This is a genomic window from Gordonia sp. NPDC003376 (genome assembly GCF_053589235.1).
This window is the reverse complement of the sequence record NZ_JBSFRM010000003.1, coordinates 185,238-242,908: the sequence shown is the minus strand read 5'-3', so window position 1 is coordinate 242,908 and position 57,671 is coordinate 185,238. Positions and strand designations below refer to the sequence as shown.

Sequence of the window (57,671 nt, the reverse complement as noted above, 5' to 3'; positions counted from 1 at the left end):
CTGATCGGGTGTGCGTTCCCCGACCTGGCCCCGGTGCTCGCCCGGACCTTCGCCGAGCGCGGATCGTCGGTGCTCGTGGTGCGCGGCGACGACGGCCTCGACGAACTCACCACCACCGCGACGTCGACGGTGTGGCAGGTCCTCGACGGCCAGGTTGTCGAGCTGACCCTCGATCCACGCGACCTCGGCATCGAACTGGTGGAGTTGTCGGCGCTGCAGGGCGGCGATGCGAGCGTGAACGCCGTGATCGCCCGCGAACTGTTCGCCGGGACGACGGGTCCGGTGCGCGACGCCGTCCTGCTGAACGCGGCCGGCGCGATCGTGTCGGCGGAGATGACCGCCCCGTTCGACGATGCGGGTCTGGTGCAGGCGATGGCCGAGGCCAAGGACCGGGCCGCACAGGCCATCGACTCCGGTGCGGCGTCCGCTCTGCTGGACCGCTGGGCCGCGCTGACACGGGAACTCGGCGGGCAGGCCTGACGCGGGTTGCACCGCCCTCCCTCCGCCGGGCTCCCTATATAAGGACAGACGAGTGTGCCCGGGTCGCCCTTGGCGGCCCGGGCACACCTTCCTGATCCGGTCGATCAGTTCTCCCCGATGGAGAATCCGCCCTCGACCTCGGAGCTGGAGTAGCTGCGGAACGCGATGTGGGTGGCGGTGCGGGTGACCCCGGGCAGCCGGTTGATCCGGCCGGTCACCACGTCCGCGATCTCCTCGTGGTCGCGCACCTTGACCTTGGCGATCAGATCGACGTCGCCGGCGCACGAGTACACCTCGGCCACGCCGGGGATGTCGGCGACGGCCTGCGCGGTCTCCGGGATCTGGTGGACGTCTGCGTGGATCAGGACGATGGCGGTGATCATGGATGTCAGCCTAGTCGGGCTCCGTCACGTGCCCGGCGTGCCGCGTCGGACCACGGGGCCCATGCCGCGGCCGATCCGGCGGGCACCGCGAACGGGTCGGTGGTCGCGACGATCCGCCCGCCCGGCTCGGTGACCCACCGATAGAGCAGTCCGGTCTCCTCTGCCGGTGCGCCGGCCAGTGGACCGTCGCCGGGGATCACCGTCTCCGCCGCGGCCCGGAGCGCGTCGACGACCGGCATCGGGGCCACCCCACGGCGGGCGGTACCGGCCGCCGCCAGCCGCCCGTGCCGGATCACCGCGAACTGCCACCCGCCGGCGTCGTCGGGGCGGGCCACCACGATCTCGGCGATCACGCAGAGCGCCGCGAGGCGCTGGCACCGGCCCAGTGCGTCGATACATGCGGCCAGGCGGTCGCGGTGGCGTGCGGCGGTCTCGAACATATGGGAGTCGGTGTAGCGGTCGAGCTGTCCGACGAGGGTGCCCACCAGGTCATTGCGTCGGCCGCACAGCAGATCGTGGGCGGCGGTGACGCGCGGCAGATACTCGGCGAGGGTCTGCGGGGTGGCCGAGGCCGCCGCACACCCACCGACCTCGTCGCCCCCGTCGTCGGGCGTTCGACACCAGTGATGGGTCGCCGACACCGGCAGCCGGTGCCGGCAGCTGCGCAGTCCGGCGGCGCGGGAGATCAGCTCGGCGATCTCGGCGGCCCGCGTGCGGTTGGCGATCGGCCCCACGGCGTCGGCGGTGGCGGTACGAGTGACCCGCAGCCGGGGGAATCGTTCGGCGGTCAGCTCGATCCACCATCCGCGGTGCGGCTGTCGGGAACGCCGGTTGTAGGCGGGGGTGTGGGCGGCGATCAGACGGAGCTCGCGGACCGCCGCCTCGAGGGGATGGGCACACTCGACGTGGTCGACGCGGACCGCCAACCGGACCATCTCACCCATGCGTCGTCGGGGGTCGCCGCCGGTGAAATACGAGAGAACGCGGCGTCGCAGATCGCTCGCGGTGCCCACGTAGAGCACCTCCTCCGACGGTCCGCGGAAGAGATAGACGCCGGGACGGTTCGGAAGATGTTGCGCCAGATGTCGTTTCGCGCGAAGGTGAGGATCGGTGCGGGGGAGGAAGGCGGTCAGGTCGCCGTATGTCCGCACTCCCTGGTTGCCGATCCGCTCGAGCAGGTGGTGCAACACCTCGACCGTGGCACGGGCGTCGTCGAGCGCGCGGTGGGTGGGCCGGGTGGACACGCCGAACAGGTCGGCCAGGGCGCCGAGCTTGACCGTGGGGGCCTCGTCCCGGGCGAGGACGCGCCGCGCCAGACGGACCGTGCACAGGCTGGTGGGGAACGGGAAGTCCTGATGCAGCCGCGTCGCGGTGTGCCGGAGGAAACCCATGTCGAAGCGGGCGTTGTGCGCCACGAGGATCGCACCGCGGGCGAACTCGACGAACGAGGGGAAGACCTCGGCGATCCGCGGGGCGTCGTAGACCATCGCCTCGGTGATCCCGGTGAGCGAGACGATCTGCGGGGGGATCGCGCAGCCCGGGTCGACCAGGGTGGCGAACTCGCCGAGGACCTCGCCGCCCCTGATCTTCACCGCACCGATCTCGGTGATGCGGTCGTTCGCCGGATTGCCACCGGTGGTCTCGAGGTCCACCACGACCATCGTGGTCTCGAACAGCGAGCGTTCGGCGAAGCCGTCGCCGGGCCCCGCGGCGCCCCCGGTGTCGGAATCGGACGCATCGAGATCGGCGAACGAGAGTTGATCGGCGTCTACCAGCACATCGCGAACAGTAGTTCGAGCCACCGACAGAGCCTCCTGGGGCGGGTGTGGCAGGAGTGGTGTTCGCCGATGTGTTCGGTTTTGTCGGTGGGTGTTCCTACTGTGGCGTGTGACGGCGGTCGACGAGGATCGTCGCCGTCCCGGGGTCCCGGGACGGTCCCGGTTGGCCGGTTTTCACCCGCCCGACACCGAAATGAGATGGAGATCACAGATGTACATCGAGTGCAGCAACTGTCCAGCTCGTCGGCACGCCTGCGACGGATGCATGATGAACGTCTTCTTCGGGCCTGTGAGCAGCGAAGACGGCGGTGTGTCGGGGGGTGCTGATGTGCGGTTCGACGAGTCGGTGGCCGACGCCGAGATCCGTTCGGCCATCGATTCATTCACTGCGGCTTCAATGGCGACCACGGCGGCTGCACGATCGGCAATGGGGACCATAGGCCCTGCTAGCGGGCCCGGAGTCGGGCCGCGTCTGCGGATTCTGCGCGCGGGGTGAATTCCGGCCCGGTGACGGCTTCGTGTCCTGCAGTGGACAGACCTGCATCCTTTTTCGTAACCTTTCCGAGACCTTCGCGGAGCGTCCTGCTTCACCAAGAAGTAGTCCACGAAGGTCACCGCTCAATCGCCCGCAAGGGCGAACCGGGGAACCACAGTTTTCGGAGCGATCCGAATTGGGGTGAATCGCGCCCTGGACACCGACGACGGTGCCCAGAGTCGCGTAGGGCCATTCTTCCGGCCCGAACCCGACAGCTAACTCGGTAGGCGGTAGAGGGAGAAACAAAAGGAGAAGTCTTTTCGTGGGCAAACACCGTCTGGAACAGCCGAATCGCGGTGGCAGCGTCGCCAAGAAGGCGATGATCGCGGGATCGCTGACCGTCGGCTCGCTCGCCGTCGCCGCGGGTCCGGCCCTTGCCGCCCCGGCGCCCAGCGCGACCATCGAGATCCCGAATCTCGGTAAGTTCACGCTGCCGGGTGTCGATCAGAAGCAGGTTCCGAACCAGTTCCGTCCGGGCAGCCTCCCGGGCCTGGTGACGCCGACCCTGACCGCCGGTGAGAAGGCCGTGAAGGCCGCCGAGAGCAAGATCGGTTCGCCCTACAGCTACGGTGCCGCAGGCCCCAATGCCTTCGACTGTTCGGGTCTCGTCTACTGGTCCTACCAGCAGGCCGGTAGGACCATCCCGCGTGACAGCTACGGACAGCTCGGTGGCGGCCGCGCGGTGGCCTATGCGGATGCGCGTCCCGGCGACGTCCTGATCTTCAACGGTGGCGGCCACGCCGGCATCTACATCGGCAACGGCCAGTTCATCCACGCGTCCACCTACGGTGTCCCGGTCAAGAAGGCCTCCGTCAACGAGTGGTCGCTCGTCGGAGTTCGGCGGTACTGATCCGCGATCGACGACGACGTGTGAACATGGATCGGGCGGATCGCGGCACTCGCGGTTCGCCCGAACCCGTACTCCGGGTGGATCGTTCGAGATCGACCGGAGACGACGTTCGAAACCTGGGGGATCCGGCGTATGACGACCGGCAAGGAAGTGTGGTGACGCCCGTGGAAGCGGGAAAAGCGACCGTGGGGAAGCGATCGGGACGGCTCGCGCTCGGCACGGCTCTGTGTGCACTGACGGTGGCCGTCGCACCGCCGTTGGGACTGGTTCACGCGCCCGAGGCGGCGGCTGCCCCCGTGCAGACCGCCGACCAGCTCCTCGCGCGCTACCAGAAACTCGGCCAGCAGGCCGAGCAGTCGGCCGAGGCGATGCACAACGCGCAGATCGACTACGACAAGCAGCGCCGCATCGTCAACGACTCCAAGCGGGCGTCGGCCGACGCCCAGGCGTCGTTGACCGCCTCCGAGAAGTCGCTGGCAACCCTGCAGCAGCGATTCGACGCCGTGGTCCGTGCGAGCTACATGGGCCGACGCACGAACGACATGTACGCGGTGCTGACCAGTGACTCACCGCAGACCCTGCTCGACCAGATGTCGGGCCTGGAACTCGTCGCCCGTCGGTCGGCGGCGGACCTGGACGCGCTCAAGAAGGTCCGCGCACAGACCGTCACCAAACGCACCGTCGCCGATGAGGCCGCCGCCCGCGCCACGCAGGCCGTCTCCGATGCCGAACGCGTTCGCGGTGATCTGCAGAAGCAGCGCGCCGAGTTGCAGTTGCAGGCCGCACAGATCCGAGTGATCTATTCGTCGATGACCGGCAAACAGCTTGCCGCACTGGCCGGACCGAAGTTCGACTTCGATCCCCGCGCCGTGCCCAAGGGCACCTCCGCGGCCCTCGTCGCGGTACAGGCCGCGCTCACCCGGATCGGCGATCCCTATGTGTGGGGAGCCACCGGTCCGGATTCGTTCGACTGCTCCGGCCTGATGGTGTGGGCGTTCCAGCAGGCGGGTAAGACCCTGCCCCGCTCGAGCGAGGCACAGAACGCCTCCGGGACCCCGGTGGACCGCAACAACCTGCAGCCCGGAGACCTGATCATCTACTACCCGGATGCCCATCACGTCGGCATGTACGTCGGTGACGGCTACGTGATCCACGCATCCACCTTCGGCGTCCCGGTCAAGGTCGTGCCGCTCGACGACGCCGGACCCTTCAGCGCCGCACGGCGTTACTGAAACGTCCCGCGTTGCGCGTCGAGCGAACCCATGCGGCGGCGGCCGTCGCCACCCTCGCCGTGGCGCTGACCGTCGGGCTGACGGCGTGTGGTGGCACCGCGGGTTCTGGTGGGTCCCAATCCGATTCGGCTCGTGTGGGCTCGGCCGCGTCCGGCTCGCCGGCGACCCCGACCACCTCGAATGTGTACCTCGAGCAGCGGACGCAGGGGGTCGGGGAGCTGCTGGACCGGTTCTCCGGAGCGCTCGTCAGCGGACGTGAGGACGCGCTCACCGCCCTGATCGACGAGGCCGCGAGTCCGGGGTTCCGTGGGTCGGTGCAGACCGCCTGGGCCAACCTGTCCTCGGCGGCCCCGGCACCCGATCGGTCGGCCCGCCTGCGAGTCCGCACCCTGCGGTACCAGCTCGCCCCCACCGAGGAGGCCGAGACGCTCGTGCCCGCGACGGTCCAGGAACGCCTCGACGCGCAGGGCAGCACCGACTCCTGGGTCGCCCCGGTCGAGTTGCACTTCGCCCTCGGTGGTGCACGGACACCCGGGATCGACGAGGACGAGGTGGTGGTCGCCACGCAGCTGGTCGTCGCCCGATATCCCGATGCCACCGGTACCGGCGATTCCTGGCGACTGGTCGGTGACGCCTCCCTCGTCGGTGGACCGGTTCCGCCGCAGCAGATCTGGTCGGTGCCCGGCCTCGCCGTGCAGGATGTGCCGACATCTGGTGGAACCTCGGTGATCGCGTCCTACCCGGACACCGAGGCCCTCGATCGTCGGGTCGCGGGATTGTTGCCCGGCGCGATCGACGCGGTGAGCGCCTTCTGGGGGACCGACTGGGCACGCCGGGCCGTCGTCGTGACCACCGCCACCGACGATCAGTTCGGCACCCTCGCCGGGTCGGGGCACGGTGTCGACGGCGCGGCCGCGGCCACTGTCTACTCCCGCATCGACGTCGCCGAGCAGGTCGCCACCGGACAGCGTGTGATCCTCACCCCACAGGCCGCCGACCTGGCCGCACCCACCCTCGGGGTGGTGCTCCGGCACGAGCTCACCCATGTGGCCACCCGGTCGGTGACCGACACGGGCGCACCGATGTGGCTCACCGAGGGCGTCCCGGAGTACGTCGGGCGCAAGGGAACCTACACCCGACCCATCGATGCGGCGCCGGATCTGGCGGCGGCGGTCCGCGACGGGCACACCCCGACGGCGTTGCCGGCCGACGACGAGTTCGCGGTGGACGCGGAGAGCTCGCGACTGGCCTACCAGTCGGCATGGTCGGTTGCCGCATTCGTCGCCGACCGGTTCGGCGAGGCGCGGCTGAAGGCCCTCTACACCGGTGTCGCCGCCACCGGCGACACCGCCCGGCAGGATGTCGCGATCCGTGCGGCGCTCGGGATCGATCGAACCCAATTGGTGGCCCGCTGGCGGGCCTGGCTGGAAGCAGAGATGCGCTGATGTCGCGAACCCTGTTGGTGACCAACGACTTTCCGCCGCGTCCCGGCGGCATCCAGTCGTACCTGCAGAATCTGGTGGAGCTGCTCGACCCTGCCGACATCGTCGTCTACGCCCCGCGATGGCGCGGGGATTCGCACACCGAATTCGATGCGCGAGTGCCCTATCGGGTGCACCGGCACCCCACCACCCTGATGCTGCCCACCCCGGCCGTCGCACGCCGTGCCGCCCGGATCATCCGCGAGGAGGACATCTCGACGGTGTGGTTCGGTGCCGCGGCCCCGCTCGCCGTGCTCGCCCCGCAGATGCGACGGGCCGGGGCCCGGCGCGTGATCGCGTGCACCCACGGCCACGAGGTCGGCTGGTCGATGCTGCCCGGCGCCCGGCAGGTGTTGCGCCACATCGGTGATCACACCGACGTCGTCACCTTCGTCAGCCGCTACACCCGTGGCCGGTTCGCGTCGGCATTCGGGCCGCAGGCCGCACTCGAATACCTCCCGCCCGGCGTGGACGTGGCCCGGTTCGCCCCGGATACGCAGGCGCGTGACCGGATTCGGGAGCAGTTGGGGATCGGGGAGCGACCCACCATCCTGTGCCTGTCCCGGCTGGTGCCGCGCAAGGGTCAGGACATGCTGATCCGGGCGCTTCCGTTGATCCGGACCGAGATCGCGGACGCGGTGCTGGTGATCGCCGGTGGCGGTCCGTATGCGGAGACCCTGCACCGCATCGCGGCCGACGAGGGGATCGCCGAGCACGTCGTTTTCACCGGGTCGGTGCCCGCCGATGACCTACCGGCGTTCCATGCGAGCGCCGACGTGTTCGCGATGCCGTCTCGGACCCGGGCCGGTGGACTCGACGTCGAAGGCCTCGGGATCGTCTATCTCGAGGCGTCGGCGAGTGGGGTGCCGGTGGTGGCCGGTGACTCCGGGGGAGCGCCGGAGACCGTGCGCGAGGGCGTCACCGGCACCGTCGTCGACGGCACCGACGTGCCCGCGCTGGCCCTCGCCGTGATCTCGATTCTCGCCGACCGTCGCGCGGCCGCCGAGATGGGCAGGCAGGGCAGGATTTTCGTCGAACAGCAGTGGCAGTGGAGGCAACAGGCGGCGCGCCTGCGCCAGCTTCTCTGAGCTGTCGCGGGCGCGCCGCCTGTCGACGGTGATCACATCGTGGACGTGACTACTTCTTCTTGGCGTAGATCTCCTCGATGTCGCCGGAGAACTTGTCCACCACCACGTTTCGCTTGACCTTCAGCGTCGGCGTCATTTCGCCGGTCTCCTCACTGAAGTCGGCGGGCAGGATTCGGAACTTCTTGATCGCCTCGGCATGCGAGACGGTCTTGTTGGCCTCGTCGACCGCCGCCTGAACCTGTCCGCGCAGGTCCGGGTCGTCGGCGAGATCGGAGACCGAGGCGCCGGCGGGCTTGCCGTGGCGTTCCTTCCAGCCCGGGAAGGCTTCCGGATCAATCGTGATGAGTGCGGCCACAAAGGGTTTCGCGTCGCCCACCACCACCGCCTGGGAGATCAGCGAATCGGCGCGGATGACGTCCTCGAGCCCGGCGGGGGACACGTTCTTGCCGCCCGCGGTGACGATCAGTTCCTTCTTGCGGCCGGTGATGGTGATGTACCCCTCGGCGTCCACCGATCCGAGGTCGCCGGTGTGGAACCACCCGTCCTCGATCGTGGTGGCGGTGGCCTGCGGGTTACGCCAGTACTCGCCGAAGACGACCCGTCCGCGCAGCATGATCTCGCCGTCCTCGGCGATCCGGACGGTGTTGCCCGCCAGTGGGCGGCCCACGGTGCCGACCTTCACGTGGTTGGGGGTGTTCACCGCGAACGCGGCGGTGGTCTCGGTCAGGCCGTAGCCCTCGTAGACCGGGATACCGATGCCGCTGAAGAAGAAGCCCAGGCGCGCACCGAGGGGGGCGCCACCGGAGATGGCGAGCTCACACACGCCGCCGAGGGCCGCCCGCAGCTTGCCGTAGACCAGCTTGTCGAAGACCGCATGCTTGACCTTGAGCACCAGGCCGACGTTGCCGTCCTGGCGCGCCGCGGCGTAGTCGATCGCGGTCTCGGCGGCCAGGTCGAAGATCTTGCCCTTGCCGTCGTCGTGCGCCTTCTGCCGGGCGGTGTTGTAGACCTTCTCGAACACGCGCGGCACCGACAGGATCAGCGACGGTTTGAAGACCGCGAACTCGGGCACCAGGTTCGGGATGTCGTTGGTGAAGCCCACTTCCACGTGCGCCTCGATGGCGACCAGGGTGATCGCGTGGGCCAGCACGTGCGCCAGCGGGAGGAACATCAGCATCCGCTTGCCGTCGACGAGCAGGGTGTTGAGGCTGCTCTCCAGCACACCGCGGACCTCCGCCAGCATGTTGGAGTGGGTGAGCTCGCAACCCTTGGGGCGACCGGTGGTGCCCGAGGTGTAGATCAGGGTGGCCGGGTCGGTGGCACGCACCGAGGTGCGACGCTTGGTGATCTCCTCGTCGGAGACCTCGACACCCGCCGCGGTGAGGGCCTCGATCGCGCCCGGGCCGTCGGCCGTGTCGATCTGGATCACGCGAACCTCTTGTTCGAGGCCCTCGATCGACTCGACCAGCTTCCGATGCGCGTCGTCCTCGAGGATGATCGTGGTGGCGCCGGAGTCTCGGAGAATCCACTCGATCTGACCGGCCGACGACGAATCGTAGATCGGCACGGTGATGGCCCCGGCCGACCAGATCGCGAAGTCCAGCAGGATCCACTCGATGCGGGTGCGCGAGAGCAGGGCGACGCGGTCACCCTGGCCCACGCCCGACGCGGTCAGCCCCTTGGCGAGCGCGGTGATCTGGGCGGCCGTCTCGTCGGCGCGCACCGGTGCCCAGTCGGCGCCCTGTTTGCGCCGGAAGACGGTGTTGGCCGGGGTGCGTTCGGCGATGCCGAAGATGAGCGAGGCGGCATTCTCTTCCTCGCCGATGGTGAACTTCGCGGGCGCACTGAACTCACTCATGGGGGCGAACCTTTCGACCTCGTCATTGGGTTACTCCATGGTAACCGGGCGACCCACCCGGTCGGCGACACCCTCGCCGACCGGGTCGCGAGCCGGTATCCGTGCTGTTGTTCGTGCTGTTCACGATCTCCCCGTGGGGTACCCCGGGGTGGGAGTGCCTACCTGTGGTCGCGGCGAGTATGTGAAGCTAGGAGGCGTGACGAGCATTCAGGTGGCCGACGACCTGTTCGTGGCAGCGGCCCCGGCAGCGGCGGCCGAGGTGGTCGGCGATCGGGCACGATGGCGACGCTGGTGGCCGGATCTGCGGCTCGAGGTGGTCGAGGACCGCGGAGCACAGGGGGTGCGGTGGCGGGTCGACGGGCCGCTGGCCGGCACCATGGAGATCTGGTGTGAGGCCATGATGGACGGATTCGTCCTGCACTACTTCCTGCACGCCGAACCGACCGGATCGCTGCCCGCCGACGACCGCGCCCGCGCCGACGAACTCGCCGAGACCAACCGGCGACGGCGCGTGGCGGGCAAGGTGATGGCGTTCGAGGTCAAGGACCTCCTCGAGGACGGACGTGCACCCGGCGAACCCGCCACGGCCGCCGTCGGCGGACAGGCAGGTGCCTGATGGCCGATCACACCGAGCGGTCGATCGTCGTCAACGCCGACGCCACCGAGGTGATGGGCGTGATCGCCGACTTCGCGCACTATCCGGAGTGGGTGGGTGCCGCGCGCGAGGTGGAGGTCCTCGGCCACGATGCGCAGGGCCGCGCCGATCGGGTGCGGTTCGTCCTCGACGCCGGTGTCCTGCAGGACACCTATGTGCTGCGCTACGCCTGGGACGCCAACGGCTCCGGTGTGTCGTGGCGACTGGAATCCAGTGACCTGCAACGAGATCAGCGCGGACGCTACGACGTGATCCAGCAGGTTCCGGGGTCGAGCAAGGTGACCTACTCGCTGATGGTGGACCTCCTCGTGCCGATGATCGGGCAACTGAAGCGACGGGCCGAGAAGGCCATCACCGACGCCGCCCTCAACGACCTGAAGAAGAGGGTCGAAGGCTGATCGATCTCACTCCGATCCATGTGGTGCTGGGGCCGGGGGGTTCCGGGGTGTCGGCGGTTGCGACCGCCGGCGCGCTGAGGCGTGCCCGTACCGCCCACCGGGCCGCGCCACCGCTGGGCCGGCCCGACCGTCACACCCTGCTGATCACCGCCGACCGCTGGTCACCCACCGCCGAGATGCTCGGCGTGTTCAGCGTGCCCGACCATCCGGTCGCGGTGTCGTCGGGACTGCACCTGCTCACCCTCGATCGGTTGACCGCGGTCGAGGCGGCGTGGTCGGCGTTCACCGCGGTACTCGGCCTCGGCGCCCGGACGTCGAAATCCGCGACGGCGGCGGTGACCGCGCTGATCGGGGTCGATGCCGCCGAACTCACCGCCCTTCCCGGCATCGAGGACTTCCTGCTGCTGCGCCGCATCCGCGACGAGGCGACCGGCGGCAGCTGGCAGCGGATCGTCGTCGACCTGTCGGGTGCCGCCGACCCGTACGCCCTGCTGCGGGCGCCGACGGTGTTCGGTCAGGCACTCGACCGACTGTGGCCCCGGCACCGGCGGCTGGCCGCGGCGGCGGAGAAGTCGGCACTGGCACAGGTCGGTGCGGCGTTGGAGACCATCGCCCGCGACTGTGACGACATCACCGAGCTGCTCGGCGACCCCCACGTGGTGGCCGTGCACCTGCTGGCGACTGCCGACGCCCGCGGCGCCCGGCTGGCGCACCGGCACCTGGCGCTGGCCGACCTGATGGGCCTGCCGGTCCGGTCGGTGATCGTCAACGAGGGCGTCCGGGCCGGTGTCGTCGACGACACGCCCGCCGGCGTGCTACCCGAGGTCGACGACCCCGATGTCACCGTGGTCAGGGTCGCACTCTCGCCACTACCGCTGGATCGTCCGGCGCGGCTCCGCAAACTCGGTGTCGCACTGGCCGGACCAGACGGCCGTCCCCGCGGCTCGGGTGCCGCGCAGGTGGTGCAGACGGCTGCTGCCGGTCTCGACTCGGCCTTCGAACTGTCGTGGCGACAACGCTTGCCCGACCCGCAGCGGTTCGGTCTCGGACGGTCCGGTGACGACCTGCTGGTGACCGTCGACGGATTCCGGCATGCGGTGCGCCTGCCGTCGGTGCTGCGCCGCTGCCAGGTGTCCGACGCCCAGTGGAACGGCACCCGGCTGTCGGTGGGGTTCCGGCCCGATCCGGCGGTGTGGCCCCGCGGCGGACGCAGCTGATCGGCGATCGGTCCGCGCCGCCGATGACGTCACCGACCTCTGCTGCAGGCGGCCCGGTCCACCGGGTACGGTGCTCTTGCACGAGCACCGGACAGGAGCGCATGCCCACATGAGCACCGATCACGACGACCGCACCGGGGGAGGGCCGGAGTCCGGCGACCCGCTGCGGGACCTGCTGCTCGGTCTGGCCACCCAGATCGACCACCTCGCCGCGTGGGTGGGCGGGGCGTCGGCCGATCCCGGTGCCGCGGTGGCCGCCGGCGGGATGCTGTTGCGCGAGAGCCTCGGCGCCGAGGTCGCGGGAGAGATCACCACGCTGATGCGAGAGATCGGCGATCTGCTGGCCCGACTGATCGCGGCGCTGATCGCGGTGCTGGAGGCGATCGCCGCAGCCCTGCGCAGCTCCCCGACCACCACCGCGCCCGCCCCGCGCCGCTATCAGCCGATCGAGGTCCGCTTCGACGTCGCCGCCCCGCGGGCAGAGACCGAAACAGGAGACGAGAAGTGATGGGCGAGTTGACGATCGGGATCGACATCGGCGGCACCAGTGTGCGTGCCGCGGTGGTCGACGACCGTGGCACCATGCTCGACACGCTGCGTGCGGCCACCCCGGCGACGGCCACCGCCCTCGAGCACTGTCTCGACCGGCTGGTCGGGGAGCTCACCTCGCGCTGGTCGGCCAAGGCTGTCGGGATGGCCATCGCCGGGTTCTTCACCCCGGACCGCGAGGTGGTGCGGTTCGCCCCGCACCTGGCGTGGCGCGAGGCCCGCGTCGCCGAGGAGATGACCCGACGGATCGGGATCCCGGTGTTCACCGAGCACGATGCGAACGCTGCGGCCATCGCCGAACAGCGTTTCGGTGCCGCCGCCCGCGGCCGCAACGTCCTCGTCCTCGCGATCGGTACCGGTATCGGCGCCGGCCTGCTGATCGACGGCGAGATCTACCGTGGGAGTTTCGGTGTTGCACCGGAACTCGGCCACCTCACCGTCGTCCCCGACGGTCGGCCGTGCTCGTGTGGCAAGCGGGGATGTTGGGAGCGCTACTGCAGCGGCACCGCCCTGGTCGATACCGTCGTCGAACTGCTCGCCGACAATGATTGGGGCCGTAGCCAACTCGCCGCCGACGTCGCCGCCGACCCCGGGTCGCTCACCGGCCGCCGGGTGGCCGGGGCCGCGGCCGACGGGGACGCCGTCGCCGTGGCCGCGTTCGCCGCCTTCGCCGCATCGCTCGGACAGGGGCTGGCGATGATCGCCGACATCTTCGATCCCGACCTGATCGTCATCGCCGGGGGTGTCGGAGCGGCGTCTGGCCACTACCTCGACGAGGCGCGCGAACACTACGCGCGGTTGGTCACCGGCGCCGGGCATCGCCAGCTGGCCCGCATCCGCGGTACGCAACTCGGTGAGAACGCCGGCGTACTCGGGGCCGCGGAGATCGCACGGCGCGGCCTGCTCGCCGCCACCGGGCGGACCCCGGATGCGATGACGTCGGCCGCGGCGGGTGAGTAGAGTTCTGGTCTTGGTGATGGTCGTGGTCTCGGCCGGTCGTGTCTGCGCCGGTCATTTCTGCACTGAAGGGTTCTGACATGTGGTATTCGCTGTTCAAATACGTGTTGCTGGGCCCGCTTCTCCGGGTGCTCGGCCGTCCGACGATCGAGGGCATCGAGAACATCCCGACCCGTGGGCCGGCGATCCTCGCCAGCAATCACCTCGCGGTGATGGACAGCTTCTTCCTGCCGCTGATGTGCCCGCGCCGCATCTACTTCCTCGCGAAGAACGAGTACTTCACCGGCCCCGGCCTCAAGGGCGCATTCCAGCGCTGGTTCTACACCGCCGTGGGCCAGATCCCGATCGACCGTTCCGGCGCCGAGGCGGCCTCTGGTGCCCTGACCGCCGCGAGCCGTCAGCTCGACAAGGGCGACCTGATGGGCATGTACCCGGAGGGCACCCGCTCGCCCGACGGCCGGCTCTACAAGGGCAAGACCGGTCTGGCCCGTATCGCTCTGGAGACCGGTGTCCCGGTGATCCCGGTGGCGATGATCAACACCAACAAGTTCAATCCGCCCGGCACCGTGCTGTTCCGCCCCACCAAGATCACCGTGCGAATCGGCAAGCCGCTCAACTTCGATCGCTACGAGGGCATGCAGGGAAACCGGTTCATCGAGCGCGCCGTCACCGACGAGATCATGTATGAGCTGATGCAACTGTCGGGGCAGCAGTACGTCGACGTCTACGCCCAATCGATGAAGGACGCCAAGCCAGAAGACGACCGCCCGGTGAACCCGGCCGCCTGAGTGGGCGGTGGCTGGTCGAGCCGCTGAGTTGCGGAGCGACGAGGCGGGTGTGGTTTGGTGGTTGAGTTGAGCCGTCGAGGAGCGGAGCGACGAGGCGTGTCGAAACCTCTGTCGGCCGGGCTCGGGTGGTGGCCACGTCGGAGGTGGTTGGTGACATGGTCGGGTCACCGGGTCTCGACTCGGGTCCTCGCGATGCTCGGTCCCGGCTCGACCATCGAGGGTGGCTGGTTGAGCCGCTGAGGAGCGCAGCGACGAGGCGTGTCGAAACCTCCGCCGGCCGACGTCGACCGGTGACAACTCCGCCCGATCGCCGTCCGACCTCAGGCGGCAGAGCCGGCGAGCGGCCGGGCGTCGTCGGACTCCGACGACGACTCCGGCGCCGGGTGGAACGGCAGGCGCCAGATGACGACGAGCGCCGCGATACCCCAGATCGAATACGAGCTGCCGACGATGTGCTCGCCCACCGACCAGGTGTCGGTTTCCTTGGGCAGGAACTGGAACGGGCCGAGCGCGAACAGGATCACGCCGACCGTCGCGAGGAGCAGGTGCGCGATCCGGGTGGCCCGGGATGTGGCGCGGGCGGCGATGACGAGGCTGGTCAGGATCAGCGGGATCGACCAGACCCAGTGATGCGCCCACGAGGTGGGGGAGACCAACAGACCCCACACCGCGATCACACAGGTGGCCAGCAGCGCATTGACACGGTCACCGGTGTCGGCGTCCTTCCGGAACGACCGGGGCGGGCGGCACGCGTACACCGCGGCCGCGGCCAGGGCAGTCACCAGCAGTGCGCTGATCACCCAGGCGATCTGGCCAGCGAAGCCGGGCAGGATCCGCACCCACAGCGCATTGAGATTCTGGTTGATCCGACCGGCCGGATCGCCGATCCGGGTGGTGTGGAACAGGGTGTGGGTCCAGTACCCCAGCGAATCCGCGGGCAACCACACCCAGGCGAGGGCCCCGGCCAGGACAAAGGTGATCGCCGACACCGCGACCGCCCGCCAGCGTCGCGCCACCATGAACACCGCGATGAACACGAGCGGGGTCAGCTTGATCGCCGACGCCAATCCGACGAGTACGCCCTGCATCTTGGCACCGGATCGGCGGATGCCGGCCACGACGAAGATGTCGAGGATGATCATCGCCATCAGGATCACGTTGACCTGACCGAACCCGAGGGTCATCCACACCGGGTTCAGCCACAGTGCGCCGGTGCCGATCAGCAATGCCGACCACCACCGGTTGCCCGGCGCGCCCACCGACAGCAACGACAGCACCACACGCAGGATCACCACCACGAGCGCGGTGGTGATCACCGACATCAGGATCCCGGCGACCGCCAGCGGCATCGCCCCGAGTGGGACGAATCCCAGCGCGGCGAACGGGGGATAGGTGAACGGCAACCAGATGCCGTCGGAGGTGAAGGGCATCGACCCGTCGGCGTAGAGGCTCTGGCCCTCCTGCCAGATCTGCGCACCGATCCGGTACACGTCGAGATCGATCCGGGTGCGGGTGCCGAAGCTCGAGGTGAACGGCACCCCGACCATCTGCATCGCCGCCGACAGCGTGAACAGGACCGCGATGATCCACTTGGCCCGATGCGACGGCGACCACCGATGCAGCCGGTGGTCGGCCTCGGTCAGGGGTGTCAACATGGCGGGCCCCGTGGTCCTCTCGCTCGGTCGGTTCGTTCGCTCGGTCGGTTTGTTCACTCGGTGGTCGTTCGGTCGGTGTTCGTCGACCGCCACAGGTCGGTGTGCTCGACGGTGCCCGGAGACGACCGTGAATACTTGACCAGTATGCGGTTCTTCTACGACTCGGAGTTTATCGAGGACGGCACGACGATCGAACTGGTGTCGATCGGTGTCGTCGCAGAAGACGGTCGGGAATTCTACGCGGTGTCCACGGACTTCGATCCGACGCGCGCCGGTGAGTGGGTTCGCGCGAACGTCTTGCCCAAGTTGCCGTCCCCGGCGTCGAAGGTGTGGCGGACGCGCCGCCAGATCCGAGACGACCTCTTCGAGTTCCTGACCGCCGAGGGCGAGGAGGTCGAACTCTGGGCGTGGGTCGGTGCCTACGATCATGTGGTCCTCTGCCAGCTGTGGGGGCCGATGACCGCCCTACCACGGCAGATGCCGCGATTCACCCGTGAGCTCAAACAGCACTGGGAGGCTGCGGGCCGCCCCGCACTGCCGGCCGCACCGCGCGATGCACACGATGCGCTCTCCGACGCCCGGCACAACCACCGCCGGTGGCAGACGATCGAACGGTCCCGCGGCCATCGCCGTTGACGGCCTCGACTACCCTGAACGGGTGGTGAACTGGACCGTAGACGTTCCGATCGACGAACTGCCCGAACTGCCGCCGTTGCCGGGTGACCTGCAGGCGCGGTTCACCGACGCGATCAACCGCCCGGCGCTGCAGCAGCCGAGCTGGCCCGCAGACGAGGCCCGCCGGATGCGCACGGTGCTCGAGAGTGTGCCGCCGATCTGCATGCCCGCCGAGGTGCGCACCCTGCAGGCGCAGCTCGCCGACGTCGCCGAGGGACGTGCTTTCCTGCTCCAGGGCGGTGACTGCGCCGAGACCTTCGCCGACAACACCGAACCGCACATCAAGGGCAACATCCGCACGCTGCTGCAGATGGCCGTCGTGCTGACCTACGGTGCGAGCCTGCCGGTGGTCAAGGTCGCGCGGATCGCCGGCCAGTACGCCAAGCCGCGGTCGTCGAACACCGACGCGCTCGGCCTGCCGTCCTACCGCGGTGACATGGTCAACGGGTTCCCGGCCGAGGCGTCGGTCCGCGAGCACGACCCGTCGCGACTGGTGCGTGCGTACGCGAATGCATCGGCGGCGATGAATCTCGTTCGTGCGCTGACCCACTCCGAGGCCGACCTGAGTCGGGTGCACGACTGGAACCGCGAGTTCGTCCGGACCTCGCCCGCCGGCGCGCGCTACGAGGCGCTGGCCGCCGAGATCGACCGTGGCCTGCGTTTCATGGATGCCTGCGGGGTCACCGACTCCAGTCTCGCGACCGCCGACATCTTCGCTTCCCACGAGGCCCTCGTCCTCGACTACGAGCGGGCACTGCTGCGCCTGGCCGACCACCCGGACCACGACGAGAAGGTGCTTTACGATCTGTCGGCGCATTTCCTGTGGATCGGGGAGCGCACCCGCCAGCTCGACGGCGCGCACATCGCCTTCGCCGAACTGATCCAGAACCCCATCGGCGTCAAGATCGGGCCGTCGACCACCCCGGAGCAGGCCGTCGAGTACGTCGAGCGACTCGACCCACACAACCAGCCGGGCCGGCTGACCCTGGTCGCGCGGATGGGTAACGGCAAGGTGCGCGACGTGCTGCCGGCGATCGTCACCGCGGTCGAGGCGACCGGGCACAAGGTGATCTGGCAGAGCGACCCGATGCACGGCAACACCCACGAGTCGTCCACCGGATACAAGACACGCCATTTCGACCGCGTCGTCGACGAGGTCCAGGGCTTCTTCGAGGTGCACCACGCCCTCGGCACACATCCCGGTGGTATCCACATCGAGCTGACCGGCGAGGACGTGACCGAATGCCTCGGTGGCGCCCAGGAGATCTCCGACGTCGACCTCGCCGGCCGCTACGAGACCGCCTGCGATCCGCGGCTCAACACCCAGCAGTCGCTGGAACTGGCCTTCCTGGTCGCGGAGATGCTGCGCGGGTGACCGCGGGCGATCCCGGCCGGGTGACATCCCGGTCGGGACGGGTGGTCTCAGCCGCCCAGCAGCCGGGCGCCGATCCACCATCCGGCACCGGCTGCGCCGGCGGCGACGATCAGCACCATCAGGATCCAGATCAGTGCGCGCAAGCGCCCACCCGCGAGTTCCTCGACGAGGTCGTCGAGGGGGGACACCGCGGCGACGGGAAGACCGTTCCGGTCGTCGGGTCCGTCCGGTGGTGAGAGCTCGGGGTCGTCGGCGGGTTCTGGCGCTCCGGGATCGGTCTGCACCCGCGTCCCGCCGCCCTGCGGCCGGTCGGCGGGGTGTGCCCCGACGTCGAGGGCGGCCCGACGCCGCGCCATCGTCTCGCGTTCGGCCGAACGACGCGGTGCGGGGACGGTGAACGGCGGCAGGTCGAGTTCGTCGGCCACGTCGAGCAACGCGTCACGCATCTCGAATCCGTCGGCGTAGCGGTCGATCGGCCGGCGCTCGGTGGCCCGCAACACCACCTCGTCGAGCTCGGCGGGCACCCCGCGGATCACGTCTCCGGGTGCGGGGACGTCGTAGGTCAACCGCTGGTACGCCAGTGCCAGTGGGGTGTCACCACGGAACGGCGTTCGGCCGGTGAGTAATTCGAACAGCATCACGCCCATGGAATAGACGTCGCTGCGGGCGTCGGCCTGCGTGGAGTTCACTTGTTCGGGGGACAGATAGGCCGCGGTGCCGAGGATCACGCTGGCCGAGGTGACCCCGGATTCGGCGACGGCCCGCACCAGACCGAAATCGGCGACCTTGATCTCACCGGCGTCGGAGATCAGCACGTTCTCGGGTTTCACGTCGCGGTGTACCAGGCCGGCGGCGTGCGCGGTACCGAGTCCGCCGAGTACCGGGTCGGCCACGGCGACCACCGCATGCGGCGGCATCGGGCCGCGCTCACGCAGCAGCTCACGCAGACTGCCGCCCTCGACGAGTTCCATCACCAGGAAGGCGACGTCGCCGTCGATGCCCTGGTCGTACACCGCGACCAGTCCGGGATGCCGCAGCCCGGCGACTGCGCGGGCCTCGAACTCGAAGCGCCGCAAGAACTGTGGATCGGCGGCGTAGCGGGTGTCCATCACCTTGATCGCGACGTCGCGGCCGAGGCGCAGGTCGGTGCCGACGTACACCGCCGACATCCCGCCCCGGGCGATCGGGGCCTCGATCCGGTAGCGGTTCTCCAGAACCGCTCCGATCAGCTCGTCGACCTGACTGTGCACGCCAAGAAATCTACCTGCCCGGTCGGGTGCTGCCGGGATACCGGTTGGCGGTAGTGTCGTGGCCGTGAGTTCACTTCCGCTCTCGCCGGACATCATTCCCGCCGACGCCGAGACGTTCACGCTCGACGAGGTCTCCACCCGTCTCCGGGTGTCGGAGAACCGGGTCCGGACCCTGATCCGTGATCACAAGCTGCTCGCGATCTCCCGCGGCGGCCGGCCGCTGGTGCCCAGCCTGTTCTTCGACGACCTCGGCATCGCCAAGCACTTCACCGGTCTGGTGGAGGTGCTGCTCGATGGCGGGTTCACCCGCGACGAGGCGTTGACATGGCTGTTCACCGTGCAGGACGACCTCGAGATGTATCCGGCCGCCGCATTGCACACCCATGCGGCCCGCGAGGTGATCCGCCGGGCGCAGGCGGAGGCGTTCTAGTAGCCGGGATTCCCCGAACTGCGCGCACTGGTCTCGCCCGGCTGCTCCCCGGCCACCATCGCGCCCGGTTCCGGCGCCGATCCCCACAGCTTGCGTGCCGTCGCGCGCAGGCGCAGCGGATCCGGTCGCAGCAGGGACCACGCCGCGAGCCCCGACACCGCGAGGGCCAGCACCACCTCGGGCATCTTGTAGAACACGATCGAGTCGTCGGGCTGGAAGACGATCAGCATGAACGTCGACACCGCGACCACCACCGCCCGCACCCAGTCGGGCAGGGCGAACGCCACCGCCACACACAGCACCCACGTGTAGTACCAGGGCAACGTGGAGGGTTCGAGGACCAACACCGCGAGCATCGCCCACGTGAGTCCGGTGATCGCGGCCCGCTCGTCGTGCCGGAAGCGCCACCACGCCCATACCAGGAGCACGGCCAGGACGATCATGCCGATCAGCCTGGTCACAGTCAGGACCGGCCACAGATTGAGGCTGGTGAACGGTGCGGCGACCAGCGTGACCACATGGGCAACGGCGGTCGGCAGGGTGAACCAGTTGATGATCCGGTCGGCCCAGCCCAGGCCGGTCAGCCAGCCCAGGCCCAGACCGACCACTCCGGTCCAGGCCGCGAACACCGCCACCGGGATCACCACCACCGCGGCCAGCACCCCGACCACGTCACGGGCGGTGACCGTGCGCCGGGATCGGATGTGGGCCAGCCAGATCCACAGCATGAACGGAATCGCGATCCCCGCGGTCACCTTGATCGAGACCGCCAGGCCGAGCACGGCCAGACCCCCGACATGCCGGCGCTGCACGACCAGGGTGACACCGGTGACCAGCAGCCCCATCATCAGCAGCTCGACGTGCGGACCGCCGACGAGGTGGATCAGCACCATCGGGTTGAGCAACGCCAGCCACACACCGGCCGACGGCGATGCCCCGAAGTGGCGGGCCAGACGCGGAATCGCCCACAGCGACAACAACAGTCCGGGTAACAGCACCAGTCGCATCACCAGTACCCCGGTCAGGACGTGGTCACCGGTCACGGCGACCACACCGCGCGCGACGGCGAGGAACATCGGGCCGTACGGGGCGGTGGTGGACGCCCACACCTGGGCCATGCTGTCGAGGATCGGTCCCGGATGGTGCGCCGGACCGTCGGCGTACGGGTCGAATCCGGCATCGAACAGCGCCGCCTGGCCCAGGTAGGCGTACACGTCGCGGCTGTAGAGCGGTACGGTGAGCATCAGCGGGATGCTCCAGAGGATCGTCGCGCGCCGGAGCGCACCCACCGGAGGCGGTGCGTCCGCCCCGGACCGTACGAGCCGGCCGATCCGCACCCAGGCGATCACCATCAGCGCCACGCCGACCCAGAACACGATCGCGCCCAACGTCTTCCCGTGGCCGTAGGTGATCGGGTCGAGCCCGATCCGTTGCAGGCCCGGATGATTGCGCGGGATGTCGGCGACGGCGAAGCCGCCGAGCGCCACCAATACCGCGCCGAGCAGCCCGGCTCGGATCTCGGTCATGATCAGGACTCCCGGTGGGTGATCCGGTCGGCCATCGCGATCAGGTCGGCGCGGATGTCGGCGCCGATCTGCGCCCCCTCCAGGGCGGTCACCGCCGAGGCGTGCAGACCGGTGATGCGGTCCTCGATCTCGTCGACGGCACCCACATCGGTGAGGAGGGTTCGTGCCCGGGCGACCTCGGCGTCGTCGAGCGTCCGGCCGAGCAGATCACGCAGGGTCGACGCCAGTGCGGGGTCGCGGTCGGTGGCACGCTCGAGGCCGAGCGCGATCAACGCGGTGCGTTTGCCCTCGACGAGGTCGTCGCCGGACGGCTTCCCGGTGCGTTCCGGATCCCCGAACACGCCGAGCAGATCGTCGCGCAGCTGGAAGGCGATACCGAGATCGTTTCCCACCGAACGCAATTCGGTGATCAACGGGTCCGGAGCGCCGGCCATCCGGGCCCCCAGTTCGAGCGGCCGGGCGACGGTGTAGGCGGCGGTCTTGAATTCCATGACGCGATAGGCGGATTCGACGGTCTCGTCGCCGCTGACCTCGTTGACGATGTCGAGGAACTGGCCGCCGAGTACCTCGGTGCGCATCGCGGCCCACACCGCGCCGACGTCGGCAGGCAGTGGGTTGTGGCGGGCGGAGGGATCGGTTCCGGCCGGGGTGTGCCCGTGGACCAGGTCGTCGGCCCACGCGAGGGCCAGGTCGCCACACAGCACCGCCCCGGCGACACCGTGGTCGGCGGCATCGCCCGACCATCCCTCGGACCGATGGTGGCGTTCGATCGACCGGTGCACCGTGGGTCGTCCGCGTCGGGTGTCGGAGTGGTCGATGATGTCGTCGTGGATCAGGGCGCACGCCTGGACGAGCTCGAGCGCGGCGCAGACGCGCAGGGCGTCGGCGGGGGACTGGTCGGGGACGGCCGGCCGGCGGTCGGGGCTACTCAGGCCGCACAGCCATCCGGCATACGCGAAGGTCGGGCGAACCCGTTTGCCGCCGGTCCGCGCGAAGTCGGCGACCAGGGTGGCGGCGTCGCCGACCACCGGCGAGATGGCCGCGGCGACGGGGACGGTGCGGGCGAAGAAGTCGTCGAGCACCCGACCGGCGGCGGTGGGCACCTCGGACAGCGAGGCCGGGACGTGTTCGGTCGAGGTCACCCTGTCAGGCTAGACACCGCCCCGATCCGGGCGCCCGCCCGGCACCGGGTGTGCCCTGCCCCGACCGGACAGACCGTGGTACCCCCGCCTACGTACACTGTTGCGGTGACCACCACCTCAGCGGCTTCGTCCGTCGTCGAGCGCCTGAGTGCACCGCCCGTCAACGGGCCGGTGCACTTCTCTGTCGAGTTCTTCCCACCCCGGGACGCCGAGGCGGAGGCGAGGTTGTGGCGGGCCGTGCGGGTGTTCGAGCGTCTCGACCCCGCGTTCGTGTCCCTGACCTACGGTGCGGGCGGATCGACCCGCGACCGCACCGTCCGTATCGCCGGGGAGATGGCCACCGAGACCACTCTGGTGACCGTGGCGCACCTCACCGCGGTCAACCACAGCATCGGCGAACTGCGTTCGCTGGTCGGGGCCTACGCCGACAAGGGCATCACCAACCTGCTGGCCCTGCGCGGCGACCCGCCGGGCGATCCGCTCGGCGAGTGGGTCGCCCATCCGCAGGGTGTGCGGTATGCCCAGGAGCTGGTCGAGCTGATCGAGGGCCTCGGTGACTTCCATGTGGGTGTCGCGTCGTTCCCGGAGGGCCACCACCGCGCCCGCGACCTGGACGAGGACACCCGGGTGCTGGTGAACAAGCTGCGCTCGGGAGCGGAGTACTCGGTGACCCAGATGTTCTTCGACGTCGACGACTACCTGCGGCTACGCGACCGCGTGGCGGCCGCCGATCCCGAGCAGGGCGCCAAGCCGATCATCCCGGGCATCATGCCGATCACGTCGCTGGCCAGCGTGCGACGCATGGCGGAGCTGTCGGGGTCGGCGATTCCGCCCGCCGTCGAGGCACGATTCGCCGCCGCGGCCGGCAGCGGCCCGGACGAGGACCGGGCGGCGGTCCGTGCCACCGGCATCGACTTCGCCACCGAGACGGCGGAGCGCCTGATCGCAGAGGGAGCGCCATGCCTGCACTTCTGCAGCCTCAACTTCACCAAGGCGACGTGTGAGGTGCTGGGCCGTGTCGGCGTCGACGTCCGCGCCGCAACGGTGGCCCCGGCCGTCGGCTGACTTCCCCCGCGGGAAGAGTGCACGGTGACTGATTCCGGGCGCGCGCTCGACGTGCCCCCTGCGGTTCAGGGCTGGTCGAGGAGCCGGTGGATGCGCTGAGAGGCGCTTTTCCGTGGTTGCTGTCGGAGGTCGGGCGGCGGAGGTTTCGACACGACTTGTCGCTGCGCTCCTCGTCGGCTCAACCAGCGTTCTCGGTGCGTGGGGCTGTGGTTTTCGTCGGCTCAACCGGCGTTCTGGGTGCGTGGGGCTGTGGTTTTCGTCGGCTCAACCGGCGTTCTGGGTGCGTGGGGCTGTGGTTTTCGTCGGTTCGGCCGACGCACTCGGTGCGGGGCCGCCGACGTGTCGGTGCCCGTTGTCGCGAGGCCGGTTCAGCGGCTGTCGGAACCGGCCGATCCGCTTGCCGTCGAGGTGCTCGGCATCGTCGCCGAACCCGGTTCCGTCACGCCGGCGTCCTTCGGGGCCGTCGGATTCTCCGACTTCCTCGGTTTCTCGGGTGCGGCGGCCGGACGCCCCGGCCGCGGGCTGCGGTCACGGGTGACGTAGGCCAGACGGGCGACGACGAGCACCACCGCGAGGCACAACAGGCCCATCAGCCACGACCAGCCGCCGAATGCCGCGGTCGCGGGATCGGGGTAGGTGGCATCGGCGGTGAAGTCGGCGACGGCACCGGGCTCCGGCGTCCACGAGACCGACGTGTCGCCGCTCTGCTCGCCGTTGGTGGCCGTGATCGGTCCGGCGAACGACACCGACAGCTTCAGGTAGTCGCGGCCGGCGACCAGGCCGGTGAGGTCGGAGGACCCGCGGAAGCGCACCACGTCACCGCTGCGTTTGGCGGAGAGATCCATCGTCATCGCGTTGTCGCCGAACGCATTCGCCACGATGTCACCGAACTGGCTGAACTGGCCGGCGGTGAGGTTGCTGAACGTCACCCGCGAACCCACCCGGATCGCACCGGCATCACCGGCGGTGGCGTCGGTCTGCTGTTGTTGTTGCGGGCTGTCGGCCGACGGCGCCTCTTTGTACTCGCTGACCGACACCTGCCCGGCCATCGACTCCGGGACGTCCAGACGCGGAGGTCCTGACGGGTTGTCCGGTGTGGTCGCGACGATCACGCTGCCCGACATCCGGTCGCCGACCGTCGTCGACCGCTCGAGGCAGCCGGACAGCAGGGGTGCGGCGAGCAGCAGGATCGCGGTCAGCACCACGGCGGTGACACGCGGGCGGCTCCGGGGCACGGTCCGGCGTGACGACGGGCGTGTGGCCGGTGCGGTTGTGCCTGACGGGGGTGTGGAGGACGGGCGCACGGTGCTCATCGTGCCAGATCACGCCGCCGGGAACCCGCGAGCGCCGCCATTGCGGCGATTCGTCCGCTCGCGCCGGTGACGCCACCACCGGGATGGGTGGACGCCCCGGCCAGCAGGAGACCGTCGGCACCCGGGACCCGATGACCGCTCAGGTCGGGGTGGGGCCGGAACATGAACATCTGGTCGATCGTCATCTCGACGTGCATGATGTTGCCGCCCCGGAGTCCGAGTTCGGATTCGAGCAGGTCGGGGGTCTGCACGTGGCGGTACTCGACGCCGTCGGCGAATCCGGGGGCATACCGGTCGAGCTCGGCGATCACCGCGTCCGCGGCGGTCTCGCGCAGATCCGCCCAGTCCCGGCCACCGGACGGGTGGCGAGGATGCCACTGCGCCCAGATGTTGATCAGATGCCTGTCCGGGGGGCTCAGACTCGGGTCGATCGCCGAGAACGACATCGCCACACAGGCCGGCCGGTCGGGCAGTTGCCCGACCGCCGCCGCGGCCTCCGCCCGCCGGAGGTGCGCGCGGTCGGTGACCAGCAGGGCCAGCGACGAGTGCACCCCGTGGGCCGGTAGATCCGACGGCAGGTCGCGATAGACGGGCAGCTCACGCGCCCCCACCCGCACCGCCATCCCCATCCCGGAGCCGACCGAGATCTGGGTGCGCCACCGGTCGAGCAGATCGGGGGCGTATCCACCCGCACCGAGCAGGTCGAGGGTGGTCAGGATGTGGCAGGCGGCGATCACCGTGGTCGCGCAGCGCGACTCGCCGTCGGCGCCGGTCACCCGCCAGTGGTCGCCGCACCGCCCGATCGCCGCCGCGGTGACGCCGGTGTGCACCTCGGCGCCCTCGGCGTCGAGTCGGTGCAGCAGCGCGGTGGTCAGCGCGCCGCTGCCACCCACCGCACGCCCGGGCGGGAGCCGATGCATCAGCGCGGCGAACCCGATCATCGGTGCGGTGGCGGGTGCGTTCATCGGGGGACCCGATTGCGCGCCGAACCAGGCGAGAGCCGCCTTGAGGTGTTCGGAGGTGAACCAGCGGTCGAGCAGCGCGTCTCCCGACGCCATCAGTTCTTGGGTGGCCGACAGCATGCGGCCGGCGCGGTTGCCGACGACGCCGGTGCGGGCACTGGTCGCCGTCGCGCCGAGCCCGCCGAAGGTCAGGGCGAGGCGTCCCGGGTCAGGGGGGTGGTAGAACGCCTTCATCAGCGCCTGCGATCGCGGTGTCCAGACTTCGACGAACCGACGGTAGGCGTCGGCGTCGCGGCTGCCGCACGCGGCCTCGATGGACGCGCAGGTGGCGTCGAGATCGGTCCGGAACACCAGCGGGGGCGCGGTGTCGGTGGCCGGGCAGAACGCCCACGGGTCACAGTCGAGGTAGGTCAGGCCCATCTCGGTGAGACCGAGATCGTCGATCACCGGTGAGTGACGGATCATCAGGTGCGCCGACGACCCGCGGTCCACCCGGTAACCGGGGAACCGCTCGACGGTCGACACGGCCCCGCCGGGCACCTCGTCGCGTTCGACGACGCACACCGATCGCCCGGCCCGCGCCAGGTAGGCGGCGGCGACCAGACCGTTGTGGCCACCGCCGACGACCACGGCATCCCATCTCGGGTGGGCGGCGATCTGCATCGGGCTCACCTCGACGTAGGTCGGCCGGGGTCGGCCAGCGGCAGCCGCCGGCCGAGGAAGGCGAACGGGCGCGGGTCACCGGCGAAGGTGAAGTGGCGCAGGACGTCGACGAAGCCCATCCGTCGGTAGAGCGCCCAGGCACGGTTGCGTTCGGCCGGGATCTCCGGGGTCGACAGCAACACGTGCCGTTCGGGTCGTCCGGTGAGCAGCAGGGTGAGCAGTTCCTCGCCGATCCCGTGTCCCTGCGCGGTGGGGTGCACGTGCAGCTCGGTGAGTTCGAAGTAGTCCGCGGCGATCTCGTCGATGTCGGCGGGGGAGGTGCCGGTCAACCGCAACCCGGTGCGCAGTTGCTGGTTCCACCACTGATCCGGCGCGCCCCGGTAGCCGTAGGCGATACCCACCAGGACCTCGTCGCCGCCCGGGGAGAAGGGACTGCGCAACCGCCGGCGTTCGATGTCCGGCGTGCGCGGGGTGACCGGCGCGGGCGCGATCGCGCCGAACGCACTCCACCCGGGGCGGGCGATGTGCTCACGCCACAGTCCTGCCCGGTGACGTTCGGTGCCGCGGGGGTAGTTCATCGCGGTCACGTAGACGTCGAGCGCGGGCTCGAGCCAGGCCGGGGAATCCTGGCCGGTCAGTCGGGCGAGCCGGATGGTCACGCGCCGTCCTCTCTGTCCTCGGGTGCTCAGATCTCACCGATGTTGCCGTCCGCCTTGAACCCTTGCACGGATCTGGCTATATTGAATATGTCGAACGGGTGTTCGATGAATGTGCCTCCGCAAGCTGTTCAGCCTACGCCCACACGACGACGCGGCCCGGCAGTGAGCGAGGGAAGCGCTCACCACCGGGCCGCGTTCGACGAAATGTCGGTGGCCGCACCGATGATGATCACGTATCCACCGGGAAGGGGAGGGTTCCATGCCATCGCATACCGCATCGTCGGGCAGTGCCCGGTCGTCACGTCGCAGCCCGATGACCGAGGTCGACCCCACGGCCATCTCACGTGCGCGCGATCTGCTCGAGCGGGCCGACCTCCTCGTCGACAATGCGGTCGGGATCACCGACGACGACGCCGAGAGATTCCGTCAGCTCTACCTCGCGGCGCTTCGTGGTGCAGGCGCGGCACTGGCCCTCCATGAGCCCCGGACCCCTCGTGCCGGACGGCGTAACCCGGGCGACGCATGGAGTCGGATCGGCGCCCGGGTGCCCGACCTCGTCGGCCATGCGGAGTATTTTGCGGCGCACTCGCGCCGGCGGATGGACATCGAGAGCGGCCTCGACCGGACCCTCCCGGCGGGGCTGCTCGCAGAGTTCCACTCCCGGCTGCTCACCTTCCTCGACGCGGTCGAGGCCCTCGTGATCGCCTCTGAGCGGGGCGATCGTGGGCCGGGGTCGTTCACCATGGCGCATCCCGCATGACGTGCGCGGCGCACCTGGTGACGGCGTTCCGGGTGGCGCGATGATCGATGAATTCGACAACCATGGAGGGTAATGGTGGTCGACGTCCGATTCACCTCGTATCATGGAATGTAGCCGCGAACAACAGTTGTCGACGGGCGTCGCGGCGCACATCTCGTCGGTGACTCGTCGGTAACAGTTAGGAGGGTCGGTGCCACTCTCAGAGCACGAGCAGCGGATGCTCGAAGAGATCGAAAGCGCTCTGTACGCGGAGGACCCAAAGTTCGCGTCCAGCGTGACCCGTCGCCGCCTCGGGCGGTCGCCTGGTCGTCGTCGTGTTCAGGCGGCGATCGTATTCGTCGTCGGGCTGGTGCTGTTGGTGGTGGGGCCGATCATCGGGCTCACTGTCGGTGGCTTCCCGATCGTCAGTCTCGTCGGCTTTCTCGTGATGTTCGCCGCCGCGCTCCTGGCCCTGTGGGGTGGGTCGCCCGGAAAGGGGTCACACGACTCCGCGGGCCGCTCCTCCGGTGGCAAGGCCGCTCGCGCCGCAGCGCCCAAGCGCAAGTTCACCGAACGGATGGAAGAGCGCTTCAACCGACGCTTCGAGCAGGAATGATCCGCCGGTCGGCCTGAGCCGACTGTCGTCACCCTCCCGCACCGACGACTCAGAAGTCCATACAAACGCCGGCGGCGCACCCTTCATGGGTGCGCCGCCGGCGTTGGCATGTGGGCAGCGTCCGTACCCGTGGCAGGCGGCGGAACCGGCCGTACTCTGTTCGATCGACAGCCGGCCGACACGGCATGGCGCCACGCGGGTGCGCTTCCGCATGATTCCCACCGCGCCCCACACGCCTTCGCGCGCGGGTCTCACCGTGATCGCCCCACCGCGCCCCACACGCCTTCGCGCGCGGGTCTCACCGTGATCGCCCCACCGTGTCTCACCGTGATCGCCCCACCGTGTCTCACGTGATCGCCCCACCGTGTCTCACGTGATCGCCCCACCGTGCCCCACATCCGGTCTCCCGCGGACTTTCACCTGGTCTCCCCGCGGTGCCCGCACAGGGCTTCACCTGGCGTTCCTCGAGACTCGCGCGGTCTCTCCGTCGCGATCCCCACCGTGCCCCACCGCGATCCCCCCTGCGCCCCACTGCGATCCCCACTGCGCCCCACCCTTGCCGATCACGCGCTCTCACCTGGCACTTTGATCGTCAACCACCACATGCATAACGCCGTCGATGGTGTGTGGCGACACGCGCCCACCTGTGTTCCCCACGGAATTTTGCTGCCCTGAACTGGGCCTATGCGATCGAGGGGGGACGGGTGGGGCGTTTGGGGTGGAAAGTGGTGGAAAGTGGGGTACTGTGGGCAGCACTGGATGAGGCGACACCGGCACGGGGGAGCTGAACTCAGGGGCGGGAGGTGTCGACGTGTCCGTGCGATTCGTCGGAACATTCACGCCCAAGCTGGACGACAAAGGGCGGCTCACGCTGCCCGCCAAGTTTCGCGATGCGCTGGCAGGAGGGGTGATGGTCACGAAAGGCCAAGACCACAGCCTGTCGGTGTTCCGGGCCGAAGAGTTCGACGTCATCGCCGCGAAGATCGTGGAGGCATCGCGCAACGATCCGGAGTCGCGTGCCTATCAGCGGTACTTCTTCGCGAGCACCGACGAGCAGCGGCCCGACGGTCAGGGGCGGATCACGCTCTCTGCCGACCATCGCGAGTACGCGGGACTGTCCAAGGAATGTGTGGTGTTCGGCAGTTTCGACCACCTGGAGATCTGGGACGCGCAGGCATGGCGCGACTACCAGAGCCAACACGAGGAGAACTTCTCGGCAGCCGACTCGGCCGCGCTGGACGCGGTCTTGTAGCCGAGAAGACACGGGTGCCGGCCAATGCACTCGGTCTCGGGTGGCCCGAGGCCCCGGCCCGGTCAGACCCTGGCGTACTTCCCCAACGCCAGGTTCACGATCGGACCGGGACCCCGCGCCATCACAGGCCATCGCAACGAACGACGTACTCCCGATCCTCGCGTCCGGTATCGGACGACGTGCGGATCGGTCCACTCGAGGGGCAGATCGGTGACACCGCAGCACGATGACGACGACACCACCGCAGGTGGGCGTCGATCCGGCGAATTCGGGCACGTGCCCGTCATGGCCGATCGCATCGTCGAACTGCTCCGTCCGGCCCTCGACACCGACGCCGTCGACAACCCGATCTACGTCGACGCCACCCTCGGTGCCGGCGGACACAGCGAACTGATCCTGCGGGAGTTCCCGCGGGTCCGGGTGATCGGCATCGACCGGGACGACTCCGCGTTGGAGATCGCGTCGGCGAGACTTGCCTCCTACGGTGACCGGATCTCGGTGCACCGGGCCCGATTCGACGAACTGTCCAGCGTGCTCTCCGCCGCCGGTGCCGACCGGATCGACGCCGCGTTGTTCGACCTCGGCGTCTCGTCGATGCAGCTCGACCGCGCCGACCGCGGCTTCGCCTACTCCGTCGACGCCCCGCTCGACATGCGCATGGACAACCGGGAAGGGCTCACCGCCGCGGACGTGCTCAACACCTACTCGCACGGTGACCTCGCACGGGTCCTGCACGACTACGGGGACGAGCGCTTCGCGGGCAAGATCGCCTCGGCGGTGCTACGCGAACGCGAACGCGAACCCTTCACCACCAGTGGCCGTCTCGTCGAACTGCTGTACACGACCATCCCGGCGGCCACCCGTCGGACCGGGGGACACCCGGCCAAGCGGACCTTCCAGGCGCTGCGCATCGAGGTCAACCATGAACTCGACGCACTGCGTCACGCCCTGCCCGCCGCGCTGGCCGCACTGCGCGTCGGTGGACGGGTCGCGATGATGAGCTACCAGTCCCTCGAGGACAAGATCGTCAAGCGCGAGTTCACACTTCGCACCACATCGACCTCGCCCGCCGGGCTGCCGATCGAATTGCCGGGCACCGCACCGCGTTTCCGTCTGATCACCCGCGGTGCCGAACGACCCGACGAGCACGAACTGGAGATCAATCCGCGGTCGGCCCCGGTACGGGTGCGGGTCATCGAACGAGTCGCCGAGGAGGTCGTGTCATGACGGTGCTCGACGACACGCGCACGTCGAGAGGCAGGCGCGCCGAGGCGGCAGACGATGCGGGCGTCACCGGACGGCGGGGCCGAGACGGCCGCGTCACCGGCACCCGTACCACCCGGTCGAAGGCCGCGCAACGGGCCATCGACCGGCACAGCAAACGACTCGACACCGACGATCGTCGCTCGCGGCGCACGTCGGCGAGGGCCGATACTGCCGCTGGTCGCCTCAGGTCACGCACCGGCACCCCGATCACGCTGCGGGAGCGGCTGATCCGCGTTCCGATTGTCGTCCCGGTGCTCGCACTGCTCGCCCTCGGACTCGGGCTGAGCCTGTGGTTGTCGACCAAGGCCGCACAGGACTCCTACGAACTCGGTGTCGCCCGCAAGGAGAACCAGTCGCTCACCGATCAGCGCGATGCGCTCAAACGCGCCTACGAGTCGGGGAGCTCGGCGCCCCAGCTGTCCGACAAGGCCGCCGCGCTCGGTATGGTCCCGGCGAAGAATCCGGCGCGGATGGTGGTCGGCCCCGACGGCCGCCCGCGCATCGTCGGGGATCCGACCCCGGCCACCGGCACCCGGATGGGCACGATCAACCCCGAGAACACCCCCGATCCCACCGCCCGGATCGATCCGAAGAAGGTCGACGACTCGATCGGCCTGACCGGTCCGGGGGCCACCGAGACCTCCGAGCCCACATCCACCCCGGCTCCGCCGGCGTCCCCCGGCACGTCGACTCCTTCGGCCTCGAGCCCGGCCACCCCGTCGGCGGCCCCTGGTCCCGGGGCGACGACGCCCGCGCCGAATGTGCTGCCACAGAACGCGACACCGACAAATCCGACCAACCGGAACCTGGCGCAGGCGGCGCCCACCACAACCGGCAACCCGCCGAGCGCACATTCCTCGGCTTCGCGATAGCGCAGTGAACAATTGACAACCATGACACCAGCGAGGAGTCCGCGATCCGCCGACGTCCCGCCGCCCAGAGCCCCACGCCGTCCTCGTAAGACCGGCGGTCCGTCGGGATCGGACCCCAAGCGTCCGGGCATGTTCACCCTGCGCAGCCGGATCGCGTGGGTGGTGATCGTGCTCGCCGTCCTCGCGGTCGCCGTGCGGATGGTCATCGTGCACACCGTCGAATCGTCGTCGCTGTCGGCGCAGGCGGCCGAGCAGCGCGAGTACACCCAGGTGCTCACCGCCAAACGCGGCTCGATCCTCGACCGCAACGGCCGCCCGCTGGCCTACACCGACGAGGCGCGGTCGCTGACCTTCCTGCCGCAGGTGGTGCGCAAGTCGATCGCCGCAGCGCACCACGACAACCCGGAACTGCCCGACGTGGACACCCGGCTCGCGGAGATCTCCGCGGGCGTCAGCTCGGCGCTCGGGGGTTCGATCAGCGCCGACGACCTGCTCGCCAAGCTGAAGAGCGACGAGACCTTCGTGTACCTGGCCCGTTCGGTGAGCCCCGACGTCGCCGCCCGGATCACCTCCGAGTTCCCGGAGGTGGGCGCCGACCCACAGAGCATCCGCCTGTACCCGGGCGGGTCACTGGCCGCCAACGTGGTGGGCGACGTCAACTACGACGGCAACGGCCTGATCGGCCTGGAGGCCTCCCTGGACTCGATCCTGGCCGGCACCAACGGTTCTCGCACCTACGACCGCGGTTCCGACGGTGCGGTCATCCCGGGTTCCACCCGTAACGTGCACCCGGCGATCAACGGTGCGACCGTCCGCCTGACCCTCGACTCCGACATCCAGTGGTTCGTCCAGTCGGAGGTCGCCAAGGCCAAAAAGGCCTCCGGTGCCAAGTCGGCGTCGGCGGTGGTGCTCGACTCGCGCACCGGCGAGGTGCTCGCGATGGCCAACGACGGGACCTTCAACGCCTCCCGGCCGCTCGACGAACAGCCCGACGCCCAACTCGGCAATCCGTCGGTGACCTCACCGTTCGAGCCCGGATCGGTCAACAAGATCATCACCGCGGCCGCCGCCATCGAGTACGGCCTGACCACCCCCGACCAGGTGCATCAGGTGCCCGGCAGCATCAAGATGGCGGGTGTCACGGTCAACGACGCGTGGACCCACGGGGTGGAGCCCTACACGACCACCGGGATCTTCGGGAAGTCGTCGAACGTCGGCACACTGATGCTGGCCCAGCAGGTCGGTGAGGAGCGCTTCGCCGAAATGGTCGCGCGCTTCGGATTGGGGCGGTCCACCGGCGTGGGTCTGCCCGCCGAGAGCGCCGGAGAGGTGCCCGCGCTGAGTCAGTGGTCGGGTGGGTCGTTCGCGAATCTGCCCATCGGACAGGGCCTTTCGATGTCGTTGCTGCAGATGACGGGGATGTACCAGGCGATCGCCAACAACGGGCTGCGCATCCCGCCGCGCATCCTGACATCGGAGCAGCGTGACGGGCAGGGCGCCGAGACCGAGCAGCGCCCGGCCGGTGTGCAGGTCGTCAGCCCGCAGACCGCGCAGACCGTCCGCAACATGTTCCGGGCGGTCCTGCAGGACGATCCGATGGGTGTGCAGATGGGCACCGGCGCCAAGGGTGCCGTCGCCGGATACCAGCTGTCCGGCAAGACCGGCACCGCCCAGCAGGTGGATCCGGCGTGTGGCTGCTACTCGACGTCGAGCTACAACATCACCTTTGCCGGCATCGCGCCCGCCGACAACCCGCGCTTCGTCGTCGGCATCATGCTCGACAACCCCAAGCGCAGCAGCGACGGTTCCGGCGGCCAGTCGGCGGCGCCGTTGTTCAGCACCATCGCGTCGTGGATTCTGCAGCACGATCGCATCCCGCAGTCGGCCACGCAGACCCCGCGACTGACCCTGCAGGCGTCGCGCTAGCCAATGCGCGGGCTGACGGTATCGTGAGTGAGTTCAATCGTGGGGTGTGTTCCATCGTGGGTGAGGTGATCCGGCGCCGCCCGCTCGGCGCAGTGGTGTCGCCGGCACCCCCGACCGACACCCGCAGACGCGGGTGAGAGGAGGCGAGCAGACCCCCATGGCGTCCACTCGTCGCGGCCGGCGCACACCGGCCGCCCTGACCAGACCCACCAGCGTCGACCCGACCGAGGTGTCGGTGCTGTCCACCGCCACCGGCGCCCGCCTCGATCTGGTCGGTGGCGCCACGGCGCACACCGCGGTGACCGGGGTGGCCCTGCGTGCCCAGGACATCATGGCCGGAGATCTGTTCGCCGCGCTGCCCGGTGCCCGCACCCACGGCGCGCGGTTCGCCGCCGAGGCCGTCGAACGCGGCGCGACGGCGGTGCTCACCGACTCCGCCGGGCGCCGCGAGCTGGCCCGTGCCCTACTGCCGGACACCTCCTGCGCGGTACTGGTCCATCCGGACCCGCGCAGCGTCCTCGGCGGTGTCAGTGCCCGCGTGTACGGCAACCCGTCACAGCGGCTCAAACTGATCGGTATCACCGGTACGTCGGGGAAGACGACGACCACCTACATGGTGGAGGCGGCGCTGCTCGCCGCCGGTCACTCCGTCGGTCTGATCGGGACCGTCGAGACCCGCGTCGACGGTGTCGCCCAGCCCAGTTCGCTGACCACCCCCGAGGCGCCGACCCTGCAGGCCTTGCTCGCCGCGATGGTCGAGCGAGGAGTCGACACCGTGGTGATGGAGGTCTCCAGCCATGCCCTGTCCCTCGGACGGGTCGACGGTGCGCACTTCGCGATCGGCGGTTTCACCAACCTCTCCCAGGACCACCTCGACTTCCACCCGACGATGCGCGAGTACTTCGAGGCCAAGGCACAGCTGTTCGCCGCCGGCGCGTCCACCCGCGCGGTGCGGTCGGTGGTCTGTGTCGACGACGACTGGGGCCGGCGGATGGCCGAGATCGCCCGCGCCGGTGCCAACATCGCACCGGTGACCGTGTCGACCACCGATGTGCCGGCCACCTGGCATGCCGGGGCCTCGACCCCGCACGCCGACGGGTCCCAGGAGGCCGCGATCACCGGTCCCGGACGGGCAGCGACCACGTTGACCGTCCCGTTGCCGGGGCGCTACAACATCGCCAACGCGACCCTGGCCCTGGCCATCGCGGTCACCGCCGGACTCACCGTGACCCAGGCCGCCACCGCGATCGCCTCGGTCGCCGTCCCCGGCCGGCTCGAACGTGTCGACCGCGGACAGCGGTTCCTGGCGATCGTCGACTATGCGCACAAACCCGGGGCGCTCGAGGCGGTGCTGACCACCCTGCGCGGGCAGGCGACCGGACGGATCGGCGTGGTGGTCGGCGCCGGTGGCGACCGTGACCACGGCAAACGGCCGATCATGGGTGCGGTCGCCGCGCGAGGCGCCGACCTGGTGATCATCACCGACGACAATCCCCGGACCGAGGAGCCGGCCACCATCCGGGCGGCGATGCTCGCCGGGATCGACGAGGTCCCCGACGACCGGCGACCGGCCGGCGCCGAGCACCGCGAGATCGGTGACCGCCGGGCGGCGATCGAGGCCGCCGTGGCGTGGGCGCGCGACGGCGACATCGTGCTGGTGGCCGGCAAGGGACACGAGAGTGGGCAGGAGATCGACGGAGTGAAGCATCCCTTCGACGACCGGGTGGTGCTCGCAGAGGCCCTCGACAGTGTCCTCGCCGCACACTCCGGAGACCTGCGGCCGGGGAACGGGCTGTGACCGCCGAGGCGGCGGTGACCGTCCTGGTGGCCGCCGACCCGGAAGCCCGCGAGCTCGGTCGGATGCTTCGGCTCCTGGTGGCCACCGCCGACGACCGGCGGGCGCAGGCCGACGGTCCGATCCGGACGTGGGCGGTGCTCGGCGAGGTGCGCACCCACGACGGGCTCACCGAGAACGAGCACGTCGTCGAACATGATCGGATCGGCAGGCAGGCCGTGCGGCTGGCCGTCGACAAGGTGCTGTGTGTGGGGCCGACGCGCGCCGTCCGCGCGCTGCACCAGGGTGCGGTGATGGAGGGATCGTGGGGTGACGAGGCCCGTCTGGCCGAGGACCCCGCCGATGCCGCATCGGTGCTGCACGCCGACCCCGACTGGACCCCGCAGCCCGGCGACGTGGTGCTGGTGGCGGGACCGGATGTCCCGCTCGCCGAGATCGTGGCGGGGTGGCGTGAACGCCTCGCGCGCGAGGTGGTCGAGGTCGACACCGCGACCGGTTCCTGACCGGGGAGTGCGACCCCGGGAGTAGAAGGGCCCACCGGCGGCGGGGACCGGCTGTCGGCGGGGATCGGGAGAGACGTAGGGTTCGGCGGGGCATTCCGCCGGTGACCGGTGGGATGGCAGGAAGACGACAAGTGAAGGGCAGGACTGTCAGGTGACCCAGATCCTCATCGCGGGTGCGATCGCGATAGCGGTGTCGATCATGCTCACCCCGGTGCTCATCCGCGTGTTCTCGCGGCAGGGTTTCGGGCAGGAGATCCGGGTCGAGGGGCCGCAGAGCCATCAGACCAAGCGGGGGACCCCGTCGATGGGTGGCGTGGCGATCCTCATCGGGCTGTGGGCCGGATACCTCGGCGCCCACGCGGCGGGACTGTTCATGTCCGCCGACACCGGTCCGAGCGCCTCCGGGCTGCTCGTCCTCGGCCTGGCGACCGTCCTCGGCGGCGTCGGCTTCCTCGACGACATCATCAAGATCCGCAAACATCGCAACCTCGGCCTGAACAAGACCGCGAAGTCGGTCGGGCAGTTCGCCGCGGCGATCCTGTTCGGCATCCTCGTCCTGCAGTTCCGCAACGACGCCGGACTCACCCCGGCGAGCACCAACCTCTCCTATGTCCGCGACATCGCGGCGATCTCGATGGTGTCGGTGGTGTTCGTCATCTTTGTCTGGCTCGTGGTCGCCGCCTGGTCCAATGCGGTCAACTTCACCGACGGACTCGACGGCCTGGCCGCCGGTTCGATGGCGATGGTGCTCGGCAGCTATGTGTTCGTCGCGTTCTTCCAGTTCGTCAACGCCTGCTCCGGGGGTGCCAAGCCGGCCACCGAGATCCCGACCGGGTGCTACAACGTACGCGATCCGCTCGACCTGGCGATCGTCGCGGTCGCCGGTGGTGGCGCCTGCCTGGGCTTCCTGTGGTGGAACGCCGCGCCGGCCAAGATCTTCATGGGTGACACCGGCTCGCTGGCCCTCGGCGGCATGCTGGCCGGCTTGTCCATCACGACCCGCACCGAACTGCTCGCGGTGGTGATCGGCGCACTGTTCGTCGCCGAGATCGTCTCGGTGGTCATCCAGATCGCGTTCTTCCGTACCACCGGACGCCGGGTGTTCCGGATGGCCCCGTTCCACCACCATTTCGAACTCGGCGGCTGGGCGGAGACCACGGTGATCATCCGGTTCTGGCTGCTCACCGCGATCGCGTGTGCGCTGGGCCTGTCGCTGTTCTACGGGGAGTTCCTGACCACCAATGGCTGACCACGTTCCCACCGATGTCGCGGCCTGGCTGACCGATCGGGCGGTGGTGGTCGCCGGCGGCGGCACGGCCGGGATGTCGGCCGCCCGACATCTGCTCGATCTCGGCGCCCGGGTCACCATCGCCGACGACCGCGCCGACGACCCGACCGCAATCGCAGGTGGCACCACGATCGCCGACCGCGGCGCCCGGTTCACCACCGTCGCCGCACTGCTCACCGACGACGGCTGGACCACCCGCACCGACCTGGTGATCGCGTCCCCGGGCTTCGCACCGACCCACGGGCTGCCGACCGCGGCGGCCGTCGCGGGAATCCCGGTGTGGGGTGAGGTCGAACTGGCCTGGCGCCTGGACGTCGGGGGCACCTTCGGCGCGCCCCGCACCTGGCTGGTCGTCACCGGCACCAACGGCAAGACGACCACCACCTCGATGCTCACCGACATCGTCAGCGCCTCGGGCCGGTCGGCGCAGGCCTGCGGCAACATCGGGCTGCCGGTACTGGACGCGATGGCCGCCGCCGACCGCGTCGACGTGCTGTGCGCCGAGCTGTCGTCGTTCCAGCTGCACTGGGCACCGTCGATCGCCCCGGCCGCCGGGCTGGTGCTCAACGTCGCCGACGACCACCTCGACTGGCACGGTTCGTTCGAGGCCTATGCGAGCGCCAAGCAGATCGCCTTGCACGGCGCGATCGGTGTGGTCGGCCTGGACGATCCCGTCGCCTCCGGGTTGTCGGCCGGTGGCCGCCGGGTCGGCTTCACCCTCGGCGAGCCGCAACCCGGCGAGCTCGGCATCCGCGACGGGGTCCTGGTCGACCGCGCCTTCGCCGACGACCCGTCGGGCCTCGCCCTGGTCGAGGCGGACGTGATCCATCCGGCCGGCCCGTCCGGACGCGCCGATGCACTCGGCGCGGCCGCACTCGCCCGGGCGATCGGCGTCGACGCCGGCGCGATCCGCGCCGCGCTCACGGCGTTCAGGCCGGCCCGCCATCGCGGTGAGGTGGTCGCCCGGATCGGTCACATCGCCTTCGTCGACGACTCCAAGGCGACCAACCCGCACGCCACCCAGGCCGCCGTCGCCGCGCACCGCCGAGTGGTGCTGATCGCCGGCGGACTGCTCAAGGGGGCGTCGCTGGACGCGATGCTCGACGCGGTGGGTGATCGGCTCGCCGCCGTCGTCGCGATCGGACGTGATCGGGGCCTGGTTGTCGACGCGATCGCGCGACACGCCCCAGAAGTCCCAACAGTCACAGTGTTCACAGGGGACGATGGCTGCGTGACCGTTGCGCGCGAGCTTCCCCGTGATCCCGGGACCGATCTGCGATCGGCCTCCTCCATCACACCGATCCCGGCCGGATCCGATCCCGCGGTCGCGGTGATGGACCGGGCCGTCGGAACCGCCTGGGACCTGGCCGGGGCCGATCCGGCCCGACCCGACGCCATCCTGCTCGCGCCCGCGGCAGCGTCACTGGACATGTTTGCCGGCTACGGCCGTCGTGGCGACGCCTTCGCCGCGGCCGCCCGAGCGCTGGCCGACGTCCACGACGCGTCGCGAGCCGAGCAGGGGCGTCGGCAGTGAGCGCCGACACCGCCGATCCGGATCGGATCACCCGGGACACCGCACCCGCCGACGGAGCCCGCGCCGAGGACCCCGGTGACGCCGCGCCGCGCCCGCGGGGTCCGAAGACCGCCGCCGGCCGGGCCGCGGCAGCCAAGCGTGCCGCCCGCTCGGGTGCTGTGACGACCCGCGACGCGAGCACGGGGGGCGGGGGCGCCGTTCGTACGAGTGCCGTCGGCGATTCCGCGGAGGATCCGACATCCTCCGCGACCGGGTTCGACGAGTCGCAGGCCGACGACGGCCCCGCCGTCGACACCGCAACCGACGAGAAGCGGTCCGGCGACACCGCCGCCGACGACGAGTCGAGCGGCCAGAAGACAGCCGCGAAGAAGCCGGGCACCCAGCGGGCGGGGGCCGAGGCCGCCACCGATGTGCGCACCCCCGACAAGCGTGCCGGGGTCACCACCCCGACCCCGCGCGACGCCGTCCGCGCCACCGGATCGGTGGTGGCGACCGTCGTCGAAGGCGTGCGAACGTTGCTCGCCCGACCGCTCGCGTCATATCACCTGATCCTCGCCCTCGCACTGCTGCTGACCGTGTTCGGACTGGTCATGGTGCTCTCCGCGTCGTCGGTGGAGGGGTACTCCAAACAGGGCTCGGCATACGGGCTGTTCGCCACGCAGGTGATCTTCGCGATCCTCGGGATGGGCGTCTTCTACCTCACCCTGCGCCTGCCGGTGCGGCTGCTGCGCCGGCTCGCCGCGCCCCTGATGGTGATCACCACACTCCTGCTCGCACTGGTGCTGGTGCCGGGTATCGGCACGCTCAGCGGTGGTGCGCGCCGCTGGTTCACCCTCGGCGGGTTGTCGGTGCAGCCGTCGGAGCTGGTCAAGGTGGCGCTCTGTGTGTGGGGTGCGCACCTGCTGGCCTCCCGCCGCCGGGAAAACGCGCCACTCAAGGAACTGCTGATCCCGCTGTTGCCGGTCGGTCTGCTCGTCTGTCTGCTGATCATCCTCGAGCCCAACCTGTCCACCACCATCACCATCGCGATCATCATCGGCACCCTGCTGTGGTTCGCCGGACTGCCGATCAAGGTGTTCTCCGCGTTCGCCGTGTCCGGTATCGCGATCGCGGTGGTGCTGGCCCTGGTGGAGGGATACCGCTCCGAGCGCGTGATGAGCTTCCTCGGCGGCATCGACGACCCGCAGGGAGCGGGCTATCAGGCCCGGCAGGCCACGTACGCACTGGCCAACGGCGGGGTCTTCGGTGTCGGGCTCGGCCAGAGCCGCGCCAAGTGGAACTACCTCCCCAACGCGCACAACGACTTCATCTTCGCGATCATCGGCGAGGAACTCGGCCTGATCGGCGGGCTGATGGTGGTGGCGCTGTTCGTGTTCTTCGCCTACGTGGGATTCCGGGTCGCCACCCGCTCGGCCGACCCGTTCCTCCGGCTGATGACCGTGACCATCACGGTGCTGATCACCGCGCAGGCGTTCATCAACATCGGCTATGTCATCGGCCTGCTGCCGGTCACCGGTATCCAGCTGCCGCTGCTGTCCGCGGGCGGAACCTCGACGCTGACGGTGCTCGCCATGCTCGGGCTGCTTGCCAACGCCGCCCGGCACGAGCCGGAGGCGGTCGCGGCGCTGTCGACGACCGCGCCCCGCCGCTTCGGACGTCTGTTCCGGCTGCCCACCCCGGTGGCCTACCAGCCGACCCGGGCCGAGACGCTGCGCGATCGGTTGGCCGATCGTCGCCGGACCGTGCCCGCAGGCCCTGCACCGGGACGGTCGGGTCGATCCCGCGGCGCCGCCCCGGCCGCCGCACCGTCGCGGCTCGCGGGGATGTGGCCCGGTGCCCGGCGCAACGCCCCCGAACCGGTCCGTCATGATCGTCCGCGCGGTGGCTCCGCCGGGCGCCCGACCCCGCGCGGCGGGTATTCTCCAGGCGCGCGGACCAACAGTCGGAGCACCACCGGGACACCCCGGTCCTCGGCCGCCGGCGCCACGCATGCGTGGATTCCGTCGCGGTCGCCGTCCCGCGGGTACCGACCCGGTTCCCGGGCCGTGCCGGACGACCGTCGTGAGCAGCGTCGGTCGGATGGCAGCCGGTCGGAGCCGGGTCGATCCGGCCGGCGGCGGGGTGGCGACCCCGGCCGCTCCCGCGGCGGTTGGTGAACGACAGACCTGACCACCCGCCCGTGTGGGCGGGTGATCGACGATGCCGCCCACGGGTGGCGAAGGAAGTGGAGTGCCGGTGAAGTCGGCAACAGGGAAGGCAGAAACCGTGAACTCGGCACCGGGCGACGACACCGACGGCCGGCCGCTGTCGGTGGTGGTCGCAGGCGGCGGAACCGCCGGACACATCGAACCCGCACTGGCCGTCGCCGACGCCGTGCGGCGGCTGGCCCCGAACGCCCGGATCACCGCGTTGGGCACCACCCGCGGACTCGAGACCACCCTGGTCCCCGAACGCGGCTACGAGTTGTCGCTGATCCCGCCGGTGCCGCTGCCCCGAAAGCCCGGACTCGAGCTCGCGCGCACCCCGATGCGGCTGGCCCGCTCGGTGATGGCGACCCGACGGGTCCTCGCTGCGGTCGACGCCGACGTGGTGATCGGCTTCGGCGGCTACGTGTCCATCCCCGCCTATCTCGCCGCGCAGAGTCATCTACGCGCCCGCCGCCGGCTGCCGATCGTGATCCACGAGGCCAACGCCAGCGCCGGCATCGCCAACAAGGTCGGCGCGCGGTTCGCCGCCGCCGTGCTCGCCGCCGTCGACGGCTCGGGTCTCGACGATGCCCGTGTGGTCGGCATTCCGGTGCGCGGCCAGATCACCGAACTCGACCGCCCGGCCCTCCGTGCCAAGGCCCGGCACTACTTCGGGCTCGACGAGGACGCGCCGACGCTGCTGGTGTTCGGCGGATCGCAGGGCGCCCAGCAGCTCAACGACGCCGTCGCCGGTGCTGCCGACGCCCTCGGCCGGGCCGGGATCGGGGTGCTGCACGCCTACGGGCCGAAGAACTCGATCGCGCCCGCGTCCCCGCCCGACGCGCCGCCGTACTGCGGCGTCGGCTACCTCAAGCGTATGGACCTGGCCTATGCAGCCGCCGACCTGGTGATGTGCCGTTCGGGCGCGATGACCGTCGCCGAGGTGTCGGCGACGGGCCTGCCCGCCGTCTACGTCCCGCTGCCGCACGGCAACGGCGAGCAGCGGCTCAACGCCCTGCCGGTGGTGGAGGCCGGTGGCGGCGTGCTCGTCGACAACGACGACATCACCAGCGACTGGGTGGCCCGTGAGGTGCCGGCGATGCTCGCCGACACCGGGCGCCTGGCCGCGATGTCGGCGGCCGCCTCGGGCACCGGTCACCGGGACGCCGCGACCGAGGTCGCACAGACCGCACTGGCCCTCGCCGAGGAGTTCCACGCCGGTCACCGCCGCAGGCGGGGGAGTCGCCGATGACCCCCGAGCGCGTCGGCGACCTGCCCGAACACCTGCGCCGGGTCCACATGGTGGGCATCGGTGGCGCCGGGATGTCGGGTCTGGCACGCATTCTGCTGTCGCGCGGGGGCCAGGTGTCGGGCTCGGATGCCAAGTCCGGTCGAGGCATCCTCGCGCTGCGGACCCGGGGGGCCCACATCCAGATCGGCCACTCGCCGTCGGCGCTCGACCAGATCCCGGGCGGGCCGTCGGTGGTGGTCACGACGCACGCCGCGATCCCCAAGACGAACCCGGAACTCGTCGCGGCCCGCTCCCGCGGGATCCCGGTGCTGTTGCGGCCACGTGTGCTCGCCGAACTGATGGCCGGTTACCGCACGCTGCTGGTGGCCGGGACACACGGCAAGACCTCCACCACGTCGATGGCGGTGGTGGCGCTGCAGCACTGCGGTCTCGACCCGTCGTTCGCGATCGGCGGTGAGCTCAACGAGTCCGGGACCAATGCCCACCACGGCAGCGGTGAGGTCTTCGTCGCCGAGGCCGACGAGAGCGACGGCTCGCTGCTCGAGTACCGGCCCGATGTGGTCGTGGTGACCAATGTGGAGGCCGACCACCTCGACTTCTTCGGCACCGTCGAGAAGTACGTGGCCGTCTTCGACGCCTTCGTCGACCGGATTCGGCCCGGCGGCACCCTGGTGGTGTGTCTCGACGACCCCGGGGCCGCGGCGCTCGCGGCGCGGTGCACGGGACCGCTCGCCGAGCGCGGCGTGGCGGTTCTCGGCTACGGCGCACCCGATGCCGAGGTGCCCGACGGTGTGCGGATGGCCGCGACGCTGGTCGATTGGTCGACGGTGGCCGGTGGATCGCGGGTGGTGGTCCACCTCGGCGACCCGCTCGCCGACCCGGCCGATCCGGGTTCCACGATCACCCTGAACCTGACCATCCCCGGAATCCACATGGCGCGCAATGCCATCGGTGCGACGATCGGTGCGGTGCGGGCCGGCGGCGACCTGGCCGAGGTGATCGCCGGGATCGAGGCCTTCGGTGGGGTGCGTCGTCGCTTCGAGTTCAAGGGCCGCGCCGACGACGTGGAGGTGTACGACGACTACGCGCACCATCCCACCGAGGTTGCCGCGGTGCTGACCGCCGCGCGGGCCATGGTCGAGGCCCGCGCACAGAACGGGTCCCGCGAATCGGATGCAGCCGGCGGACAGGTCGGGGCGGGGCATCGGGTCATCGCGGTGTTCCAGCCGCATCTGTACTCGCGGACAAGGGAATTCGCCGAGGAATTCGCGGCATCGTTGAGCCTGGCCGACGAGGTGGTAGTGGCCGACGTGTACGGCGCAAGGGAAGAGCCGATCCCGGGCGTCAGCGGCGCACTGATCGTCGATCAGCTCACGGCGCCCGGGCATTTCGCGGCGGATCTGTCCGCACTCGCGTCGCTGCTGACCGAGTTGGCCCGGCCGGGTGACATCGTGCTCACCCTCGGTGCCGGTGACATCACCATGCAGGGTCCGGAAATCCTTGCCGCGTTGGCCGATCGCGCGTCGGACAAGGAAAGCATCGTCGGGGACGCCTGATGGGGCTGGTGCCGCAGCGCCGCCGGACGCGCATCCTGGTGGGCATCGCGACCACGGTGGTCATCGTGGTGGCCCTGGTGCTGGTCGCCTATCTCACCCCGCTGATGTCGGTGCGCAACACCGAGATCGCGGGCAATCACTCGATTCCGGGGATGACCGTCCTCGGCGCGGCCGACGTCGCGCAGGGCACCCCGCTGCTGCAGGTCGACACCGAGGCGGTGGCCCGCCGGGTCGCCGACATCCCCTCGGTGGAATCGGCGCGAGTGCAACGGGGTTATCCGTCCACGCTGGAGATCACCATCGTCGAACGCACCCCCGTGGCGCTGGTCACCGAGGGTGACAAGCTGCACGTCCTCGACCGGTTCGGCGTCGGCTATCTCACCTACAACGCGGGGTCGGCGCCCCCGGAGATCAAGAAGCTGCCGGTGTTTCACACGGCCACACCGGGTCCCGCCGATCCCACCACGAAGGCGGCGCTCGGGGTGGTGGCCGATCTGCCGGCGAACATCAAGTCGCTGGTGAAGACGGTGACCGCGTCGTCACCGGTCGGCATCGAATTCGGGCTCACCGGGAATCGCACCGTGGTGTGGGGCGACGACTCCCAGGGGGCGGAGAAGGCGCGCACCCTGGAATACCTGTTGACGCGCAAGGCAACCGAGTACAACGTGTCGAGTCCGAATTTCCCGGCGTACAAATGACGGTGTGCACTTTTCCGGAAATGCATTTTCCGCAAGGCCGTCGTGCGTGATCTCGGGTCTCGGCGGGCGTTTTCGGCATCAGGGTGGACACGACTTGGCGACACGCCGAGAGCGTTGCTGGCCCAGCGGGGTATGGGTGCATAGCTTGAAACCCAACATCAAGTACTTGACATAACTCTATATCTATGGTTGAGGTTTAGGGTTTTTTCGAACAACAAGGAAGGCGAGCGTCATGACGCCACCGCACAACTACCTGGCCGTGATCAAGGTCGTCGGCATCGGCGGCGGCGGCGTCAATGCCGTGAACCGCATGATCGAGCAGGGACTCAAGGGAGTCGAGTTCATCGCGATCAACACCGACGCCCAGGCGTTGTTGATGAGCGATGCCGACGTCAAGCTCGACGTCGGCCGTGATTCGACGCGTGGTCTCGGTGCCGGCGCCGACCCCGAGGTGGGTCGCCGGGCCGCCGAGGATGCGCGCGACGAGATCGAGGAGCTCCTCAAGGGCGCCGACATGGTCTTCGTGACCGCCGGTGAGGGCGGCGGCACCGGCACCGGTGGCGCCCCGGTCGTCGCGTCGATCGCCCGCAAGCTCGGCGCACTGACCGTCGGCGTGGTCACGCGTCCGTTCGCCTTCGAGGGCAAGCGGCGTGGCAACCAGGCCGAGGCCGGTATCACCGCGCTGCGCGAGTCGTGCGACACCCTGATCGTCATCCCCAACGACCGGCTGCTGCAGCTCGGCGACGCCCAGGTGAGCCTGATGGACGCCTTCCGCAGCGCCGATGAGGTGCTCCTCAACGGTGTGCAGGGCATCACCGACCTGATCACCACCCCGGGTCTGATCAACGTCGACTTCGCCGACGTCAAGGGTGTGATGAGCGATGCCGGCAGTGCCCTGATGGGCATCGGTTCGGCGCGTGGCGAGGAGCGCGCCCGGAAGGCCGCCGAGTCGGCGATCAACTCGCCGCTGCTCGAGGCCTCGATGGAGGGTGCGCGAGGCGTACTCATCTCGATCGCCGGTGGCAGTGATCTCGGTCTGTTCGAGATCCACAATGCGGCCACCCAGGTCCAGGAGGCGGCGCACGAGGACGCCAACATCATCTTCGGCACGGTGATCGACGACAACCTCGGCGACGAGGTCCGCGTCACCGTCATCGCGGCCGGTTTCGACGGCGGTGGCCCGCGCAAGCGGGCCGACGTGCCCGCCACCGCAGCCGGTCCGGGCAAGGTCGGTGCCGGACAGGCCGGTTCGGTCGCGTCGGCGCCCAAGAACGATCCGCTGTTCGGCGACATGCCGACCGGTAAGGGTGATCCGTTCGCCGGCGAGTCCGCGCCGGAGCGGCCGCGCCGCAACAGCGTCACCATCGACGACGACGACGTCGACGTCCCGTCGTTCATGAAGCGCTGAGATGACCCGCTCCGAACGCACCCCGGGCGGGACGGAATCGACCACCGGTGCGGACGGGGCGGAAACCGCCGCCCGCACGCGCCGGGTGGTCACCACCCGAGCCGGTGGCGTGTCCCGCGCGCCGTACGACTCGTTCAACCTCGGTGACCACGTCGGCGACGACCCGGCAGCGGTGAGCGCCAACCGCTCGCGACTGGCCGGCCAGATCGGCCTGCCCGACGATTCGGTGATCTGGATGGAACAGATCCACAGCCGCAACGTGACCGTCGTCGACGACACGACCGCGCGGACCGCTCCACGCAAGGACGGGTGGATCACCCTGCCGGCGACCGACGCGCTGGTGACCACCACGCCAGGGGTGGCGCTGGCGGTGTTGTCGGCGGACTGTGTCCCGGTGCTGCTCGGCGACGACGAGGCGGGTGTCATCGCCGGGGTGCACGCGGGGCGGGTGGGTGCGCGGATCGGGATCGTCCCGGCGGTCCTGCGCGTCATGATCGAGCTCGGTGCCCGACCCGAGCGCATCGGTGCATTCCTGGGTCCGGCCGCGAGTGGCGAACGCTACGAGGTGCCCGACGCGATGCAGCGCGACGTCGAGGAACACCTGCCGGGCAGCGCCTGCCGAACCCGTCAGGGTACGGCGGGCCTGGACCTGCGCGCCGGACTCAGGCGGCAACTGCTGGCCGCCGGGGTCGGTGCGGTCGCGGTGGATCCGCGCTGCACCATCTCCGACGTCACCCTGTTCAGCCATCGCAGGCAGGCGCCCACCGGTCGCCTCGCGTCGGTCATCTGGATCGACCCGGAGACCGGTCGGACGGGATCGTCGCACCCGGGATCGTCGCACCCGGAATCGTCTCCGGAGGGGACGCGGCAATCGTGACCGATGCCCGGACCGCCGAGCTCGCGCAACGGCTGGGCGGCGTGCGGGAGCGGCTGACCGCCGCCGTCGACGCCGCGGGCCGGGCACCCGGCGAGGTGGAGCTGCTGGTGGTCACGAAGTTCTTTCCCGCGGGTGATGTGACGCGACTCATCGGGCTGGGGGAGCGCGAGTTCGGTGAATCGCGGGAACCGGAGGCGAGTCGCAAGATCGCCGAGATCGCCGACGAGGTCAGTTCCTCCGGTGCCGTCTTCGACATGATCGGGACGGTGCAGACCAAGAAGGCCCGCACGGTCGCGCGCTGGGCCCGGTCGGTGCACTCGGTGGATCGTGACCGACTGGTCGAGGCCCTCGACCGGGGAGCGTCGGCAGCCCTCGACACCGGCGAGCGGTCCGACCCGCTCGGTGTGTTCGTCCAGGTCAGCCTGGATGGCGATCCGGAGCGGGGCGGGGTGGTCGAGGCGGGGTTGCCCGTGCTGGCGGAGCAGGTCGCCGACTCCGCGGCGTTGCGGCTCCGCGGTCTGATGGCGATCACGCCCCTGTCGGGGGAGCCGCGACACTGGATGGCCGAGCTCGCGCGGGTCCGCTCGGGCTTCCTGGACCGGTATCCCGAGGCGGGCGAGCTGTCGGCGGGCATGTCCGGCGACATGGAACTCGCCGTCGAGTACGGGTCGACATGTGTGCGTGTCGGTACCGCGATCATGGGATCTCGGCCGATACTCTCTCAATAATCACATTGGTCACAGCAGAACCAACGAGAACAACTCACACACCGGCAACAGCTGCAACACCGCTCTAGAGCGTCGGACGACAGAGAGGCCCGCACATGACCACGATGCAGAAATTCAAGGCGTATTTCGGCATGGTGCCTCCGAGCGAGTACGAGGACGACTACCTCGACGAGCCGGGTCCGGGCCCGGTGCGCGGTGCGGCCGCCCGTGAGCGGGCCTACCGCGACGAGTACTACGGCGACACCTCCTACCGTGACGGAGATGCCTCGTACCGTGACGGCGGCTACCGCGAGGGGTACGCGTCGGACGGTTACGGTTCCGAGGGCTACGCGGAGGCCGGCTACCGCGATACCGAACAGGGCTATGCCGACGAACGTCGCTACGGCGGTGGCTCCTACGGCCACGAGTACGCCGGTGCGCCCGAGTACACCTACGCCGGTGGTCGTCACGGTGCCGATCTCGGTCCCGAGCGGGTGCGGCCGGTCGCTCGCCTCGAGCCGTTGCAGCGTTCGAGCAGTGCCACCCTGCGGGCCGCTTCGGCGCCGCGATCGATGAATGCAGAGCGTGGGGAGCTGGAACGAGTGTTCGCCGACGGTCCGCTGCACAAGATCACCACGCTGCGTCCGTCCGACTACGGCGAGGCCCGCACCATCGGTGAGCGTTTCCGTGACGGTAACCCGGTGATCATGGACCTGGTCAACATGAGCAACGACGACGCCAAGCGCCTCGTCGACTTCGCCGCCGGGCTGGCCTTCGCCCTGCGGGGCTCGTTCGACAAGGTCGCCACCAAGGTGTTCCTGCTGTCGCCGGCCGACATCGACGTCTCGGCCGAGGACCGGCGCAAGATCGCCGAGACCGGCTTCTACAACCAGTCCTGAACACACCCGATCCGGGTTCGTTCGTCAGTCAGAACACAGCGCACCCGCGGTCGGCGCCGGTAGTGGGTACCGGTGCCGCCGCGGGTGTCGGCTGTCAGGCACTCTTGAGATGTGGCAATGCTCTTCGAAATCATCTACTACGTCCTGTTCGTGTACTGGCTCCTGCTGCTCGCGCGGCTCGTGGTGGAGCTGGTTCGGACCTTCGCGCGGGACTGGCGTCCCACCGGCATCGTGGTGGTGATCATCGAGATCGTGTTCACGTTGTCCGACCCCCCGATCAAGTTGTTGCGCCGCATCCTCCCACCCATCCCGTTGGGTCCGGTTCGTCTGGATCTGTCGCTGATGATCGTGATGATCGTCGTCATCATCGCGATGCAGGTGGTCAATTCCTTCCGCGCCGGCGCGGCGGCCTCGGCACTCGGCCTGATGTGACGGCACTCGGCTTGATGTGACGGCACTCGGCTTGATGTGACGGCACTCGGCCGGAGGGTCGGGTCACGGAGCGGTGAGGTGCAACCGGATCACTGCGAGTCGAATCATGGCGAGCCGGGATCGGCACACCGATTGACCCGCACAGGGTCGTCGAGATGTCATAGTTGAGTGACTGTTTGATTGCAGGACGACATCGGCGGACTGCCGCAAACGGTTCGGATGTGACAGGATGGAACTCCAGTTACGGATTTTGACTGGTATGAATGATCAGTGACAGTCTGTACTGGATGGTGTTTTCGTCACCTGAGATCGACTGCCAACAAGTAGAGAAGCTCGAACGACATTGAGGGGAACCGACATGCGGCTGACACCAGCTGATGTGCACAACGTCGCGTTCAGCAAACCGCCTATCGGTAAGCGCGGCTACAACGAGGACGAGGTCGACCAGTTCCTCGACTTCGTCGAAGCGGAGCTCGCCCGTTTGATCGATGAGAACTCGGACCTGAAGCAGCGGGTGGAGGAGCTCGAGGGGGAACTCGCCGCCGCCAAGTCCGGCGTACAGGCCGGTCCGGCACCTTCCGAGGACCACACCCAGGTCTTCCCGGTCGCGCAGCCCGCCGAGCCCGTGGCGCCGCCGGTCGCTCCTGCGGTGCAGGCCGTCCCCGACGAGGACGCCCATGTCCGTGCCGCCAAGGTGTTGGGCCTGGCGCAGGAGACCGCCGATCGGCTGACCTCGTCGTCGCGCCAGGAGGCCGACACCTTGCTCACCGACGCCCGCCAGCGTGCGGATTCGATGGTGGCCGAGGCGCAGAGCAAGTCCGAGGCCATGCTGACCGACGCCCGTCAGCGGTCCGAGGCGATCCTCGCCGACGCACAGACCCGCTCGGAGGCCCAGGTGCGTCAGGCGCAGGAACGTGCCGACGCCCTGCAGAGCGACGCCGAGCGCAAGCATGCCGAGATCATGGGCACCATCAACCAGCAACGTGGTGTCCTCGAGGGCCGTATCGAGCAGCTCAAGATCTACGAGCGCGAATACCGTACCCGGCTCAAGACCTACCTCGAATCGCAGCTCGAGGAGTTGCAGCAGCGGGGTAGTGCCGCACCGGTGGAGAATGGACGTCCCGCGGACCAGTCCTTCTCCACGGACCCCGGCAACGGCGGGTTCAGCAGCTACTCGCAGAGCTGAGCCGTCGAGTAAGCGGATGACGTGCTGATTCTGGCCCTTGCGGCCACCCTCATCGGGTTTGTCCTGCTCGTGGTCGGTCTGGTCACCGGAACGGTGTGGCTGGCCGTCGCCTGCATCGTGGTGTGTCTGGTCGGTCTGATCTTCCTGATCGCCGACATCGTGCGCTCCTCACGACGTGGTGACGACGCTCCTGCCGACTCCGGTGGTGGGTTCGGCTTCGGCCCTGCCGACCATGAGAGCGATGTCGACGAGACGACTGGCGGCGCCGACGGTGCCACCGAACCGGACGCCGGGGAAGACGTCCGGGTCTCACCGGAACAGGAACGACAGGCGCTGTGGCAGGGTGTCGTCGAACCACGATCCGGACCCAACCCACAGGTCGATCCCGCCTCGACCGGGACCCCGCAGGCGCCGGGCGGTGCCGCACCCCGTGCCGGGCAGCCGACCGCGCCGGGTCCGCAGAATTCCCCGGTCCCGCAGAATTCACCTGGCCCCCGGTCTCCTCAGCCGCCCAACACCGGTGGCGGTTATGCGGACTACCTGCGTTCGGTGGGCGCGGATGACGTCCCGCGTACGGGACAGCATTCGGTGCCCGGGCCCCAGCAGGGTTCCCCTCACCCGGGAGCGCCCCGACCGGGGATGCCGCCCACGCCGGGTGCGCAGCAGCCGATGCCGTCTCGGCCTCACACCGGCCCCGTCCGGAATGGGCCGGCCCAGACCGGCCCTGCCCAGAACGGACCGGGCAACGCCGGTCAGGACGCTCGTCCGTCGGCGCCCGAGCAGCCGCAGCAGCAGCCGCCGCGCAAGATCGATCCACTCGATCCCGAGTGGCGGCCGCCGTCCGAGTGATTCCCCGGGCGGTGGTGCTGCGGTCTCGGTGATGCTGCGGTCTCGGTGATACCCGGACCCGGGTGACCTCCCGATGCCGGTGGCGCTCCCGTCCCGGTGCTGCTCGCATCCGTGATGGCGCCGTCCGGGGTCCGGTGTGATCCCGATCCGAACGACCGCCGCCCCCGGACCTGACACCCCCGGACCTGACACCCCCGGACCTGACACCCCCGGACCTGACACGACCGGAGCCGTCGCCCACCGGCGCCGACGCCCCGGGAGCCCACGTCACCGGGAGCCGACGCCCCGCCCGTTCGTCCACCGGGCGGGCAGGGGCGAAGTGGAATCGGCAGGTCCGGGATCGTTACACTGGACAACGCGTTGATCCGGCCATCACCGGGGAGCACCCGGAAGAACGGCGTCCACCACCGCGGATGCCCATTAGAACCGGGCGGGCCGGCCCGTCACAGCCGACGATCCCGCCGATCACCCGATGATCGGCGGAGATCCCGAGAGGCATCGGCCCACCGATGCAAACGGGGTGGTACCGCGCGCCGAGCGATCGTCGCGTCCCCGTGCCGAACACAGTGGTGACCCAACACCTGGCGAACCCAGCACAGTGGTCACAAGGCACGAGGAGACCCACGATGAGCGACGAGTCCACCCGCTCCCACACCGCCACCGGAAGTGGCGCGTCACGCGCGTACCCGGTGGTCGACATGACCGGCGGCGACGGCCACGGTGCACCGTCGTTCCCCGACGTCGAGCAGAAGGTGCTCGCCTACTGGGACGCCGATGAGACCTTCACCGCGTCCATCACCAACCGCGCCGACGCCGAGGAGTTCATCTTCTACGACGGCCCGCCGTTCGCGAACGGACTGCCGCACTACGGCCACCTCCTGACCGGATACGTCAAGGATGTGGTACCGCGGTACCAGACCATGCGTGGCAAGCGCGTCGAGCGCCGATTCGGTTGGGATACCCACGGATTGCCCGCCGAGCTGGAGGCGGAGCGGCAGCTCGGCATCACCGACAAGGGCGAGATCGAGACGATGGGCGTGGAGAAGTTCAACGACTTCTGCCGTGACTCGGTGCTCCGCTACACCGGGGAATGGCGTGACTACGTGACCCGTCAGGCCCGGTGGGTCGACTTCGACAACGACTACAAGACGCTCGACCTCGACTTCATGGAGTCGGTCATATGGGCGTTCAGGCGGCTCTGGGACAAGGGGCTGATCTATCAGGGCTACCGCGTGCTGCCGTACTCCTGGTACGAGCAGACCCCGCTGAGCAACCAGGAGTCCAAGCTCGACGACGCCTACCGGATGCGTCAGGACCCGGCGGTCACCGTCACCATGCCGCTGACGGTTCCGTCCGACAACGCGTTGGCCGGTCTCGACGGAGTCAACGCCCTGATCTGGACCACCACACCGTGGACCCTGCCGTCCAATCTCGCGATCGCGGTACACCCCGAGGTGACGTACACCCACGTGCGCACCGCCGAGGGAGTCGGATACCTGCTCGCACAGGCGCTCGTCGGCGCCTACACCAAGGAACTCGGTGAGGTCACCGAGGTGGCCACGTATGTCGGCGCCGACCTCGCCGGGCTGTCGTACACCCCGCCCTTCGACTTCTTCGTCGGCCACCCCAATGCGCATCGGATCCTCACCGCCGACTACGTCACCACCGACAGCGGCACCGGAATCGTCCACCTCGCACCGGCTTTCGGTGAGGAGGACATGGATGTCGCGACCGCCAACGGCATCGAGGTGGTGCAACCGCTCGATCCGGGTGGCCGGTTCACCTCGCAGGTGCCGCCGTACGAGGGCCTGATGGTCTTCGACGCCAACCCGGTGATCATCAAGGACCTCAAGGCCGCCGGCCGCATCCTGCGCCACGAGACCATCGAGCACTCCTACCCGCACTCGTGGCGGTCGGGGCAGCCGCTGATCTACATGGCGGTGCCCTCGTGGTTCGTGGCCGTCGACCCGATCAAGGACCGGATGATCGAGCTCAACCAGCAGATCACCTGGTCGCCGTCGCACATCCGCGACGGCCAGTTCGGCAAGTGGCTCGAGGGTGCCCGCGACTGGAACATCAGCCGCAACCGGTACTGGGGTGCGCCCATCCCGGTGTGGGTCTCCGACGACCCGGAGTACCCGCGGACCGACGTGTACGGCTCGCTCGACGACCTCGAGCGGGACTTCGGGGTGCGCCCGGGCAACCTGCACCGTCCCTACATCGACGAGCTGACCCGGCCGAATCCCGACGACCCGACCGGACGCTCGACGATGCGTCGGGTACCCGAGGTGCTCGACTGCTGGTTCGAGTCCGGGTCGATGCCGTATGCCCAGGTGCACTACCCGTTCGAGAACGCCGACTGGTTCGACGGCGACCCGAACAGCGGTGTGCTGCCGCACAATCCGGGCGACTTCATCGTCGAGTACAACGGGCAGACCCGTGGCTGGTTCTACAACCTGCACGTCCTGGCGACCGCACTGTTCGACCGGCCCGCGTTCAAGACCGTTGCCGCGCACGGCATCGTGCTGGGCAACGACGGCCAGAAGATGAGCAAGTCCAAGCGCAACTACCCGGACGTCAACGAGGTCTTCGACCGCGACGGCAGCGATGCCATGCGGTGGTTCCTGATGGCCTCACCGATCCTGCGCGGCGGCAACCTGGTGGTCACCGAGCGCGGTATCCGTGAGGGCGTCCGGCAGGCGCTGCTGCCGCTGTGGAACGCCTACAGCTTCCTGCAGCTGTATGCGGACAAGCCGGCGACCTGGCGTACCGACTCGACCAATGTGCTCGACCGCTACATCCTGGCCAAGCTGGCCGTCACCCGTGACGAGATCACCGAGGCCCTCGACGTCTACGACATCGCCGGTGCGTGTGAGTCGTTCCGGGAGTTCGTCGAGTCGCTGACCAACTGGTACGTGCGTCGTTCACGCGCCCGGTTCTGGGCCGGTCAGAACGACGACCCGGACGCCTTCGACACCCTCTACACGGTGCTCGAGGTGTCGGCACGGTTGGCCGCACCGCTGCTGCCGCTGGCCACCGAGGCGATCTGGCGTGGCCTGACCGGAGGTCGGTCGGTACACATCACCGACTGGCCGGCGGCGTCGGACCTGCCGGCCGACCCGGATCTGGTGGCGGCGATGGACCAGGTGCAGGCGGTGTGCTCCACCGCGTCGAGTGTGCGCAAGGCCAACCAGCTGCGCGTCCGGCTGCCCCTGCCGGGGTTGACGGTCGCCTCCCCGCGGGCCGAACTGCTGCGTCCCTACACCGACCTCGTCGCCGACGAGATGAACGTGAAGTCGGTGACCTTGTCGACCGACACCGCCGCCTACGGCCGCAACGAGCTGGTCGTCAACGCACGTGCGGCCGGTCCGCGTCTGGGCAAGGACGTCCAGCGGGTGATCAAGGCGGTCAAGGCCGGCAACTGGGAGATGCGCACCGCTGCCGACGGTACCGAGGTGGTCAGTGCCGACGGCATCGCCCTGCAGGAGGGGGAGTACACCCGCAAGCTGGTCGCCGAGTCACCCGAGTCCACCGCGGAGCTGCCCGGCGGTGGCGGTCTGGTGGTCCTCGACATCACCGTGACCCCGGAGCTCGAGGCCGAGGGCTGGGCCAAGGACCGTGTCCGCGAACTGCAGGATGCCCGTCGCAACCTGGGTCTGGACGTGTCCGACCGGATCGAGGTCCGGATGGTCGTCCCGGCCGAGCGGGTCGAGTGGGCGCGGACCCACGCCGGGCTGATCGCCGGTGAGGTGCTGGCCGTCGACTTCGAGGTGATCTCCGCCGACGCCGCGGCCGCCGGTGCGATCGAACTCGGTGACGGCGTCACCGTCGACATCGCCCGCACCGACCGGCGGTGATCGGCCGGTTCACGCGCTGATTCACCGACGCGGGACCGAGATGGCAGGATGACCGGGTGCAGCTCGACACCCGGTTTCCCCATCCCGGTCCCCGCGTGCTCGTGCTCGGTGACATCTTCGGCGCCGATCGCCGTCGGCCCACCCTCCACGAGATGGAGCTGGCCACGACCCTCGGACCGATCTACGAGCGCAAACTGCTCGACATCCACCTGACGATCGTCGCGGGTGGCCGGTTGGCCGCCGAGTGCAACGACGAGCAGCGGTGGGCGCGGGCCCTGGCCGGTCCGACGTTGAAGTTCCGCGAGATCACCGGGTCCGGACTGTTCACCGCGCGAACCCGGGATCCGTTGTGGGCGCAGGCCCGTCACATCCTCGACCCGGGTTTCGCGCAGGGTGCACTGCGCGTCTATCACGAGGCGATGATGTCGGTGGCCGACGATCTCGTCGCGTCGTGGACGGCGAACCCGGTGGTCGACGTCCACCGGGCGATGACCGATGCGACGCTGGAGGTGATCGCCCGCGCCGGGTTCTCCCGCGATCTCGGGCTGTTCTCCGAGGCGGGCCCGCAGCCGGAGGTGGCCGATCTGCTCCGGACCCTGGCCACGGTGCTGTCGTGGGCGTCGGAGTCGTCCAACGATCTCCCCGTCATCGGCCCGATCCGTGGTGCATGGCAACGACGTTCGTTCGCCGGTGGCCTCGACCGGGTGCGCGCCTACGTCGACGGGATCGTCGCCGACCGGGTCGCCGGACGCGAACCCGAGCGAGACGACCTGCTCGGGCTGATGCTGAACCCCGCCGACCCGGAGACCGGAGAGATGTTGCCGCACGACAACATCCGCGATCAGGTGCTGACCTTCCTGGTCGCCGGTCACGAGACGACGGCGGCGCTGCTGGAGACGGTGGTGTGGTACCTGGCCCGTCATCCCGACCTCGCCGCCCGGGTGCGGGCCGAGGCCGGGATGCGTGGATTCGACTACGCCGGGGTGGCGGGTATGAAGTTCACGCGGTCGGTGCTCAACGAGGCGCTGCGACTGTGGCCGGCGGTGCCCGCCTACTTCCGCACCGCACGTGTCGACCAGCAACTGGGTGGCTACGACATCCCGGCGGGCCACACCGTGCTGGTGCATGCGTTGTCGTCGCAGCGCGACACCGACATCTGGGGAGACGACGCCGCTACCTTCCGGCCGGACCGCTGGGAGGCGAAAGCACTGCGGGAGTTCCCCGATCGCTTCTTCACACCGTTCGGCACCGGACCGCGATCGTGCATCGGACGGGCCTTCGCGATGCAGGAGTCGGCGCTGATGATCTCGCGGATCGCCGACGCCTTCGACCTGGCCTTCGCCGATCCCGCCGACGATGCGCGTTCGGCACCGGACATGCGCGAACGCGGCACGCTTCGCCCGGCCCCGTTCCGCCTCACCTGCACCGCCCGTACCCGCCCCGCATGACCGGCAACCCCGATCGGGCGCGCGGCGAGTGACCGCTTCGGGGGTGGTGCCGATGTCGTGTTCTTTCGAGGTTGCGACGGCCGGTCGGCCTCGCGTCGCGAGGGCGTCCTACTCGACCACGATCACTGAAGCACAATCACAGGGCATCGTCCGATCCCATTGACCGGGCGCCACTTCCCGTTGACCGGGCCCCACTTCCCGTTGACTGGGCGCCACTTCCGTTGATCGTGCGTCGTCGACGGTGCGGACGCGCACCGGTCAGCCGAACAGGGTGGTGAGTGCGGTGCCCAGCTGGGTCGCGAACAAGGCGTCGGCGTCATCGAGATCCGGTCCGTACTGACCGAAGATCTCCAGGCTGACCATGCCGACGATCGTCGACCACAGGGTGACCGCCGCCGCGAGCGACTCGTCCGAGATGACCAGTGCGAACTCCGCACGCGCACCCCTCAGGAAACCGGCCGGCGGCGCGGTGACAAGCGCAGCGGGATGCAGTACTCCGGCGGCCTCGGCGTCGGCGATCTCGCGGAGCAGTCGCGCCTGCACACGGGTACCCGGTCCGACGGTGCGCTCGGGTGGGGCAGCATAGCCCGGCACCGGGCTTCCGTACAGGAGCATCCACCGTGCGGTGTCGCCGACACCCCAGGCGCGCACGGCACCCGCCCCGGCCACGATGCGGGCCCGGTGGTCATCGGCGTCGACCGCGTCCATTCGGGCCTCGACCTCGTCGGCGAGGTCGGTGTAACCCTCCACCAGGAGCGCGGTCAGCAGGTCGTCCCGACTGGGGACGTACCGGTAGACCGCCGACGACACCACGCCCAGATCCCGGGCGATCGCCCGCAGTGACAATCCGGCGGCGCCGTGGGTGCGCAGGTGTTCACGGGCGAGTCTGCGGATCTCGGTCTCCATGGCCTCGCGGTTCTCGGCGCGGGTCTGGGCTCGGCGGGTCATCTCGCACATCCTGCCACAGGAGAGAGCGGTGCTCTTGAAATCCTCGGAGGATCGGTGCATGATCAGGACGAGAGCAGTGCTCTCTAGAATCGGACGACGAGGAGATCCGCATGGACGCCACCCACTACCGCCCGCCCCAGGGCTTCGACGCAACGTTCAATCGTCTCGCCCGGTGGCTGGTCGACCACGGTGTCAACCTGGCCGGCGCGCAGACCCTGACCGTCACCGGACGCAGGTCCGGCCGGCCGCAACGGGTCCCGGTCAACCCGCTGCGCGTCGACGGCACCGAGTACCTCGTGTCGCCGCGCGGCAACAGCCAATGGGTGCGCAATGTGCGCGTCGAGCCGACCGCCGAACTCCGCCGGGGCCGCCGTAGCCGTGGGGTGCGCCTGGTCGAGGTGGACGTCGCCGAGCGCCCCGCTGTGATCGCTCCATACCTGAAGGCGTGGGGATGGGAGGTCAAGCGCTTCCTGCCGGAGGGTATGACCGTCGACGCGGGTCCCGACGATCTCGCCCGTTTCGCGCCACAGATCCCGGTGTTCCGCATCGAGTGATCGGCGAGGCCCGCGACCACTCACGACGCCGATCGACCGTCATGTGCCCGTGTCCGCCG

Annotated in this window: 51 protein-coding genes and 1 riboswitch (1 of these 52 only partly in view); of the genes, 39 read left to right on the top strand and 12 right to left on the bottom strand. The window is 69.6% G+C overall.

The genetic code is table 11. The annotated features are described in order from the left end of the window. Positions 1-480, top strand: the final stretch of a protein-coding gene (trpD, locus tag ACWDUA_RS05100) for an anthranilate phosphoribosyltransferase (protein WP_449749916.1). It extends 588 nt beyond the left edge of the window; the window shows 480 of its 1,068 coding nt (coding positions 589-1,068); its start codon lies beyond the left edge, outside the window; it ends in the stop codon at positions 478-480. Between the two features lie 104 nt (positions 481-584). Here the strand turns inward: trpD and ACWDUA_RS05095 are convergent, their stop codons facing one another. The 3 genes from ACWDUA_RS05095 to ACWDUA_RS05085 form a co-directional block, all read right to left on the bottom strand. Beyond that, complete coding sequence (locus tag ACWDUA_RS05095; protein WP_449749915.1) at positions 585-863, bottom strand: Lrp/AsnC family transcriptional regulator; 279 nt, start codon at positions 861-863, stop codon at positions 585-587. A 5-nt stretch (positions 864-868) separates the two neighbouring features. Then, entirely contained in the window at positions 869-2,641 is a 1,773-nt protein-coding gene (locus ACWDUA_RS05090) for a DEDD exonuclease domain-containing protein (RefSeq protein WP_449749914.1), read from the bottom strand. Positions 2,642-2,815: 174 nt separating this feature from the next. Next, positions 2,816-3,079, bottom strand: coding sequence for a hypothetical protein (locus ACWDUA_RS05085; protein WP_449749913.1), 264 nt, complete (start codon positions 3,077-3,079; stop codon positions 2,816-2,818). 167 nt (positions 3,080-3,246) lie between these two features. Beyond that, positions 3,247-3,421: riboswitch (cyclic di-AMP (ydaO/yuaA leader) on the top strand. 17 nt (positions 3,422-3,438) lie between these two features. On the opposite strand from ACWDUA_RS05085, the gene ACWDUA_RS05080 reads away from it, so the two are divergent. The 4 genes from ACWDUA_RS05080 to ACWDUA_RS05065 all read left to right on the top strand — a co-directional run bounded on the left by ACWDUA_RS05080 (position 3,439) and on the right by ACWDUA_RS05065 (position 7,827). Beyond that, entirely contained in the window at positions 3,439-4,026 is a 588-nt protein-coding gene (locus tag ACWDUA_RS05080; RefSeq protein WP_449749912.1) for a C40 family peptidase, read from the top strand. Between the two features lie 152 nt (positions 4,027-4,178). Next, on the top strand, positions 4,179-5,258 hold the full coding sequence (locus ACWDUA_RS05075; RefSeq protein WP_449749911.1) for an NlpC/P60 family protein: 1,080 nt from the start codon (positions 4,179-4,181) through the stop codon (positions 5,256-5,258). Positions 5,259-5,269: 11 nt separating this feature from the next. Then, positions 5,270-6,703: a peptidase MA family metallohydrolase gene (locus ACWDUA_RS05070; protein WP_449749910.1), complete on the top strand. Its 1,434-nt coding sequence runs from the start codon at positions 5,270-5,272 to the stop codon at positions 6,701-6,703. Further along, positions 6,703-7,827 (top strand): glycosyltransferase family 4 protein, encoded by a 1,125-nt coding sequence (locus tag ACWDUA_RS05065; RefSeq protein ID WP_449749909.1) that lies wholly within the window; start codon positions 6,703-6,705, stop codon positions 7,825-7,827. The genes ACWDUA_RS05070 and ACWDUA_RS05065 overlap by 1 nt, the downstream gene beginning before the upstream one ends. A 49-nt stretch (positions 7,828-7,876) precedes the next feature. On the opposite strand, the gene ACWDUA_RS05060 is transcribed toward ACWDUA_RS05065, so the two are convergent. Further along, a complete protein-coding gene (locus tag ACWDUA_RS05060) occupies positions 7,877-9,685 on the bottom strand; it encodes an AMP-dependent synthetase/ligase (RefSeq protein ID WP_449749908.1) in 1,809 nt (602 codons plus the stop codon). Positions 9,686-9,866: 181 nt separating this feature from the next. Between ACWDUA_RS05060 and ACWDUA_RS05055 the strand changes: the two genes are divergently transcribed. From ACWDUA_RS05055 to ACWDUA_RS05030, 6 genes are all read left to right on the top strand, one after another. Beyond that, positions 9,867-10,301 (top strand): hypothetical protein, encoded by a 435-nt coding sequence (locus tag ACWDUA_RS05055; protein ID WP_449749907.1) that lies wholly within the window; start codon positions 9,867-9,869, stop codon positions 10,299-10,301. Beyond that, entirely contained in the window at positions 10,301-10,738 is a 438-nt protein-coding gene (locus ACWDUA_RS05050; RefSeq protein ID WP_449749906.1) for an SRPBCC family protein, read from the top strand. Before ACWDUA_RS05055 ends, ACWDUA_RS05050 begins: the two co-directional genes overlap by 1 nt. A gap of 20 nt (positions 10,739-10,758) precedes the next feature. Continuing rightward, positions 10,759-11,955 carry an ArsA-related P-loop ATPase gene (locus tag ACWDUA_RS05045; protein ID WP_449749905.1) on the top strand — a complete coding sequence of 399 codons (1,197 nt, stop codon included), beginning with the start codon at positions 10,759-10,761 and terminating at the stop codon, positions 11,953-11,955. Between the two features lie 109 nt (positions 11,956-12,064). Further along, positions 12,065-12,463 (top strand): hypothetical protein, encoded by a 399-nt coding sequence (locus ACWDUA_RS05040; RefSeq protein ID WP_449749904.1) that lies wholly within the window; start codon positions 12,065-12,067, stop codon positions 12,461-12,463. Further along, on the top strand, positions 12,463-13,464 hold the full coding sequence (locus ACWDUA_RS05035) for an ROK family protein (protein ID WP_449749903.1): 1,002 nt from the start codon (positions 12,463-12,465) through the stop codon (positions 13,462-13,464). Before ACWDUA_RS05040 ends, ACWDUA_RS05035 begins: the two co-directional genes overlap by 1 nt. 77 nt (positions 13,465-13,541) lie before the next feature. Further along, on the top strand, positions 13,542-14,249 hold the full coding sequence (locus ACWDUA_RS05030; protein ID WP_449749902.1) for a lysophospholipid acyltransferase family protein: 708 nt from the start codon (positions 13,542-13,544) through the stop codon (positions 14,247-14,249). Between the two features lie 320 nt (positions 14,250-14,569). Here the strand turns inward: ACWDUA_RS05030 and ACWDUA_RS05025 are convergent, their stop codons facing one another. Beyond that, on the bottom strand, positions 14,570-15,904 hold the full coding sequence (locus tag ACWDUA_RS05025; RefSeq protein ID WP_449749901.1) for a glycosyltransferase 87 family protein: 1,335 nt from the start codon (positions 15,902-15,904) through the stop codon (positions 14,570-14,572). 144 nt (positions 15,905-16,048) lie between these two features. Between ACWDUA_RS05025 and ACWDUA_RS05020 the strand changes: the two genes are divergently transcribed. Further along, the gene (locus ACWDUA_RS05020; protein ID WP_449750043.1) at positions 16,049-16,540 is read left to right on the top strand and encodes a polyadenylate-specific 3'-exoribonuclease AS; all 492 of its coding nucleotides are present in this window, start codon (positions 16,049-16,051) and stop codon (positions 16,538-16,540) included. Positions 16,541-16,562: 22 nt separating this feature from the next. Continuing rightward, positions 16,563-17,954, top strand: a complete 1,392-nt coding sequence (locus tag ACWDUA_RS05015) for a class II 3-deoxy-7-phosphoheptulonate synthase (RefSeq protein WP_449749900.1) — start codon at positions 16,563-16,565, stop codon at positions 17,952-17,954. Between the two features lie 47 nt (positions 17,955-18,001). Here ACWDUA_RS05015 and ACWDUA_RS05010 read toward each other — a convergent pair whose 3' ends face one another. Further along, positions 18,002-19,204, bottom strand: a complete 1,203-nt coding sequence (locus ACWDUA_RS05010) for a protein kinase domain-containing protein (RefSeq protein WP_449749899.1) — start codon at positions 19,202-19,204, stop codon at positions 18,002-18,004. Between the two features lie 64 nt (positions 19,205-19,268). Here ACWDUA_RS05010 and ACWDUA_RS05005 point away from each other — a divergent pair, with 64 nt between their 5' ends. After that, positions 19,269-19,634: an Rv2175c family DNA-binding protein gene (locus ACWDUA_RS05005; protein WP_449749898.1), complete on the top strand. Its 366-nt coding sequence runs from the start codon at positions 19,269-19,271 to the stop codon at positions 19,632-19,634. Here ACWDUA_RS05005 and ACWDUA_RS05000 read toward each other — a convergent pair. Both ACWDUA_RS05000 and ACWDUA_RS04995 read right to left on the bottom strand, forming a co-directional pair. Then, the gene (locus ACWDUA_RS05000; protein ID WP_449749897.1) at positions 19,631-21,160 is read right to left on the bottom strand and encodes an alpha-(1->6)-mannopyranosyltransferase A; all 1,530 of its coding nucleotides are present in this window, start codon (positions 21,158-21,160) and stop codon (positions 19,631-19,633) included. The two genes, ACWDUA_RS05005 and ACWDUA_RS05000, sit on opposite strands and share 4 nt — an antisense overlap. A 2-nt stretch (positions 21,161-21,162) precedes the next feature. Continuing rightward, complete coding sequence (locus tag ACWDUA_RS04995) at positions 21,163-22,302, bottom strand: polyprenyl synthetase family protein (RefSeq protein WP_449749896.1); 1,140 nt, start codon at positions 22,300-22,302, stop codon at positions 21,163-21,165. Between the two features lie 105 nt (positions 22,303-22,407). On the opposite strand from ACWDUA_RS04995, the gene ACWDUA_RS04990 reads away from it, so the two are divergent. Next, a complete protein-coding gene (locus tag ACWDUA_RS04990; RefSeq protein ID WP_449749895.1) occupies positions 22,408-23,367 on the top strand; it encodes a methylenetetrahydrofolate reductase in 960 nt (319 codons plus the stop codon). Between the two features lie 368 nt (positions 23,368-23,735). Here the strand turns inward: ACWDUA_RS04990 and ACWDUA_RS04985 are convergent, their stop codons facing one another. From ACWDUA_RS04985 to ACWDUA_RS04975, 3 genes are read right to left on the bottom strand one after another with little or no spacing between them, the layout of a single operon-like run. Then, positions 23,736-24,680 (bottom strand): LppM family (lipo)protein, encoded by a 945-nt coding sequence (locus tag ACWDUA_RS04985; RefSeq protein ID WP_449749894.1) that lies wholly within the window; start codon positions 24,678-24,680, stop codon positions 23,736-23,738. Further along, the gene (locus ACWDUA_RS04980) at positions 24,677-26,305 is read right to left on the bottom strand and encodes a phytoene desaturase family protein (protein ID WP_449749893.1); all 1,629 of its coding nucleotides are present in this window, start codon (positions 26,303-26,305) and stop codon (positions 24,677-24,679) included. Before ACWDUA_RS04980 ends, ACWDUA_RS04985 begins: the two co-directional genes overlap by 4 nt. A gap of 5 nt (positions 26,306-26,310) precedes the next feature. Beyond that, entirely contained in the window at positions 26,311-26,964 is a 654-nt protein-coding gene (locus ACWDUA_RS04975; protein ID WP_449749892.1) for a GNAT family N-acetyltransferase, read from the bottom strand. 259 nt (positions 26,965-27,223) lie between these two features. Between ACWDUA_RS04975 and ACWDUA_RS04970 the strand changes: the two genes are divergently transcribed. The 23 genes from ACWDUA_RS04970 to ACWDUA_RS04860 all read left to right on the top strand — a co-directional run bounded on the left by ACWDUA_RS04970 (position 27,224) and on the right by ACWDUA_RS04860 (position 56,110). Continuing rightward, positions 27,224-27,724 (top strand): SAV_6107 family HEPN domain-containing protein, encoded by a 501-nt coding sequence (locus tag ACWDUA_RS04970; protein ID WP_449749891.1) that lies wholly within the window; start codon positions 27,224-27,226, stop codon positions 27,722-27,724. Between the two features lie 190 nt (positions 27,725-27,914). Beyond that, positions 27,915-28,319, top strand: a complete 405-nt coding sequence (locus tag ACWDUA_RS04965) for a DUF3040 domain-containing protein (RefSeq protein ID WP_449749890.1) — start codon at positions 27,915-27,917, stop codon at positions 28,317-28,319. An 811-nt stretch (positions 28,320-29,130) separates the two neighbouring features. Beyond that, a complete protein-coding gene (gene mraZ / locus ACWDUA_RS04960) occupies positions 29,131-29,571 on the top strand; it encodes a division/cell wall cluster transcriptional repressor MraZ (protein ID WP_449749889.1) in 441 nt (146 codons plus the stop codon). Positions 29,572-29,856: 285 nt separating this feature from the next. Continuing rightward, positions 29,857-30,798, top strand: coding sequence for a 16S rRNA (cytosine(1402)-N(4))-methyltransferase RsmH (gene rsmH / locus ACWDUA_RS04955; protein WP_449750042.1), 942 nt, complete (start codon positions 29,857-29,859; stop codon positions 30,796-30,798). Then, entirely contained in the window at positions 30,795-31,709 is a 915-nt protein-coding gene (locus ACWDUA_RS04950) for a hypothetical protein (RefSeq protein WP_449749888.1), read from the top strand. The genes rsmH and ACWDUA_RS04950 overlap by 4 nt, the downstream gene beginning before the upstream one ends. 21 nt (positions 31,710-31,730) lie before the next feature. Then, a complete protein-coding gene (locus ACWDUA_RS04945; protein ID WP_449749887.1) occupies positions 31,731-33,635 on the top strand; it encodes a peptidoglycan D,D-transpeptidase FtsI family protein in 1,905 nt (634 codons plus the stop codon). Positions 33,636-33,792: 157 nt separating this feature from the next. After that, entirely contained in the window at positions 33,793-35,433 is a 1,641-nt protein-coding gene (locus ACWDUA_RS04940) for a UDP-N-acetylmuramoyl-L-alanyl-D-glutamate--2,6-diaminopimelate ligase (RefSeq protein ID WP_449749886.1), read from the top strand. Further along, the gene (locus tag ACWDUA_RS04935; RefSeq protein WP_449749885.1) at positions 35,430-35,933 is read left to right on the top strand and encodes a UDP-N-acetylmuramoyl-tripeptide--D-alanyl-D-alanine ligase; all 504 of its coding nucleotides are present in this window, start codon (positions 35,430-35,432) and stop codon (positions 35,931-35,933) included. Before ACWDUA_RS04940 ends, ACWDUA_RS04935 begins: the two co-directional genes overlap by 4 nt. A 151-nt stretch (positions 35,934-36,084) precedes the next feature. Then, positions 36,085-37,182 carry a phospho-N-acetylmuramoyl-pentapeptide-transferase gene (gene mraY / locus ACWDUA_RS04930; RefSeq protein WP_449749884.1) on the top strand — a complete coding sequence of 366 codons (1,098 nt, stop codon included), beginning with the start codon at positions 36,085-36,087 and terminating at the stop codon, positions 37,180-37,182. After that, on the top strand, positions 37,175-38,755 hold the full coding sequence (gene murD, locus ACWDUA_RS04925) for a UDP-N-acetylmuramoyl-L-alanine--D-glutamate ligase (RefSeq protein ID WP_449749883.1): 1,581 nt from the start codon (positions 37,175-37,177) through the stop codon (positions 38,753-38,755). The genes mraY and murD overlap by 8 nt, the downstream gene beginning before the upstream one ends. After that, complete coding sequence (gene ftsW / locus ACWDUA_RS04920; protein WP_449749882.1) at positions 38,752-40,911, top strand: putative lipid II flippase FtsW; 2,160 nt, start codon at positions 38,752-38,754, stop codon at positions 40,909-40,911. Before murD ends, ftsW begins: the two co-directional genes overlap by 4 nt. 43 nt (positions 40,912-40,954) lie before the next feature. Beyond that, the gene (gene murG / locus ACWDUA_RS04915) at positions 40,955-42,193 is read left to right on the top strand and encodes an undecaprenyldiphospho-muramoylpentapeptide beta-N-acetylglucosaminyltransferase (RefSeq protein WP_449749881.1); all 1,239 of its coding nucleotides are present in this window, start codon (positions 40,955-40,957) and stop codon (positions 42,191-42,193) included. Further along, a complete protein-coding gene (murC, locus tag ACWDUA_RS04910; protein ID WP_449749880.1) occupies positions 42,190-43,749 on the top strand; it encodes a UDP-N-acetylmuramate--L-alanine ligase in 1,560 nt (519 codons plus the stop codon). The genes murG and murC overlap by 4 nt, the downstream gene beginning before the upstream one ends. Beyond that, a complete protein-coding gene (locus tag ACWDUA_RS04905) occupies positions 43,749-44,447 on the top strand; it encodes a cell division protein FtsQ/DivIB (protein ID WP_449749879.1) in 699 nt (232 codons plus the stop codon). Before murC ends, ACWDUA_RS04905 begins: the two co-directional genes overlap by 1 nt. A gap of 232 nt (positions 44,448-44,679) precedes the next feature. Then, positions 44,680-45,855 (top strand): cell division protein FtsZ, encoded by a 1,176-nt coding sequence (gene ftsZ / locus ACWDUA_RS04900; RefSeq protein ID WP_449749878.1) that lies wholly within the window; start codon positions 44,680-44,682, stop codon positions 45,853-45,855. 1 nt (position 45,856) lies between these two features. Further along, positions 45,857-46,732 carry a peptidoglycan editing factor PgeF gene (gene pgeF / locus ACWDUA_RS04895; RefSeq protein WP_449749877.1) on the top strand — a complete coding sequence of 292 codons (876 nt, stop codon included), beginning with the start codon at positions 45,857-45,859 and terminating at the stop codon, positions 46,730-46,732. Next, positions 46,729-47,460 (top strand): YggS family pyridoxal phosphate-dependent enzyme, encoded by a 732-nt coding sequence (locus ACWDUA_RS04890; RefSeq protein WP_449749876.1) that lies wholly within the window; start codon positions 46,729-46,731, stop codon positions 47,458-47,460. The genes pgeF and ACWDUA_RS04890 overlap by 4 nt, the downstream gene beginning before the upstream one ends. 95 nt (positions 47,461-47,555) lie before the next feature. Beyond that, positions 47,556-48,338 carry a cell division protein SepF gene (locus tag ACWDUA_RS04885; RefSeq protein ID WP_449749875.1) on the top strand — a complete coding sequence of 261 codons (783 nt, stop codon included), beginning with the start codon at positions 47,556-47,558 and terminating at the stop codon, positions 48,336-48,338. 117 nt (positions 48,339-48,455) lie between these two features. Beyond that, a complete protein-coding gene (locus tag ACWDUA_RS04880) occupies positions 48,456-48,770 on the top strand; it encodes a YggT family protein (RefSeq protein WP_449749874.1) in 315 nt (104 codons plus the stop codon). 358 nt (positions 48,771-49,128) lie between these two features. After that, a complete protein-coding gene (gene wag31 / locus ACWDUA_RS04875; RefSeq protein WP_449749873.1) occupies positions 49,129-49,956 on the top strand; it encodes a DivIVA-like cell division protein Wag31 in 828 nt (275 codons plus the stop codon). Between the two features lie 21 nt (positions 49,957-49,977). After that, entirely contained in the window at positions 49,978-50,805 is an 828-nt protein-coding gene (locus tag ACWDUA_RS04870) for a hypothetical protein (RefSeq protein WP_449749872.1), read from the top strand. A gap of 626 nt (positions 50,806-51,431) precedes the next feature. Next, positions 51,432-54,662: an isoleucine--tRNA ligase gene (ileS, locus tag ACWDUA_RS04865; protein WP_449749871.1), complete on the top strand. Its 3,231-nt coding sequence runs from the start codon at positions 51,432-51,434 to the stop codon at positions 54,660-54,662. Positions 54,663-54,718: 56 nt separating this feature from the next. After that, complete coding sequence (locus tag ACWDUA_RS04860) at positions 54,719-56,110, top strand: cytochrome P450 (protein WP_449749870.1); 1,392 nt, start codon at positions 54,719-54,721, stop codon at positions 56,108-56,110. Positions 56,111-56,368: 258 nt separating this feature from the next. Here the strand turns inward: ACWDUA_RS04860 and ACWDUA_RS04855 are convergent, their stop codons facing one another. After that, positions 56,369-57,058 carry a TetR/AcrR family transcriptional regulator gene (locus tag ACWDUA_RS04855; protein WP_449749869.1) on the bottom strand — a complete coding sequence of 230 codons (690 nt, stop codon included), beginning with the start codon at positions 57,056-57,058 and terminating at the stop codon, positions 56,369-56,371. A 110-nt stretch (positions 57,059-57,168) separates the two neighbouring features. Between ACWDUA_RS04855 and ACWDUA_RS04850 the strand changes: the two genes are divergently transcribed. Then, positions 57,169-57,612: a nitroreductase/quinone reductase family protein gene (locus tag ACWDUA_RS04850; RefSeq protein ID WP_449749868.1), complete on the top strand. Its 444-nt coding sequence runs from the start codon at positions 57,169-57,171 to the stop codon at positions 57,610-57,612. The last annotated feature ends 59 nt before the right edge of the window (positions 57,613-57,671 follow it).

Excerpts from the sequence above, each read along its gene's own strand:
- ACWDUA_RS05095 (WP_449749915.1), bottom strand. The coding sequence starts at position 863 with ATGATCACCGCCATCGTCCTGATCCACGCAGACGTCCACCAGATCCCG.
- ACWDUA_RS05085 (WP_449749913.1), bottom strand. The coding sequence starts at position 3,079 with ATGGTCCCCATTGCCGATCGTGCAGCCGCCGTGGTCGCCATTGAAGCC.
- ACWDUA_RS05065 (WP_449749909.1), top strand. The coding sequence starts at position 6,703 with ATGTCGCGAACCCTGTTGGTGACCAACGACTTTCCGCCGCGTCCCGGC.
- ACWDUA_RS05060 (WP_449749908.1), bottom strand. The coding sequence starts at position 9,685 with ATGAGTGAGTTCAGTGCGCCCGCGAAGTTCACCATCGGCGAGGAAGAG.
- ACWDUA_RS05050 (WP_449749906.1), top strand. The coding sequence starts at position 10,301 with ATGGCCGATCACACCGAGCGGTCGATCGTCGTCAACGCCGACGCCACC.
- ACWDUA_RS05040 (WP_449749904.1), top strand. The coding sequence starts at position 12,065 with ATGAGCACCGATCACGACGACCGCACCGGGGGAGGGCCGGAGTCCGGC.
- ACWDUA_RS05035 (WP_449749903.1), top strand. The coding sequence starts at position 12,463 with ATGGGCGAGTTGACGATCGGGATCGACATCGGCGGCACCAGTGTGCGT.
- ACWDUA_RS05030 (WP_449749902.1), top strand. The coding sequence starts at position 13,542 with ATGTGGTATTCGCTGTTCAAATACGTGTTGCTGGGCCCGCTTCTCCGG.
- ACWDUA_RS05025 (WP_449749901.1), bottom strand. The coding sequence starts at position 15,904 with ATGTTGACACCCCTGACCGAGGCCGACCACCGGCTGCATCGGTGGTCG.
- ACWDUA_RS05020 (WP_449750043.1), top strand. The coding sequence starts at position 16,049 with ATGCGGTTCTTCTACGACTCGGAGTTTATCGAGGACGGCACGACGATC.
- ACWDUA_RS05000 (WP_449749897.1), bottom strand. The coding sequence starts at position 21,160 with ATGACCGAGATCCGAGCCGGGCTGCTCGGCGCGGTATTGGTGGCGCTC.
- ACWDUA_RS04985 (WP_449749894.1), bottom strand. The coding sequence starts at position 24,680 with ATGAGCACCGTGCGCCCGTCCTCCACACCCCCGTCAGGCACAACCGCA.
- ACWDUA_RS04980 (WP_449749893.1), bottom strand. The coding sequence starts at position 26,305 with ATGCAGATCGCCGCCCACCCGAGATGGGATGCCGTGGTCGTCGGCGGT.
- ACWDUA_RS04970 (WP_449749891.1), top strand. The coding sequence starts at position 27,224 with ATGCCATCGCATACCGCATCGTCGGGCAGTGCCCGGTCGTCACGTCGC.
- rsmH (WP_449750042.1), top strand. The coding sequence starts at position 29,857 with ATGGCCGATCGCATCGTCGAACTGCTCCGTCCGGCCCTCGACACCGAC.
- ACWDUA_RS04950 (WP_449749888.1), top strand. The coding sequence starts at position 30,795 with ATGACGGTGCTCGACGACACGCGCACGTCGAGAGGCAGGCGCGCCGAG.
- ACWDUA_RS04945 (WP_449749887.1), top strand. The coding sequence starts at position 31,731 with ATGACACCAGCGAGGAGTCCGCGATCCGCCGACGTCCCGCCGCCCAGA.
- ACWDUA_RS04940 (WP_449749886.1), top strand. The coding sequence starts at position 33,793 with ATGGCGTCCACTCGTCGCGGCCGGCGCACACCGGCCGCCCTGACCAGA.
- murD (WP_449749883.1), top strand. The coding sequence starts at position 37,175 with ATGGCTGACCACGTTCCCACCGATGTCGCGGCCTGGCTGACCGATCGG.
- murG (WP_449749881.1), top strand. The coding sequence starts at position 40,955 with ATGCCGCCCACGGGTGGCGAAGGAAGTGGAGTGCCGGTGAAGTCGGCA.
- murC (WP_449749880.1), top strand. The coding sequence starts at position 42,190 with ATGACCCCCGAGCGCGTCGGCGACCTGCCCGAACACCTGCGCCGGGTC.
- ACWDUA_RS04905 (WP_449749879.1), top strand. The coding sequence starts at position 43,749 with ATGGGGCTGGTGCCGCAGCGCCGCCGGACGCGCATCCTGGTGGGCATC.
- ftsZ (WP_449749878.1), top strand. The coding sequence starts at position 44,680 with ATGACGCCACCGCACAACTACCTGGCCGTGATCAAGGTCGTCGGCATC.
- pgeF (WP_449749877.1), top strand. The coding sequence starts at position 45,857 with ATGACCCGCTCCGAACGCACCCCGGGCGGGACGGAATCGACCACCGGT.
- ACWDUA_RS04885 (WP_449749875.1), top strand. The coding sequence starts at position 47,556 with ATGACCACGATGCAGAAATTCAAGGCGTATTTCGGCATGGTGCCTCCG.
- ACWDUA_RS04880 (WP_449749874.1), top strand. The coding sequence starts at position 48,456 with ATGCTCTTCGAAATCATCTACTACGTCCTGTTCGTGTACTGGCTCCTG.
- wag31 (WP_449749873.1), top strand. The coding sequence starts at position 49,129 with ATGCGGCTGACACCAGCTGATGTGCACAACGTCGCGTTCAGCAAACCG.
- ileS (WP_449749871.1), top strand. The coding sequence starts at position 51,432 with ATGAGCGACGAGTCCACCCGCTCCCACACCGCCACCGGAAGTGGCGCG.
- ACWDUA_RS04855 (WP_449749869.1), bottom strand. The coding sequence starts at position 57,058 with ATGACCCGCCGAGCCCAGACCCGCGCCGAGAACCGCGAGGCCATGGAG.
- ACWDUA_RS04850 (WP_449749868.1), top strand. The coding sequence starts at position 57,169 with ATGGACGCCACCCACTACCGCCCGCCCCAGGGCTTCGACGCAACGTTC.